49 protein-coding genes, 1 tRNA gene and 1 pseudogene (1 of these 51 only partly in view) are annotated in these 57,321 nt (G+C 71.9%); 18 read left to right on the forward strand and 33 right to left on the reverse strand.

Annotated features, from left to right (window positions below; translation table 11 throughout):
- Nucleotides 1-454: 454 nt before the first annotated feature.
- The 15 genes and pseudogenes from tyrS to infC all read right to left on the reverse strand — a co-directional run bounded on the left by tyrS (nt 455) and on the right by infC (nt 16,654).
- The gene (gene tyrS / locus ACH0A8_RS06315) at nt 455-1,768 is read right to left on the reverse strand and encodes a tyrosine--tRNA ligase (RefSeq protein WP_209685498.1); all 1,314 of its coding nucleotides are present in this window, start codon (nt 1,766-1,768) and stop codon (nt 455-457) included.
- 50 nt (nt 1,769-1,818) lie between these two features.
- A complete protein-coding gene (locus ACH0A8_RS06320; RefSeq protein WP_271826070.1) occupies nt 1,819-2,514 on the reverse strand; it encodes a DNA-3-methyladenine glycosylase in 696 nt (231 codons plus the stop codon).
- A complete protein-coding gene (gene argH / locus ACH0A8_RS06325) occupies nt 2,511-3,959 on the reverse strand; it encodes an argininosuccinate lyase (protein WP_271826071.1) in 1,449 nt (482 codons plus the stop codon). Before argH ends, ACH0A8_RS06320 begins: the two co-directional genes overlap by 4 nt.
- A 111-nt stretch (nt 3,960-4,070) precedes the next feature.
- Complete coding sequence (locus tag ACH0A8_RS06330) at nt 4,071-5,174, reverse strand: argininosuccinate synthase domain-containing protein (RefSeq protein WP_406906835.1); 1,104 nt, start codon at nt 5,172-5,174, stop codon at nt 4,071-4,073.
- A gap of 20 nt (nt 5,175-5,194) precedes the next feature.
- Entirely contained in the window at nt 5,195-6,139 is a 945-nt protein-coding gene (gene argF, locus ACH0A8_RS06335) for an ornithine carbamoyltransferase (protein WP_400430234.1), read from the reverse strand.
- Nucleotides 6,136-7,359: an acetylornithine transaminase gene (locus ACH0A8_RS06340; RefSeq protein ID WP_066656412.1), complete on the reverse strand. Its 1,224-nt coding sequence runs from the start codon at nt 7,357-7,359 to the stop codon at nt 6,136-6,138. The genes argF and ACH0A8_RS06340 overlap by 4 nt, the downstream gene beginning before the upstream one ends.
- Before the next feature lie 158 nt (nt 7,360-7,517).
- Nucleotides 7,518-8,420 (reverse strand): annotated as a pseudogene (gene argB, locus ACH0A8_RS06345) (acetylglutamate kinase); the annotation flags it as partial.
- The gene (gene argJ / locus ACH0A8_RS06350) at nt 8,420-9,619 is read right to left on the reverse strand and encodes a bifunctional glutamate N-acetyltransferase/amino-acid acetyltransferase ArgJ (RefSeq protein ID WP_251155764.1); all 1,200 of its coding nucleotides are present in this window, start codon (nt 9,617-9,619) and stop codon (nt 8,420-8,422) included. The pseudogene argB and the gene argJ, both read right to left, overlap by 1 nt.
- Nucleotides 9,616-10,713: an N-acetyl-gamma-glutamyl-phosphate reductase gene (locus ACH0A8_RS06355; RefSeq protein WP_406906836.1), complete on the reverse strand. Its 1,098-nt coding sequence runs from the start codon at nt 10,711-10,713 to the stop codon at nt 9,616-9,618. The genes argJ and ACH0A8_RS06355 overlap by 4 nt, the downstream gene beginning before the upstream one ends.
- 74 nt (nt 10,714-10,787) lie before the next feature.
- Complete coding sequence (gene pheT, locus ACH0A8_RS06360) at nt 10,788-13,280, reverse strand: phenylalanine--tRNA ligase subunit beta (protein WP_311206329.1); 2,493 nt, start codon at nt 13,278-13,280, stop codon at nt 10,788-10,790.
- The gene (gene pheS / locus ACH0A8_RS06365; RefSeq protein ID WP_066658706.1) at nt 13,280-14,320 is read right to left on the reverse strand and encodes a phenylalanine--tRNA ligase subunit alpha; all 1,041 of its coding nucleotides are present in this window, start codon (nt 14,318-14,320) and stop codon (nt 13,280-13,282) included. Before pheS ends, pheT begins: the two co-directional genes overlap by 1 nt.
- A 71-nt stretch (nt 14,321-14,391) precedes the next feature.
- Nucleotides 14,392-15,255 carry an RNA methyltransferase gene (locus ACH0A8_RS06370; RefSeq protein WP_066656424.1) on the reverse strand — a complete coding sequence of 288 codons (864 nt, stop codon included), beginning with the start codon at nt 15,253-15,255 and terminating at the stop codon, nt 14,392-14,394.
- Between the two features lie 71 nt (nt 15,256-15,326).
- Entirely contained in the window at nt 15,327-15,710 is a 384-nt protein-coding gene (rplT, locus tag ACH0A8_RS06375; protein WP_066656427.1) for a 50S ribosomal protein L20, read from the reverse strand.
- 27 nt (nt 15,711-15,737) lie between these two features.
- On the reverse strand, nt 15,738-15,932 hold the full coding sequence (gene rpmI, locus ACH0A8_RS06380) for a 50S ribosomal protein L35 (protein ID WP_022903519.1): 195 nt from the start codon (nt 15,930-15,932) through the stop codon (nt 15,738-15,740).
- Nucleotides 15,933-15,994: 62 nt separating this feature from the next.
- Nucleotides 15,995-16,654, reverse strand: a complete 660-nt coding sequence (infC, locus tag ACH0A8_RS06385) for a translation initiation factor IF-3 (protein WP_081985092.1) — start codon at nt 16,652-16,654, stop codon at nt 15,995-15,997.
- Nucleotides 16,655-17,041: 387 nt separating this feature from the next.
- Here infC and ACH0A8_RS06390 point away from each other — a divergent pair, with 387 nt between their 5' ends.
- Nucleotides 17,042-17,344 carry a DUF1844 domain-containing protein gene (locus ACH0A8_RS06390; protein ID WP_066658711.1) on the forward strand — a complete coding sequence of 101 codons (303 nt, stop codon included), beginning with the start codon at nt 17,042-17,044 and terminating at the stop codon, nt 17,342-17,344.
- Between the two features lie 98 nt (nt 17,345-17,442).
- Here the strand turns inward: ACH0A8_RS06390 and ACH0A8_RS06395 are convergent, their stop codons facing one another.
- A complete protein-coding gene (locus ACH0A8_RS06395; protein WP_406906837.1) occupies nt 17,443-18,711 on the reverse strand; it encodes a phosphotransferase in 1,269 nt (422 codons plus the stop codon).
- Between the two features lie 117 nt (nt 18,712-18,828).
- On the opposite strand from ACH0A8_RS06395, the gene ACH0A8_RS06400 reads away from it, so the two are divergent.
- Nucleotides 18,829-20,679, forward strand: a complete 1,851-nt coding sequence (locus ACH0A8_RS06400) for a glycoside hydrolase family 2 protein (protein WP_406906838.1) — start codon at nt 18,829-18,831, stop codon at nt 20,677-20,679.
- Nucleotides 20,680-20,786: 107 nt separating this feature from the next.
- Here ACH0A8_RS06400 and ACH0A8_RS06405 read toward each other — a convergent pair whose 3' ends face one another.
- Nucleotides 20,787-21,638 carry an alpha/beta fold hydrolase gene (locus ACH0A8_RS06405; protein ID WP_251155757.1) on the reverse strand — a complete coding sequence of 284 codons (852 nt, stop codon included), beginning with the start codon at nt 21,636-21,638 and terminating at the stop codon, nt 20,787-20,789.
- 121 nt (nt 21,639-21,759) lie between these two features.
- Between ACH0A8_RS06405 and ACH0A8_RS06410 the strand changes: the two genes are divergently transcribed.
- Nucleotides 21,760-22,995, forward strand: a complete 1,236-nt coding sequence (locus ACH0A8_RS06410; protein ID WP_406906839.1) for a hypothetical protein — start codon at nt 21,760-21,762, stop codon at nt 22,993-22,995.
- Nucleotides 22,996-23,284: 289 nt separating this feature from the next.
- Here ACH0A8_RS06410 and ACH0A8_RS06415 read toward each other — a convergent pair whose 3' ends face one another.
- Nucleotides 23,285-24,346 (reverse strand): amidase domain-containing protein, encoded by a 1,062-nt coding sequence (locus tag ACH0A8_RS06415; protein ID WP_406906840.1) that lies wholly within the window; start codon nt 24,344-24,346, stop codon nt 23,285-23,287.
- A gap of 74 nt (nt 24,347-24,420) precedes the next feature.
- On the opposite strand from ACH0A8_RS06415, the gene ACH0A8_RS06420 reads away from it, so the two are divergent.
- Entirely contained in the window at nt 24,421-24,804 is a 384-nt protein-coding gene (locus ACH0A8_RS06420; RefSeq protein WP_209685475.1) for a hypothetical protein, read from the forward strand.
- 57 nt (nt 24,805-24,861) lie between these two features.
- Here ACH0A8_RS06420 and ACH0A8_RS06425 read toward each other — a convergent pair.
- From ACH0A8_RS06425 to galU, 4 genes are all read right to left on the reverse strand, one after another.
- Nucleotides 24,862-24,937 (reverse strand) — tRNA-Ala (locus ACH0A8_RS06425).
- Nucleotides 24,938-25,019: 82 nt separating this feature from the next.
- Nucleotides 25,020-26,162 (reverse strand): hypothetical protein, encoded by a 1,143-nt coding sequence (locus ACH0A8_RS06430; protein ID WP_406906841.1) that lies wholly within the window; start codon nt 26,160-26,162, stop codon nt 25,020-25,022.
- Nucleotides 26,163-26,290: 128 nt separating this feature from the next.
- Nucleotides 26,291-26,950, reverse strand: coding sequence for a GNAT family N-acetyltransferase (locus ACH0A8_RS06435; protein ID WP_066656446.1), 660 nt, complete (start codon nt 26,948-26,950; stop codon nt 26,291-26,293).
- 89 nt (nt 26,951-27,039) lie between these two features.
- Nucleotides 27,040-27,930, reverse strand: a complete 891-nt coding sequence (gene galU / locus ACH0A8_RS06440; RefSeq protein ID WP_066656448.1) for a UTP--glucose-1-phosphate uridylyltransferase GalU — start codon at nt 27,928-27,930, stop codon at nt 27,040-27,042.
- 113 nt (nt 27,931-28,043) lie between these two features.
- Between galU and ACH0A8_RS06445 the strand changes: the two genes are divergently transcribed.
- The 3 genes from ACH0A8_RS06445 to mscL are packed head-to-tail and all read left to right on the forward strand — an operon-like array spanning nt 28,044 to nt 29,486.
- Nucleotides 28,044-28,628 (forward strand): 5-formyltetrahydrofolate cyclo-ligase, encoded by a 585-nt coding sequence (locus ACH0A8_RS06445; protein WP_066656450.1) that lies wholly within the window; start codon nt 28,044-28,046, stop codon nt 28,626-28,628.
- 1 nt (nt 28,629) lies between these two features.
- Nucleotides 28,630-28,929, forward strand: a complete 300-nt coding sequence (locus tag ACH0A8_RS06450; RefSeq protein ID WP_406906842.1) for an FmdB family zinc ribbon protein — start codon at nt 28,630-28,632, stop codon at nt 28,927-28,929.
- A gap of 56 nt (nt 28,930-28,985) precedes the next feature.
- Nucleotides 28,986-29,486, forward strand: coding sequence for a large conductance mechanosensitive channel protein MscL (gene mscL / locus ACH0A8_RS06455; protein WP_251160891.1), 501 nt, complete (start codon nt 28,986-28,988; stop codon nt 29,484-29,486).
- Nucleotides 29,487-29,609: 123 nt separating this feature from the next.
- Here mscL and ACH0A8_RS06460 read toward each other — a convergent pair whose 3' ends face one another.
- Together ACH0A8_RS06460 and ACH0A8_RS06465 are read right to left on the reverse strand one after the other, a co-directional pair.
- The gene (locus tag ACH0A8_RS06460; protein WP_406906843.1) at nt 29,610-30,194 is read right to left on the reverse strand and encodes a CDP-alcohol phosphatidyltransferase family protein; all 585 of its coding nucleotides are present in this window, start codon (nt 30,192-30,194) and stop codon (nt 29,610-29,612) included.
- Between the two features lie 372 nt (nt 30,195-30,566).
- Entirely contained in the window at nt 30,567-34,394 is a 3,828-nt protein-coding gene (locus ACH0A8_RS06465; RefSeq protein ID WP_406906844.1) for an AAA family ATPase, read from the reverse strand.
- A 112-nt stretch (nt 34,395-34,506) separates the two neighbouring features.
- Between ACH0A8_RS06465 and ACH0A8_RS06470 the strand changes: the two genes are divergently transcribed.
- The 3 genes from ACH0A8_RS06470 to ACH0A8_RS06480 all read left to right on the forward strand — a co-directional run bounded on the left by ACH0A8_RS06470 (nt 34,507) and on the right by ACH0A8_RS06480 (nt 36,897).
- Complete coding sequence (locus ACH0A8_RS06470; RefSeq protein WP_200884115.1) at nt 34,507-35,394, forward strand: CoA ester lyase; 888 nt, start codon at nt 34,507-34,509, stop codon at nt 35,392-35,394.
- Between the two features lie 9 nt (nt 35,395-35,403).
- Nucleotides 35,404-35,895, forward strand: coding sequence for a DUF6264 family protein (locus ACH0A8_RS06475; protein WP_251155751.1), 492 nt, complete (start codon nt 35,404-35,406; stop codon nt 35,893-35,895).
- Nucleotides 35,896-36,021: 126 nt separating this feature from the next.
- The gene (locus ACH0A8_RS06480; protein ID WP_066656468.1) at nt 36,022-36,897 is read left to right on the forward strand and encodes an aldo/keto reductase; all 876 of its coding nucleotides are present in this window, start codon (nt 36,022-36,024) and stop codon (nt 36,895-36,897) included.
- A 71-nt stretch (nt 36,898-36,968) separates the two neighbouring features.
- Here the strand turns inward: ACH0A8_RS06480 and ACH0A8_RS06485 are convergent, their stop codons facing one another.
- The gene (locus ACH0A8_RS06485) at nt 36,969-37,466 is read right to left on the reverse strand and encodes a hypothetical protein (protein ID WP_251155750.1); all 498 of its coding nucleotides are present in this window, start codon (nt 37,464-37,466) and stop codon (nt 36,969-36,971) included.
- 131 nt (nt 37,467-37,597) lie between these two features.
- Between ACH0A8_RS06485 and ACH0A8_RS06490 the strand changes: the two genes are divergently transcribed.
- On the forward strand, nt 37,598-38,563 hold the full coding sequence (locus tag ACH0A8_RS06490) for an NAD(P)H-quinone oxidoreductase (RefSeq protein WP_406906845.1): 966 nt from the start codon (nt 37,598-37,600) through the stop codon (nt 38,561-38,563).
- A gap of 24 nt (nt 38,564-38,587) precedes the next feature.
- Here the strand turns inward: ACH0A8_RS06490 and ACH0A8_RS06495 are convergent, their stop codons facing one another.
- The 6 genes from ACH0A8_RS06495 to ACH0A8_RS06520 all read right to left on the reverse strand — a co-directional run bounded on the left by ACH0A8_RS06495 (nt 38,588) and on the right by ACH0A8_RS06520 (nt 44,782).
- Entirely contained in the window at nt 38,588-39,328 is a 741-nt protein-coding gene (locus tag ACH0A8_RS06495; RefSeq protein ID WP_066656477.1) for an amino acid ABC transporter ATP-binding protein, read from the reverse strand.
- Nucleotides 39,325-40,203, reverse strand: coding sequence for an amino acid ABC transporter permease (locus ACH0A8_RS06500; protein WP_066656480.1), 879 nt, complete (start codon nt 40,201-40,203; stop codon nt 39,325-39,327). The genes ACH0A8_RS06495 and ACH0A8_RS06500 overlap by 4 nt, the downstream gene beginning before the upstream one ends.
- A gap of 4 nt (nt 40,204-40,207) precedes the next feature.
- The gene (locus ACH0A8_RS06505; protein WP_406906846.1) at nt 40,208-41,032 is read right to left on the reverse strand and encodes an ABC transporter substrate-binding protein; all 825 of its coding nucleotides are present in this window, start codon (nt 41,030-41,032) and stop codon (nt 40,208-40,210) included.
- A gap of 95 nt (nt 41,033-41,127) precedes the next feature.
- Complete coding sequence (locus tag ACH0A8_RS06510) at nt 41,128-41,652, reverse strand: cupin domain-containing protein (protein ID WP_406906847.1); 525 nt, start codon at nt 41,650-41,652, stop codon at nt 41,128-41,130.
- Nucleotides 41,649-43,070, reverse strand: a complete 1,422-nt coding sequence (locus ACH0A8_RS06515) for an amidohydrolase family protein (RefSeq protein WP_406906848.1) — start codon at nt 43,068-43,070, stop codon at nt 41,649-41,651. Before ACH0A8_RS06515 ends, ACH0A8_RS06510 begins: the two co-directional genes overlap by 4 nt.
- Nucleotides 43,067-44,782 (reverse strand): adenosylhomocysteinase, encoded by a 1,716-nt coding sequence (locus tag ACH0A8_RS06520; RefSeq protein WP_406906849.1) that lies wholly within the window; start codon nt 44,780-44,782, stop codon nt 43,067-43,069. The genes ACH0A8_RS06515 and ACH0A8_RS06520 overlap by 4 nt, the downstream gene beginning before the upstream one ends.
- 126 nt (nt 44,783-44,908) lie before the next feature.
- Between ACH0A8_RS06520 and ACH0A8_RS06525 the strand changes: the two genes are divergently transcribed.
- From ACH0A8_RS06525 to ACH0A8_RS06535, 3 genes are all read left to right on the forward strand, one after another.
- A complete protein-coding gene (locus ACH0A8_RS06525) occupies nt 44,909-45,172 on the forward strand; it encodes a glutaredoxin family protein (protein ID WP_066656489.1) in 264 nt (87 codons plus the stop codon).
- 125 nt (nt 45,173-45,297) lie between these two features.
- Nucleotides 45,298-45,573 (forward strand): GlsB/YeaQ/YmgE family stress response membrane protein, encoded by a 276-nt coding sequence (locus tag ACH0A8_RS06530; RefSeq protein ID WP_066656492.1) that lies wholly within the window; start codon nt 45,298-45,300, stop codon nt 45,571-45,573.
- A 168-nt stretch (nt 45,574-45,741) separates the two neighbouring features.
- On the forward strand, nt 45,742-46,224 hold the full coding sequence (locus ACH0A8_RS06535) for a hypothetical protein (RefSeq protein ID WP_406906850.1): 483 nt from the start codon (nt 45,742-45,744) through the stop codon (nt 46,222-46,224).
- Between the two features lie 32 nt (nt 46,225-46,256).
- On the opposite strand, the gene ACH0A8_RS06540 is transcribed toward ACH0A8_RS06535, so the two are convergent.
- Nucleotides 46,257-47,705 carry a flotillin family protein gene (locus ACH0A8_RS06540; protein WP_066656505.1) on the reverse strand — a complete coding sequence of 483 codons (1,449 nt, stop codon included), beginning with the start codon at nt 47,703-47,705 and terminating at the stop codon, nt 46,257-46,259.
- 218 nt (nt 47,706-47,923) lie between these two features.
- Between ACH0A8_RS06540 and ACH0A8_RS06545 the strand changes: the two genes are divergently transcribed.
- From ACH0A8_RS06545 to ACH0A8_RS06555, 3 genes are all read left to right on the forward strand, one after another.
- The gene (locus ACH0A8_RS06545) at nt 47,924-48,370 is read left to right on the forward strand and encodes a hypothetical protein (RefSeq protein WP_406906851.1); all 447 of its coding nucleotides are present in this window, start codon (nt 47,924-47,926) and stop codon (nt 48,368-48,370) included.
- Between the two features lie 447 nt (nt 48,371-48,817).
- Nucleotides 48,818-52,306, forward strand: a complete 3,489-nt coding sequence (gene rpoB / locus ACH0A8_RS06550) for a DNA-directed RNA polymerase subunit beta (RefSeq protein ID WP_066657077.1) — start codon at nt 48,818-48,820, stop codon at nt 52,304-52,306.
- 47 nt (nt 52,307-52,353) lie between these two features.
- Entirely contained in the window at nt 52,354-56,235 is a 3,882-nt protein-coding gene (locus ACH0A8_RS06555) for a DNA-directed RNA polymerase subunit beta' (protein ID WP_406906852.1), read from the forward strand.
- 146 nt (nt 56,236-56,381) lie between these two features.
- Here the strand turns inward: ACH0A8_RS06555 and ACH0A8_RS06560 are convergent, their stop codons facing one another.
- Nucleotides 56,382-56,747, reverse strand: coding sequence for a VOC family protein (locus ACH0A8_RS06560; protein WP_058728464.1), 366 nt, complete (start codon nt 56,745-56,747; stop codon nt 56,382-56,384).
- 369 nt (nt 56,748-57,116) lie between these two features.
- Here ACH0A8_RS06560 and ACH0A8_RS06565 point away from each other — a divergent pair, with 369 nt between their 5' ends.
- On the forward strand, nt 57,117-57,321 hold the 5' end (the start) of the coding sequence (locus tag ACH0A8_RS06565; protein ID WP_326495852.1) for an ATPase, T2SS/T4P/T4SS family. 1,466 nt of this gene lie beyond the right edge of the window; the window shows 205 of its 1,671 coding nt (coding positions 1-205); the start codon lies at nt 57,117-57,119; the stop codon falls past the right edge of the window.

Here is a 57,321-nt window from a genome sequence, read left to right on the forward strand (position 1 = left end):
TCGCACGGGGTCAAAATAATTGGCATTGACAATGTGCACGCTGTTGAGTTCTCAAGGACCAGACGCACCCCCCACTCGACTCCACGAAGGAGCTCCGCCAGAGGGGCATTGTGTTCTTGGTACCACCGGCATCGCGTCGGACCGAGGTCCTGTGGCTCATCCCGAGGGAGAGGGCCGGTGGAGTAGTCATCCTAAGCGTCGAAGCGATCGAGCACAAGGCTTGATCTGAACTTCGGTGGAGGATGGTCCCGCTTGAGGCCGGCAGGCTCTGGGCTCTCGCTCCAGCCGCTCCGCCGCACCTTTGGGGTGACGAGTAAGAACTCTACGCAGCGCTGGGCGGGAGCGCCAACCGCGCCCCACTCCCGGGCGTGTCGCACTGTGCAACTCCTCCGGACGCAGCGGTGCCCGGTCTCCGTCGGGAGACCGGGCACCGGGTGCACCGAGGGTGGATCGATCAGCCGAGCGTGACGCCCGCCAGGGTCTTCTTGCCGCGTCGGAGCACCACGACTCCGCCGGGCAGCGCGAGGCTCGCGAGCTGCGCGGTCGCGTCGTCGGCGCGGACGTTGTTCACGTACACGCCTCCCTGGTCGACCGCCCGGCGCGCTTCGCCGAGCGACTTCACGAGTCCGGTGTCGACGAGGGCGCGAGCGACGTCGGCCTCGCCCGGCAGCGACACCGTGCCGGGGAGCTCGGCGACCGCGGCACGCAGCGTCGCCTCGTCGAGCGCGGCCAGGTCGCCGTTGCCGAACAGCGCCGCCGAGGCGTCGATCGTCGCCCGGGTCGCCGCCGCTCCGTGCACCAGCGACGTGACCTCGAACGCCAGGGTCCGCTGGGCCTCGCGCCGGAACGGCTCGTCGGCGACCGCCTGCTCGAGTCGACCGATCTCCGCACGATCGAGGAACGTGAACTCGCGCAGCCGGGCGACCACGTCGGCGTCCGCCGTGTTGAGCCAGAACTGGTAGAAGGCGTACGGCGAGGTCATCTCGGCGTCGAGCCAGATCGCGTTGCCCTCGCTCTTGCCGAACTTCGTGCCGTCCGAGTTCGTGATGAGCGGGGTGCCGAGCGCGTGCACGGACACCCCCTCGGTGCGACGGATCAGGTCGGTGCCGGAGGTCAGGTTGCCCCATTGGTCCGAACCGCCGGTCTGCAGCGTGCAGCCGTACTGCCGGTAGAGCTCGCGGTAGTCCAGTCCCTGCAGGATCTGGTAGCTGAACTCGGTGTAGCTGATGCCCGCGTCGGAGTTCAGGCGTGCGGCGACGGCGTCCTTCTTCAGCATGGCGTTCACGCGGAAGTACTTGCCGATGTCGCGCAGGAAGTCGATCGCGGACAGCGGTGCCGTCCAGTCGAGGTTGTTGACGAGCCGCACGCCGTTCTCGCCGTCGGGGCTGAGGAACCGGGACACCTGCGCCTGCAGTCGGCTCACCCACTCGGCGACCGTCTCCGGGGTGTTCAGCGTGCGTTCCGCGGTGGGACGCGGGTCGCCGATCAGGCCGGTCGACCCACCGACGAGCGCCAGCGGCCGGTGCCCGGCGAGCTGCAGCCGGCGCATGGTGAGCAGCTGCAGCAGGTTGCCGCAGTGCAGCGAGGGTGCGGTCGGGTCGAAACCGCAGTAGTACGTGACGGTCCCGCCGTCGAGGGCCTCCTGGAGTGCCGTCTCGTCGGTGGAGACGTGCACCAGACCGCGCCAGCGCAGTTCGTCCCACACCGAGGCGAAGGTGGGGTCGTTCTGCTGGCGTGTCAGGACATCGGGATCGGTTGCGCTGGACACCCGACCATCGTAGCCACCGGGCGACGGCCGGGAGGATCGGCGCGGCCCCGTCAGTCGACCGCGCGCCGGTGCCGTCGGTACGGCGACACCGTCGGCTCACCGGTGCGCCAGGAGCGCCACGGGAAGGACGCGCCGCCGGCGACACCGGCGACGCCGGTGCGCGGTCCGCGCGAGATCCGCCGGACCGGAGCCGTCCCCGCGGGGCCGGCCACCGTCTCGGCGAGCAGCTCCGCGACCACGTCCGCCGGGTCGGCGGAGGCGAGCCGCGCCTCCAGACCGGGTGCGAGCACGAGCCGGAACGGTCCCGAGCCGTCGAGGAGCGACGTGCCGTCGTCCTCGCCGAGCACGGCACCGAGAGCCTGCCCGAGGTTGCCCGGACCGCGGGCCAGGGCGACGTCGGCGACCGACGGACCGCGGCGAGCCCGGGCGACCTCGATGCCGTCGACGACCTCGGCGGCGCGCAGGAGCGAGCCGGACGACGTGCCCTCCGGGCCGCTCACCACGTTCACGCAGGTGTGGATGCCGTACGAGCGGTACGCGTAGAGCGTGCCCGGCGGCCCGAAGAGGTGCCGGTTGCGCGGTGTCGGGCCGCGATGGCCGTGCGACCCTGGGTCGGTCGGGCCCCAGTAGGCCTCGACCTCGGTGATGCGCAGTGTCACACCACGCCCGGTGATCGTCGCGCCGAGCAGCGCCGGCGCGCACACCGGAGCCGGCTCGGCCAGGAGCGCGAGGAGCGCGTCGCTCATCGGGTGAAGGGCGCGCCCTCGGTCAGGTCGTGGACGCGACGGGTCAGGGCGGCGAGCTGCTCGGCGACGCGCTCCGGCGCCGTCCCGCCGACACCGGCGCGCGACGCGACGCTGCCCTCGATGGTCAGGACGCCGCGCACCTCGGGCGTGAGGTGCTCGGACACGGCGCGGTACTCGTCGTCGCCGGGCTCGTCGAGCTCGATCCCGCGCTCCTCGCAGTACCGGACCAGCGCCCCCGAGATCTCGTGCGCGTCGCGGAAGGGCACGCCCTGCCGGACCAGCCACTCCGCGACGTCGGTCGCGAGCGAGAAGCCCTGCGGCGCGAGCTCGGCCATCCGCTCCGTGTCGAAGGCGAGCGTCGCGACCATGCCGGTGAAGGCCGGCAGCAGCACCTCGAGCTGGGCGACCGAGTCGAAGACCGGCTCCTTGTCCTCCTGCAGGTCGCGGTTGTACGCGAGCGGCAGGCCCTTCAGGGTCGTGAGGAGGCCGGTGAGGTTGCCGACGAGCCGACCCGACTTGCCGCGCGCGAGCTCGGCGATGTCGGGGTTCTTCTTCTGCGGCATGATGCTCGACCCGGTCGAGAAGGCGTCGTGCAGCCGGACGAAACCGAACTCCTTGGTGTTCCAGAGGATGATCTCCTCGGCCAGACGGGACACGTCGATGCCCACCTGTGCGAGGACGAACGCGAACTCGGCGACGACGTCGCGGGCTGCCGTGGCGTCGATCGAGTTGTCGGCGGGGCGGGCGAAGCCGAGTTCGTGCGCGATCGCCGTCGGGTCGAGACCGAGCGAGCTGCCCGCGAGGGCGCCGGCCCCGTACGGGCTGACACTCGCACGGTCGGCCCAGTCGCGGAGCCGCTCGAGATCCCGGACGAGCGGCCACGCGTGCGCGAGCAGGTGGTGGGCGAGGAGCACCGGCTGGGCGTGCTGCAGGTGCGTGCGGCCGGGCATGATCGCCGCCGGGTGCTCGCTCGCCTGCTGCGAGATCGCGTCGACGAGGTCGATGACGAGGCGCCCGATCCGCCGGCCGTGGTCGAGCATGTGCATGCGGCCCAGGGTCGCGATCTGGTCGTTGCGGCTCCGGCCGGCGCGGAGCTTGCCGCCGAGTTCCGGGCCGAGGTCGGCGATGAGCAGGCGCTCGAGGGCACCGTGGACGTCCTCGTCGCCGTCGTCCGGCTGCAGGGAACCGTCGGCGTGGGCGGTCTCGAGGCGGTCGAGGCCGGCGGTCATGCGCTCGAGCTCGTCCTCGGTCAGGTAGCCGGCGGTGTGCAGGGCACGGGCGTGGGCGCGGGACCCGGCGATGTCGTAGGGGGCCAGCTGCCAGTCGAAGTGCGTCGACCGGGACAGCGCGGCGAGTTCGGCGCTGGGGCCGTCGGCGAAGCGGCCACCCCAGAGGGCGCCCGTGTTCGTGGCGTCGGTCTTGCTCGGCTGCGTCGCGTCGGTCATGTCGTCCTGCCTGGCGGTACGGGTCGGTCGTGCTCGGTTCGTGGGCGGTGCTTCGGGGGGTGGTACTGCGTGGTGCTGGTGGGGGCGGTGCTGCGTGGTGCCGGTGGGGCGTCAGTTCGCGCGGTCGCGCCGCGTGGCCGTCCGCGTCGGTCGGGCCCGGGCGCTCGCGAACGACACGCTCCCGGTGGCCGGTGCCCCGGCCAGCTCGAAGTCGAAGAGGCTCTGCTCCGACCGGCGCCCGGTGACGCTCGCGACCCCGCCGTGCAACCGGAGCCGGACGTCACCGGAGACGTGCCGCTGCGTCTCCTCGATGAAGGCGTCGAGCGCGCGGCGGAGTCCGCTCGCCCAGCGACCCTCGTCGACCAGCTCCGCCCACTCGCGGTCCACGCCCTGCTTGCAGCGCAGGACCTCGCGTTCGAGGGTGATCCGTTCGAGGTCCTGGTGCGCGGCCACGAGCGCCGTCGCACCCGGTGTCTCCGCCACACGTCGGGCCTTGCGGCCGTCGAGCAGGTCGACGACCAGATCGTGCCGACCGACCCCGTGGCGGCCGGCGAGGGCGTCGAGCTCGCGCAGCAGCCGGAGGACCGGGAAGCGCTGCCCGTCGAGGGCGACCGGGACGCCGTGCTCGAAGGTCACGGTGACCTCGTCGGGCTCGGTGTCCGGCTGCGCGGAGACGTCCGCCGTGCGCGCCCAGTCCGCAGGGCCGACCGCGGCCCACGGGTCCTCGAGGTCCGGCTCGGTGACGAGACGGCCCCACACGTCGTGCTCGGTACCGCCGGCCGGCACGACGGCCGTCGGCACCGGGAGGACCCGGAGGTCGGGGTCGTGCCCGGCGATCGTGGTCGTGAGGGCGACCTCGTCCGGGGCGCTGGTGAGGTGCGCGACGGCGACCGCGCCGAGCTGCCGGGCCGTGCGGACCAGGTGGTCGGCGACGATCGGCAGCCGCAGCGCCGGGACGAGCGGACGACCCGGGCCGCCGGCGTTCGCCCGGACCGCCGCGACGACGTACCGGTCGGCGTACTCGGTCTTCGCGTCGACCACCACGGCGTCCACCGCATCGGCGGCCCGCATCCGGTCCCGCACGGCGTCGACCTCCCGGGACCGACCGCCGAGGTCGACCACCAGGGCCAGGACCTCGTGGTCGACGGCGAAGTGCTCGACGGCTGCCGCCGGGTCCACCCCGGCGGAGCAGGCGACGACGATGCGATCGGTCACGGGACTCCAGTCGAGCGGGGTCAGGCGGCCGGGCTGCCGGTCGCGTTCGCGGCCAGGAGCCAGGCGAGCAGGGCCTTCTGCGCGTGCAGCCGGTTCTCCGCCTCGTCCCAGATGATGCTGCGCGGCCCGTCGATGACCTCGGCGGTCACCTCGAACCCGCGGTCCGCCGGCAGGCAGTGCAGGAACACGGCGTCGTCGGCGGCGTGCCCCATCAGCTCGTCGTCCACCCGGTAGCCCGCGAAGGTGTCGAGTCGGGACTGCTTCTCGTCCTCCTTGCCCATCGACACCCACGTGTCGGTGACCACGACGTCGGCGCCGGCGACGGCCGCCACCGGGTCGGTGACGACCAGGACGGAGCCACCGGTCTCGCCCGCACGACGCTCGGCGTCGGCGACGACCGCGGCGTCCGGGCTGAACGCCGCCGGAGCGGCGACGCGGACGTGCATGCCCGCGGTCGCTCCCGCGAGCAGGTACGACTGCGCCATGTTGCTCGCGCCGTCGCCGATGAACGCGACGGTCTGCCCGGCGAGCGAGCCGCGGTGCTCGCGGATCGTGAGCAGGTCGGCGAGGAGCTGGCACGGGTGGAAGTCGTCCGACAGGGCGTTGACGACCGGGACGCGGGTGCCCGCCGCCATCTCCTCGAGTCCGGACTGGGCGTAGGTGCGCCAGACGATCGCCGACACCATGCGCTCGAGCACGCGGGCGGTGTCCGACGGGGTCTCCTTGCCGCCGAGCTGGCTGTTCGCCGTCGTGATCACGAGCGGGCTGCCGCCGAGGTCGGAGATCCCGACGTGGAAGGACACCCGGGTGCGGGTGGACGACTTGTCGAAGATCACCGCGACGGTCTGCGGCCCGGCGAGGGGCTTCTCGCCCCAGCGGTCACCCTTCATCTGGGCGGCGAGGTCGAGGATCGCGGACTGCTCGGCCTGGGTCAGGTCGTCGTCACGGAGGAAGTGGCGGGTCATGCGGAGGTCTCCTGCTCGGCGGCGACGGCCGCGAGGCTCTGGCCGAGGATCGACACGAACTCGTCGATCTCGGCGTCGGACACGATGAGCGGCGGCGCGATGCGCAGGCTCGACTCGTTCGGGGCGTTGATGATGAGGCCGCGCTCGAGGGCGGCGGCGTTGACGGCGGGGCCGACGGGCGCTGTCAGGCCGACGCCGACGAGCAGGCCCGTGCCCCGGACCTCCTGCACCAGCGGCGAACCGAGGGCCGCGATGCCGGCACGGATGCGCTCGCCCTTGGTGACCGCGCCGGCCACCAGGTCGGCGCGCTCGATCTCCTCGAGCACCGCGTTCGCGACGCGGGTGCCGAGCGGGTTGCCGCCGAAGGTCGAGCCGTGCTGGCCGGCCGAGAACAGCTCGGACGCCCAGCCGAAGGTCACGAGGGCGCCGATCGGGAACCCACCGGCGATGCCCTTCGCGATCGTGACGGCGTCCGGCGTGAACCCGTGGCCCTGGAAGGTGAACCAGTTGCCGGTGCGGCCGACCCCGGTCTGGATCTCGTCGAGGATGAACAGCGCGCCGTGCTCCTCGGTCAGGCGACGCGCGGCCTGCAGGAAGCCCTCGGGCAGGTCGACCACGCCGGCCTCGCCCTTGATCGGCTCGAGGATGAGCGCGGCGACGGTGTCGTCGACGGCCGCCTCGAGCGCCTCGACCGTCGAGTCGATGTGCTCGACGCCGGCGATCATCGGCAGGAAGTCCTCCTGCAGCGCGGGCTTGCCGGTGAGCGCGAGCGCACCCATCGTCCGGCCGTGGAAGCCCTGCTTCAGCGCGAGGATCCGGGTCTTGCGACCGTCCGCACCCTTGTTCAGCCGCGCGAGCTTGAACGCGGCCTCGTTCGCCTCGGCGCCGGAGTTGCCGAAGTACACGCGGCCGGCGTCCCCCGCACCGGTGATGCGCTTGAGGCGCTCGGCGAGCTCGAGCTGCGGCGGCGTCGCGAAGTAGTTCGAGACGTGCACGAGCTTCGCCGCCTGGTCGGCGACGGCCTCGACGAGGGCCGGGTGGGCGTGGCCGAGGGAGTTCACCGCGATGCCGGCCAGGAAGTCGAGGTACTCGTTGCCGTCGACGTCCCACACGCGGCAGCCCTGACCGTGGTCGAGCATGATCTTCGGCGGGGTCAGGGATCGCATGAGCGACGCCCCGAACCGGTCGTTCCAGGTCTGGGTGTGCGTCTCGGTGCTCACTGCTCGTTCCCCTTCTGCGTCGTGGCGGTGTCGGTGACGGTGGTGTCGGTGACGGCGGCGTCGGTCGCCGCGTGTCGGCCCGGGTCCGCCGCGGATTCGGGCACCCGTCGGCCGACCTCGGCGTGGGTGTTCTGGTTCTCGGTGCGACGGCTCGGGTCCGGGATCACCTCGGTGCCCGCACCGCGCAGGGTGAAGACCTCGAGCAGGATCGAGTGCGGGATCCGCCCGTCGATGATCGTCGCGCCGCCGACCCCGCCGACCACGGCGTCGAGGCACGCGGTCATCTTCGGGATCATCCCCGACTCGAGGCTCGGCAGCAGCGCCCGGAGCTCGTCGACCGCGATCAGGTCGATGATCGAGTCGCGGTCCGGCCAGTTGCGGTAGAGGCCGGGGACGTCCGTCAGCATCATGAGCTTGGCGGCACCGAGCGCGATGGCCAGCGCACCGGCCGCGGCATCGGCGTTGACGTTCAGCGCCTGGTCCGGGTGGGCGTCGTCGATCGCGATGCTCGACACGATCGGGATGCGTCCGGCCTCGATCGCCGCGAGGACGCCGGACGGGTCGACGTGCGTGATGTCGCCGACGTGGCCGAGGTCGAAGTACTCGCCGTCGACGACGACGCCCTTCTTCTCACCGGTGAACAGCGAGCCGCCGTCGCCGGAGACGCCGACGGCCAGACCGTCACCGTGCTCGTTGACGAGGTCGACGATCTCGCGGTTGACCTCGCCGGCGAGCACGTCGCGGACGACCGTGATCGCCTCGGTCGTCGTCACGCGGTAGCCACCGCGGAACTCGGACGCGATGCCCTGTTCCTTCAGCGCCGCCGAGATCTGCGGCCCACCGCCGTGCACCACGACCGGGTGGAGTCCCGCGTAGCGCAGGTAGACCATGTCCTCGGCGAACGCCCGCTTGAGGTCGTCGTTCACCATGGCGTTGCCGCCGAACTTCACGACGACGGTCTTGCCCGAGAACCGCTTCAGCCACGGCAGGGACTCGATGAGCGTCGCGGCCTTGACGGCGGCGAGCTCGTGCTCTTCTTCCTTGGTCAGGTCGTCGCTCATCAGCTGGAGTACGCGCTGTTCTCGTGGACGTAGTCGTGCGTCAGGTCGTTCGTCAGGATCGTCGCCGCGTGCACGCCGACCCCGAGCTCGATCAGGACGTGGGTGTCGCGCGGCGTCAGGTCGACCTCGTCGATCGGCCGGTCCGGGGCGCCGGCGTGGCAGACGCGGACGCCGTTCATGCTGACGTCGACCGCGTACGGGTCGAACTCGGCGTCGGTGGTCCCGATCGCCGCCAGCACGCGGCCCCAGTTCGGGTCGTTGCCGAAGACCGCGGCCTTGAACAGGTTGTTCCGGGCGACACTGCGCCCCACCGTGACGGCCTCGTCCTCGGACACCGCGCCGGTGACCTCGATCGTGATGTCGTGGCTCGCGCCCTCGGCGTCCTGCTGGAGCTGCCGGGCGAGGTCCGCGCACACCGCGGTCAGTGCCTCCTGGAAGTCGCCGACCTCGGGGGTCACCCCGCTCGCACCGGAGGACAGCAGCACGACGGTGTCGTTGGTCGACATGCAGCCGTCCGAGTCGACGCGGTCGAAGGTCACGCGGGTCGCCGCGCGGAGCGCCTGGTCGAGCTGCTCCGCGGTCTGCACGGCGTCGGTCGTGATGACGACGAGCATCGTCGCGAGCCCGGGGGCCAGCATGCCGGCGCCCTTGGCCATGCCGCCGACCGTCCAGCCGTCCTCGGTCACGACGGACTGCTTCGGCGTCGTGTCCGTGGTCATGATCGCGACCGCAGCGTCGGGGCCGCCGTCGGCCGCCAGCGCGGCGCTGGCCAGGTCGACACCGCGCAGCACGCCGTCACGGAACGTCTGGTCACCGCGGCCGATCAGGCCCGTCGAGCAGACGACGACGTCGCCTGCACCGATGCCGAGCGCGGCACCCACCGCCTCCGCCGTCATGTGCGTGGTCTGGAAGCCGAAGGGTCCGGTGAAGCAGTTCGCGCCGCCGGAGTTGAGCACCACGGCCCGGGCGACACCGTCGCCGACGACCTGGCGCGACCAGATCACCGGGTGCGCCTGGGCGCGGTTGCTGGTGAACACGGCGGCCGCGGTCGCGTCGGGGCCGTCGTTCACCACGAGGGCGACGTCGGGCTTCCCGCTCGTCTTGAGTCCGGCGGTGACGCCGGCCGCGCGGAAGCCCGCAGCGGCGGTCACGCCCTGGAGGCCCGTGTCGGGCTGGTCCGTCGAGGTCTCGTCGGTCACGGTGCGACTCCGTCCACGCTGAGGCCGAGGGTCTCGGGGAAGCCCAGGGCGATGTTGGCCGACTGCACGGCCGCGCCGGCGGTGCCCTTGGCCAGGTTGTCGAGGGCGCTCACGGCGACCACCCGGCCCGCGGCCTCGTCCACGGCGATGCCGACGAGCGCGGTGTTCGCGCCGACGGTGTCCGCGGTGCGGGGGAACTCGCCCTCCGGGAGCAGGTGCACGAAGGGCTCGTCGGCGTAGGCCTGTTCCCAGGCGATCCGGACGTCGCGCGCGCTGACCCCGGGCGAGAGCCTGGCGGTCGTCGTCGCGAGGATGCCGCGCGACATCGGCACGAGCACGGGCGTGAACGAGATCCGGACGTCACCGGCCCCCGCTGCCACGAGGTTCTGCTGGATCTCCGGGATGTGCCGGTGGGTGCCGCCGACCGCGTAGGCGCTCGCGGAGCCCATGATCTCCGAGGCGAGGTAGGTCGTCGCGAGCTTCTTGCCGGCACCGCTCGGCCCGACGCTCAGCACCGCGACGAGGTCGTCCGTCTCGACGAGCCCGGCCTGGACACCGGGCTGGATGCCGAGCGTCACCGCCGTCACGTTGCAGCCCGGCACGGCGATCCGCTTCGTCGTCGCGAGCTCGGTGCGCTGCCGCCCGAGGCCCTCGATGTCGTCGACGTCCCGCCACTCCTCCGCCGTCCCGGGCGCCGGCGCGGCGTGCAGCAGCTCCGGCAGGCCGTAGGTCCACGCGCCGTGGTGCTCGCCGCCGTAGAACGCCTCCCACGCAGCCGGGTCCGTGAGCCGGTGGTCCGCGCCGCAGTCGACGACGAGGGTGTCGTCGTCGAGCTCGGCGGTGATCGCCCCGGACTGCCCGTGCGGCAGCGCGAGGAACACCACGTCGTGTCCGCGCAGGGTCGCCGCCGTCGTCTCGACCAGCGTCAGGTGTGCCAGCGACCGCAGGTGCGGCTGCGTCGCGATGAGCGGCTGCCCCGCGTTCGAGAAGGCCGTCACCGTCCTGACGTCGAACTCTGGGTGGGCGGCGAGCACGCGCAGGAGCTCTCCGCCCGCGTAGCCGGAGGCTCCCGCCACGGCGACGGATACGGACATGGGTTCCACCTTTGGTCGGACTGGTCGTCGAGAGAGTCGGAGGCGGCGGCCCCGGGCGGTGCTGATCCGGTGGATCAGTCGCGCAGGGTCGCCCCGAATCGCTCGCCGGCACGTCGGACGGCGCCGTCACGGGCCTCGGAGGCCTCGGCAGCGGTCAGCGTGCGGTCCGTGGCGCGGAAGCGCAGCGCGAACGTCAGGGACTTCTGTCCCTCGTCCACGCCCGTGCCCCGGTAGTCGTCCACGAGCCGAGCATACTCCAGCAGCTCTCCGGCGCCAGAGCGGACGACGTCCAGCACGTCACCCGCCGGGACGTCGACCGCGACCACGAGGGAGAGGTCCTGCGTCGCCGCCGGGTAGGACACGATCGGCGCCACCGACACGAGCTCCGGTGCCGCGGCGACCAGGGCGTCGAGGTCGAGCTCGACGACGGCGACGACGCGCGGCAGCACCGCGGCCTCGGTGAGGACGGGCAGCAGCTCACCGGCGACACCGACGACGGTGTCACCGACGAGCAGCGCGGCCGCACGCCCCGGGTGCAGGGACGGGTGGCTCGTCTGTGCGACCCGGAGCTCCACACCGACCGCCCAGGCGACGGCCCGGGCGACGTCGAGCGCGTCCGCGATGCCGTAGGGCTCCGGCTGCACGCCGGGCTGCTTCACGACGCGGTTGCCGGTCAGCAACGCCGAGACGTGGAACGGCTGCGGCGGGAGCGACGCGTCGAGCACACCGAGGGTGTCGGGGTCGGGCCGCTCGGCGCCGGCGGGCACGGCGTCGGTGCCGAGCTGCACGTCCGTCGTCGGCAGGAACACGCGCGAGGTCTCGTACAGGGCGACGTCGACGAGGCCGCGGGACACGTTGCGGCGGGCGGCGTCGACGAGCGCGGGGAGCCCGCTGCGACGGAGCAGCGACTGCTCGCTGTCCAGCGCGTTCGCGAGCACGACGCTCGGACCACCGTCGCCGTCGATGCCCGGGTAGGCGTCCTGCGTGGTCTGCGAGACGAACGGAGCGGTGACGACCTCGACGAGGCCGTCCGCTGCGAGGGCGGCGGACACGCGCCGACGGGCCTGCTGGTGCCGGGTCAGACCGCGTCCGGGCGGGGCGATCGGCAGCACGCTCGGGATGCGGTCGTAGCCGACGATGCGGGCCACTTCCTCGACCAGGGTGGTGTCGTCGGTCAGGTCCGGTCGCCAGGACGGCGGCGTGACGACGAGCACCTCGCCGTCGACGTCCACCGTCGCACCGATGGCGCGCAGCGTGTCGATGACCTCGGCGTCGGTGTACTCGACACCGACGAGGTCGGCCGGCCGCGACGCCCGCATCGTGATCGTCGGGCGGGGCTCGGCGTCGACGAGCGTGGAGCCGAGGGTGTCCGCCGTGCCGCCCGCGAGCTCGACGAGGAGCTCGACGGCACGGTTCGCAGCGGCCTCGGCCACGAGCGGGTCGACCCCGCGTTCGAAGCGCTTCGAGGCCTCGCTCGGCAGCTTGTGCCGGCGGGCCGTCCGGGCGATCGAGACCTGGTCGAAGCCGGCGGCCTCGATCAGCACGTCGGTCGTCGTGTCCGAGATCTCGGTGCGTGCACCGCCCATCACGCCGGCGAGACCGACGGGGCCGTCGTCGTCGGTGATGACGAGGTCCTCGGGGTCGAGCGTGCGGGTCGTGTCGTCGAGGGTGACGAGGGTCTCCCCCACCGCCGCGCGACGCACGCCGAGGCCACCGCGGACCTTCGCCAGGTCGTAGCCGTGCAGGGGCTGGCCGAGCTCGAACATGACGTAGTTCGTGATGTCGACGGGCAGCGAGATCGAGCGGACGCCGGCCAGCGCCAGGCGGGAGACCATCCACGCCGGGGTCGCCCGGGTCGGGTCGATGCCACGGACGACGCGGGTGACGAAGGTGTGCGCGCCGACACGGCCGCGGACCGGGGCCTGGTCGTCGATCGTGACGCGGAACCCCTCGCCCGAGCGGGGCGTCACACGCGCCGCCGGGTCGCGGAAGCCGGCACCGGTGGCGTGCGCGTACTCGCGGGCGACGCCGCGCATGCTCATCACGTACCCGCGGTCCGGCGTCACGTTGATCTCGACCGCGGCGTCGTCGAGGCCGAGCAGCGCGATCGCGTCGGCCCCGACCTCGGGGTCCATGCCGAGGTCGGCGAAGCGCAGGATGCCGTCGTGCTCGTCGCCGAGGCCGAGCTCACGGGCCGAGGCGATCATGCCGTCGGACACGTGGCCGTACGTCTTGCGCGCGGCGATCGGGAACGGCCCGGGCAGCACGGCGCCGGGCAGCGTCACGACGACGAGGTCGCCCACGTCGAAGTTGTGCGCACCGCAGACGATGCCGCGGGGCTCGGACTCGCCCACGTCGACCTGGCACCAGTTGATCGTCTTGCCGTTCTTCTGCGGCTCGGGCTCGCGCTCGAGCACGCGGCCGACGACGATCGGGCCGGTGAGGTCGTAGGTGTGGACGTCCTCTTCCTCGAAGCCCACCGACACGAGGGCCGCGTGGACGTGCTCGAGGGAGACGTCGTCGGGCAGGTCGACGGACTCGCCGAGCCAACGGAGTGGGACGCGCATCAGACCACCGTTCCGAACTGCTGCGAGAAGCGGATGTCGCCCTCGAGGAAGTCACGCATGTCGTTCAGGCCGTTGCGGAACTGCAGGGTCCGCTCGATGCCCATCCCGAACGCGAAGCCCTGGTACTCGTCCGGGTCGATGCCGGCCGCACGCAGGACGTTGGGGTTCACCATGCCGCAGCCGCCCCACTCGACCCACCGCGCGCCGCCCTTGGCGTTCGGCTGCCAGACGTCCATCTCGGCGCTGGGCTCGGTGAACGGGAAGTAGTTCGGACGCAGGCGGATCTGCGCCCCGGCGCCGAAGACCTGGCGCGCGAAGTGCTCGAGCGTGCCGCGGAGGTGCGCCATCGTCAGGCCCTTGTCGATCGCGATGCCCTCGACCTGGGTGAAGACCGGCAGGTGCGTGGCGTCGAGCTCGTCCGCGCGGTACACGCGTCCCGGGGCGATCACGTAGAGCGGCAGCTCCCGGGACAGCAGGGAGCGCACCTGCACCGGGGAGGTGTGCGTGCGCATGACCAGGTGCCGGTCGACCGGCTCGACGAAGATCGTGTCGGCCATCGCCCGTGCGGGGTGGTCCGGGTCGAAGTTCAGCGCGTCGAAGTTGAACCACTCGTGCTCGAGCTCGGGGCCCTCCGCCACCTCCCACCCCATGCCGACGAAGATGTCGGCGACGGTCTCGTTGAGGACCGAGAGCGGGTGGCGGGAGCCCGGCGCCCGACGGACCGGCAGTGCGGTGACGTCGACGCGCTCGGCCTCGAGCCGGGCGCGTTCCTCGGCCTCGGCGAGGACGGACTCCTGCTCGGCGACGGCGGCGTTGACCCGACCGCGCGCCTGGCCGACGAGCTTGCCGGCCTCGGCCTTCTGCTCCTTCGGCACACTGCGCATCGACGCGTTCATCCGCGCGAGCGTCGACTGCTCGCCCGTGTGCTCCGCCCTGGCCTGCTTCAGCTCGGCCACGGTCGTCGTCGCGCGGACCGCGGCGAGGGCCCGGTCGACCGCGTCGGCGACGGCCGCTTCGCTGATCTCGAGGTGTTCTGACACGAGGCCCAAGCCTACCGGCCCCCGGGATACCGCCGTCCTGCACTGGACGGACGGTGGAAGAGCAGGACGGGTCAGCGCGCTGTGGAGGAGGACGCCACCCGCTGCGCGAACGCCGACTCGTACAGGCAGACGGACGCGGCCGTCGCCAGGTTCATCGACTCGGCCCGACCGTAGATCGGGACCTTCACGGCCCGGTCGACGAGCGCCAGGTCCTCGGATGTGAGGCCCCGGGCCTCGTTGCCGAAGACCCACGCGGTCGGCCCGTCGAGCATGCCGTCGGCCCGGACGTCCGGCAGGTCGTCGCCGGAGACGTCGGCCGCGAGGACCGTGTACCCGAGGGCCTTCGCGCGTGTGACGGCGTCGGCGAGCGTCACGCCCACCGAGACCGGCACGTGGAACAGCGAGCCCGTGGTGGACCGCACCACCTTCGGGTTGTAGGGGTCGACCGAACGACCGGTCAGCACGACCGCGTCAGCGCCCGCCGCGTCGGCGGCGCGGATGATCGTGCCGGCGTTCCCCGGGTCCCGGACCTGCTCGAGGATCGCGACCAGCCCGGGCAGCGTGCCGTCCGTGGCGGACGCGCCCTGCGCCTCCAGGCCGGGTCCGGCGTCCGGGAAGACGTCCTTCACCGACGTCGGGAACTGCTGGCACACCGCGACGACCCCCTGCGGCGTGACGGTGTCCGCCATCGTGTCGAGCACCTGCTCGGTGACGAACCACGTGTCGACCGGTGCGTCGTCGAGCCCGTACCGTGCGGCGGCGGTCGGCGTCACGTAGAGCTCGCGGAGCAGCTCCGGGCGGTACTCGATCGCCTCGCGCACGGCCTGCGGGCCCTCGAGCAGGAAGAGTCCGGTGTCGGCACGGACGTCCTTCTTGGCGAGTGCCGCGACGGCCTTGACGCGTCCGGACTTCGGGTTCTCGAGGAGATCGCTCACGCGTCAAGTGTCGCAGCATGCACGAAGCCCCCGCTCCGTGGACGGAACGGGGGCTTCGGGAGCTGGCGTGACTACGCGGCCTTGGGGGCCGAGGTGTCGGCCGGCAGGGCCTTCTTGGCGGTCTCGACGAGCGCCGCGAACGTCTCGGGGTTGTTCACCGCGAGGTCCGCGAGGATGCGACGGTCGACCTCGACGCCGGCCAGGGAGAGGCCCTGGATGAGGCGGTTGTAGGTCAGGCCGTTCGCACGCGACGCGGCGTTGATGCGCTGGATCCACAGGCGACGGAACTCGCCCTTCTTCGCGTGACGGTCACGGTACGCGTAGACGAGGGAGTGGGTGACCTGCTCCTTCGCCTTGCGGTACAGGCGCGAACGCTGGCCGCGGTAGCCCTCGGCGCGCTCGAGGATGACGCGACGCTTCTTGGCGGCGTTGACCGCTCTCTTGACACGTGCCATTGATCTGTTCCTTTACGTTCCGCCGGCTCAGTGGCCGAGAAGCTTCTTGACGTTCTTGGCGTCGGCCTTCGCGAGGACCTGGTCCTCGTTGAGGCGGGCCTTGCGCTTGGCGCTCTTGACCTCGAGGTTGTGACGCATACCGGCCTGCTGCTTCATGATCTTGCCGCTGCCGGTGACCTTGAAGCGCTTCTTCGACCCGGAGTGGGTCTTCTGCTTGGGCATCGTGGTGCCTTTCCGTGGGGTGGGTGGGGAGCCGCGTCGTCGCGGGGTGGTCCGGGGAGGACCTATTCGGCGGGAGCCTCGGCCGGCGCGGACTCGGTGGCCTCGTCGGCCTCCTTGCCCTTCGCCGCGTGCTCCGACGCACGACGCTCGGCCTTCTGCGCAGCACGCTTCGCGTTCTGCTCGCCCTTGACGTCGGACTTGTTCTTGAGGGGGGCGATGATCATCGTCATGTTGCGGCCGTCCTGGGTCGGACGCGACTCGACGACGCCGAACTCGGCGATCTCCTCGGCGAACTTCTGGAGGAGACGGACACCCTGCTCCGGACGCGACTGCTCGCGCCCACGGAAGAGGATCATCGCCTTCACCTTGTCGCCGCCGAGGAGGAAGCCCTCGGCGCGCTTGCGCTTGGTCTCGTAGTCGTGCACGTCGATCTTCAGGCGGAACCGGACCTCCTTGAGGTCGGTGTTCACCTGGTTGCGGCGCGCTTCCTTGGCCTTTTGCGCTGCCTCGTACTTGAACTTGCCGTAGTCCATGATCTTGGCCACGGGCGGCTTCGAGTTCGGGGCGACCTCGACCAGATCCAGTTCGGCTTCCTGCGCGAGACGCAGAGCCATGGCGATCGGGACAACGCCGACCTGCTCACCCTGGGGGCCGACGAGTCGGACCTCGGGAACGCGGATTCGGTCGTTGGTGCGGGGATCGGTGATGCGGAGCTCCTTCAATCAAGTGGTGGCCGTCCGGCGCTGCTGCGCTGGACGACGGCACGAGAGAGGAGATCTGACGCACGGATCGGAACCCGTTCGGCAGCCGCCCGACACCGGCCCCGCGGGGCTGGCCTGCCGGGACGCGGTGCGGTCTGACGATCGCACTGCTGACCCGACGGAGCGGTTGGGACCCGGTAGCCTGTGGTGCACGGCCGCGGGTGGGAGAGACTCCTCTTCTACGACGCCGTCCGGGGCTCGGTCCGACTCCTGTGGAGACGATCTGGGCACACGGGCAGCATCTGCCGCCGATGAGTCTAGCAGAGGAGCACCGTGCCCGACACCCCCGAGAACGACACCCCGCAGGTCACGCAGGACGAGACCGCAGCCGGCGGCGAGGCCCGCGACATCGCCGAGGTGCCCGCGGTCGAGCTCATCAACACCGTCGCCGTGCACCTGCTCAGCGCAGCCGCCGTGAAGGTGGGGCTCGCCGACGACCCGCAGGAGCAGACCGACCTCGACGAGGCGCGGAAGCTCATCACGGCCCTCGCCGGGCTCGTGACGGCGGCGGCCACCGAGATCGGCGACCACCACGCCCGTCCGCTCCGCGACGGACTGCGCTCGGTCCAGCTCGCGTTCCGCGAGGCCTCGAGCATCCCGGACGCGCCGGGCAAGGGGCCGGGCGAGAAGTACACGGGCCCCGTCAACTGACGACGACGGTCGTCCTCACCACGTGACGGACGGGAGGCGCGGTGTCGGCCGGCACCGCGCCTCCCGTCCGTCAGCGGGTCACGCCGGGGGTCGGAGGATCAGGCCGCGCCGTCCGCCGCCAGCCGCGCGACCGCAGCCAGCGGGATGCCGGCCCAGTCGGGCCGGTTCCGCGTCTCGTAGACCACCTCGTACACGGCCTTGTCGAGCTCGAACGCGTCGAGCAGTGCGCGGTGGTCGGTCAGGTCGTCACCGGTCCCCCGGCGGTACCCGTCGAGGAACGCCTGCCGTGCCGCCTGCGCCCAGGCACCCGCGTCGACGAACTCGGCGTCGTGCGCGAGCGCGCCGGCAACGTAGTCGAAGGACCGGAGCATCCCGGCGACGTCGCGGAGCGTCGAGTCGGGCAGCGACCGCTCGGCGAGCGGGCGGAGCGGCTCGCCCTCGAAGTCGAGGAACACCCACCCGCGGGGCTCGGGCGCGGCGAGCACCTGCCCGAGGTGCAGATCACCGTGGATGCGCTGCAGGTCCGGCCAGTGCGACGCGGCGGCACGGTCGTACACGGCACGGATCGCGTCGACGTGCGGCTCGACGGTCGGGGCCTCGCGCACGGCGGCGTCGAGCCGGCCGCGCATCGTCGCGATCGCAGCGTCCCGTCGTGCATCGTCGGCGGGCTCGGTCGGCAGGGCGGTGGCGAGCGTGCGGTGCACCTCGGCGAGCGCCTCGCCGAGCGCGGCGGCCTGCTCGTCCCACGGGGTGCCGGTCCTGGCGTCGCGGAGGGCCACACGCCAGGCGTCCTCGAGGCCGGGCAGGAACTCCTGGGCGAAAGCGAGGTGCCCGGTGGCCGTGCCGTCGGGGCGGCCGGGGTCGGGCCAGCTCGCCTGCTGGGCGCCGTACACGGTCGGCACGCGGGAGCTGCCCGCGGCGGAGAGTGCGAGCTGCGTGGTGACGTCGGGGTTGTCACCATGGTGGAGCACCCGGAAGACCTTGGTGATGACCCGGTCGCCGGACGCGGTGTCGCAGATGACCGAGGTGTTCGACTGCTCGCCGGACAGCACCCGGGACGCGGTGACCTCGCCGATCGGACGGAGGCTCGAGGGGTCGGCGTCGATGCGCGCCGCGAGCTGCTGCACCCAGACGGTGTCGGTGGTGGCGTCGACCGGGTCGACGGCTCCCCCGCCGGGGCCCGCGACGACCGGTACCTGGTAGAGGACGGGCCCGGTCGCGGCGTCGTCGAGGACCAACCGCGTGCCGTCGGTCTCGGCGATGGTGTGCAGCGCCGGGGTCCCACCCTTCGCGGCGTACCAGCGCTGGCGTGCGATCCAGCCCTCCAGCGCGCGGTCGTCGACGTGCTCGGGTGCCTCGGCGCTCATGCAGCGAACGGTACGCGCCGGTCCCGGGGCGCGCCCCGAGTCGTGGCGCACCGGTCGGCGCGCACCGGTTGGCGCGCGCCGCTTTACAACGATGTACGGAGCGGCCAGCATGGATGCATGACCTCGCTCGACGGCACCGTCGCCGCCCCATCGCACACGCTCCCTCGCGCCTCCGACCAGGACGGCTCGTACCCCCGACCGCAGATGCTTCGCGGCGCGTGGGCCGACCTCGACGGGACGTGGTCGTTCCGGAACACGGGCGACGACCCGACCTGGCGCTCCGGGTTCCCGGACGCCCGGGACATCACGGTGCCGTTCCCACCCGAGTCGCCGGCGTCGGGCATCGACGAGCCGGGGTTCCACCCCGTCGTCTGGTACGCCCGGACGATCACGCGCGCCGAGCTCGACGCCGCCGGGTACGGCGACGCGGCACCCCGGCTCCTGCTGCACTTCGGCGCCGTCGACCACCGCGCGCGGGTCTGGGTCGACGGGCAGTTCATCGGCGAGCACGAGGGCGGACACACCCCCTTCACGCTCGACGTGACCGAGGCGCTCGGCACCGAGCCGGACGCGACGCACACCCTGGTCGTCCGCGCCGAGGACGACCCCCACGACGTCACCCAGCCGCGCGGCAAGCAGGACTGGCACGAGCACCCGCACGCCATCTGGTACCGCCGCACGACCGGGATCTGGCAGACCGTCTGGCTCGAGGCCGTGCCGACCGCGTCGATCGGGGCCCTGCGCTGGACGAACGTCGACCACGCGACGGTGCGGCTGACCGTCCGGCTCGTCGGGGAGCGCCCCGCCGGCGCGCGGATCCGCGTCGCGGCGCACTGGTCCGGGGGCGACGAGGACCTGGCGACCGTCGAGACGGTCGTGCCCGTGACCGCGCACGAGGTCGAGGTCGTCGTGCCCGTTGCCCGGCAGCAGAACGGTCAGGCCGAGGACGAGCTGGTGTGGTCCCCCGAGGCCCCGCGCCTGGTCGATGCGGTCGTCACGCTGCTGCCGGCCGAGGGCAGCGTGCCCCTGGACGCCGTGTCGTCGTACTTCGGCGTCCGCACCGTGGGCATCGACGGCGGCGCCTTCCTGCTGAACGGCCGCGCCTACGACGTCCGCAGTGTCCTCAACCAGGGCTACTGGCCGGAGTCGCACCTCGCAGCACCGTCACGGCAGGCCCTGCGCCGCGAGGTCGAGCTCATCAAGGAGCTCGGCTTCACCGCCGCGCGGAACCACCAGAAGATCGAGGACCCGCGGTTCCTGTACTGGGCGGACCGGCTGGGGCTGCTCGTCTGGGGTGAGGCACCCGGCGCGTACGCGTTCTCCCCGCTCGCCGTGCAGCGGCTCGTGCGGGAGTGGATGGACGCCGTCGAACGCGACGCCTCGCACCCGTCGATCGTCACCTGGGTGCCGGCGAACGAGAGCTGGGGCGTGCAGCACATCGCGACGGACCCGGCGCAGCAGGCCTACGCCCGATCACTCGCCGACGTCACCCGGGCGCTCGACCCCACCCGGCCGGTGGTCTCGAACGACGGCTGGGAGCACACGAACTCCGACATCGTCACCGTGCACGACTACGAGGGCGACGGCCCCCGGCTCGCCGCGACCTACACCGACGACGCCGCACGGACGGCACTGCTCGGTGGGCGCGGGCCCGCTGATCGTCGGATCCTGGTGGGCGGCGCGACGGACCAGGGGCAGCCGGTCATGCTGACGGAGTTCGGCGGCGTGGACTTCCAGCCCGGGGCGAAGCGCGAGGACGGGTGGGGCTACACCTCGGCCGTCGACGGCGACGACTGGGTGGCGCGGATCACGGCGCTCTACGACGGCGTCCGGGCGAGTTCGTTCCTGGCCGGGTCGTGCTGGACGCAGCTGACGGACACGATGCAGGAGACGAACGGCCTGCTGAACGCCGACCGCACCCCGAAGGTCCCGATCGAGCGCATCCGCGCCGCGGTCACCGGGCGCTGAGGCCGCGCCCGGCACCCGGCGACCCGCGGAACGCAACGTGGGCGGTCCTGCGCAGCGGTACACCGCTGCGAGGAACCGCCCACGTTGCGTCTTGCGGAGCGGGGAGGTCAGGACGCCAGGAAGCGCAGGACCGCCTCGTTCCACTCGTCCTTGTGCGAGGCGAGCACGCCGTGCGGGCCACCCTCGATGACGTGGGTCTGCGCGTTCGGGATGGCCGCCGCGGTGCGCTGACCGGACGCCTCGAACGGCACGATCCCGTCCGAGTCGCCGTGGATGACGAGCGTCGGGACGTCGACCTTCGTCAGGTCGTCGCGGAAGTCCGTCGTCGCGAACGCCGTGGTGCAGTCGAGCGTGCCCTTCGGCGAGGCGAGCTCGGCGATCGCCAGGTCGTAGGCGCGCTGGTCCTCGCTGACGAGCGGCTTCTTGAGCAGACCCGGCTCGCCGCCCGGCGTGTAGAACATGTCGACGAACTGGTGCAGGAACGCCGGACGGTCGCCCGTGATGCCGTTCGCGAACCAGTCGGCGAGGTCCTGGTCGACCGCGCCGTCCGCGTTGTCGTCCGACTTCCACAGGTACGGCGGCACCGCGCTGGCGAAGACGAGCTTCTTGATCTTCGCGGTGCCGTAGGTCGAGACGTAGCGCGCGAGCTCGCCGCCGCCCATCGAGAACCCGATGAGGGTGACGTTCGTCAGGTCGAGCTCGGTGATGAGCTTGTCGAGGTCCGCGGCGAACGTGTCGTAGTCGTAGCCGCCCCACGGCTGCGACGACTGCCCGAACCCGCGGCGGTCGTAGGCGATGACCCGGTGACCGGCCTCGACGAGTGCCGGGACCTGGCCCTCCCACGAGCGGCCGGACAGCGGCCAGCCGTGGATCAGGACGACCGGGTCGCCCGCGCCGAGGTCGTCGTAGTGGAGCTCGATGTCGTGGCCGTTCTCGGCGCCGACGGTGACGAAGGGCATGCTTCCTCCTGTTGGTGGTTTCCAGGGAACGTGCCCGATACAACGCCCGTCGCCCGGACGGATCCTGGAGGTGCGGTGACCGGACAGCGGGCGGCGGCTGCGGAGATGGGAGACTCGGGCGGTGACCGACGTGGCGGAGACGACCCGTGCCTCCCGGCCGGGGCTGCCGTCCCGCGTCCGTCGCCTGCGCACGGTCGGCCTGGAGGGACGGCACGGCGGGTGGACCGCTCCGCTCGTCGTGTGGCTGGCTTCCCGCGTGGTCAGCACCGTCCTGCTGCTCACCGTCTGGCTGCTCGCCACCGCGAACGGGTGGCGGTTCGCGTCGGTCCGACGCGAGGGGACCTTCACGGCGTTCCTCGGGTCGTGGGACGCGTCGTTCTACCGGACCGTCGCCGAGCACGGCTACCCGACGACGCTGCCCACCGACGCGGCGGGTCACGTGCTGCCGAACCCGTGGGCCTTCCTGCCGGTGTTCCCGGCGGTGGCACGGCTGGTCCAGCCACTGGTCGGCGGGTCCTTCTGGGCCGCCGGCGTGCTCGTCGCCACGCTCGCCGGGGCCGGCACGTGCATCGTGCTCTGGCGCCTGGTGCGCGCGGTGACCGACGAGCGGCGGGCGACCCGGGCGACGGCGCTCTTCGCGTTCGCGCCGACGGGGTTCCTGCTGCAGGTGGCGTACGCCGAGAGCACCTTCCTGCTGCTGCTCTTCGGCGCACTGCTCGCCCTGGTGCGCCGGCGGTACTGGCTCGTGCTGCCGCTCGGGTTCGTCGCGGCGTTCACGAAGCCGGGGGTGCTCGCGCTCGCGGTGGCCCTCGCGGTGCACCTGGTCGTGCGGGTCGTCCGGGAGCGCCGGGCGCTGCCGGTGCGGGACGCCGTGGCGATCGTCCTCGCGGGGCTCGGGGTCGCGGCGGCGGGGCTGGCGTGGCCCGTCGTGGCGACGGCGGCGACCGGACGGCCGGACGCGTACCTCGCGACCGAGCTGTCGTGGTGGGTCGGGTTCGTCGGCCGGCAGCACTTCGCGCCGCTCACGCCGTGGTTCACGATGGCCTCCACGTGGCTCGGCCCGATCGGCGTCGTGCTCGTGGTCGTGGTCCTCGCCGGGGCGGTGTGGTCCTGGACCCGACCGGGCGTACGGGCGCTCGGCGTCGACGTCGTGTCGTTCACCGCGGCGTACGCGCTGTACCTGGTGGCCGTGTTCCTGCCGCAGCAGAGCCTGCCGCGCCTGCTGATGCCGACGGCACCGCTGCTCGGGGCGGACGTGTTCACGGGAACGCGGCGACGGACGACCGTGTGGCTGGTCGTCGGCGTGTGCCTGCAGCCCGTCGCGATCGTGCTGCTCTGGTTCCTCGGGTACCCCTGAGCGTCGGCGGCCGGGGCGCGGCGTCGCGGCGGCCGGGCAGCCGGGGCGCGGCGTCGCGTCGCGTCGCGGCGGCCTGTCGGAACGCGGTGTCGGATGCCGCCGCACAACGGCGAGCACCTCGCGCCACGTGATCACGTGGCGCGAGGTGCTCCCGGTTGTGCGCACGACCGGCGCCGGCGCGACGCGATCGGCCGGCATGACCGGCGCCGGCGCAACGCGATCGGCCCGCGGGACCGGCGCCGACCGGCGCCGACGGGGCGGCAGGGCGGGTGACCGCGCCGCGACGCCGCTACGCGTCGAACGTGTGGAACCAGGCCGTGCCGCCGGGGTGCTGCACGGTGATCATCTCGTCCAGGTCGCGGTAGGGCCCGTCCTGGTTGTGGCTCGCCGACTTGATGCGGACCGTGCCGTCGGGCTCCGTGAACACCTCGGACACGATCGTCACGTGGTCGGGCGATCGGTTGTCGTTCCAGTCGTAGAACACGATGTCGCCGACCTTGACCTTGCTGCGCTCGTCGAGGGAGCGTCGAGTCAACCCGAAGGTCGCCGCGTTCGCCGTCATCCACGGGTCCATCGCCGGGCAGTACGTCCACGTGGCGCTGTGCTGCGCGCCGCCGGACCGGCTGTACCAGTCGTCGCGCTGTTCCCACCCACGGGCGATCAGCGTCTGGCTGACGTAGTTCGCGCAGTCCCCGCCGATCGGGTTCATCGTGCCGTACTCGGCGAGGTTGTAGTCCGCCCAGTACCGCATCGCGTACTCGAGCTGCCGGTCGACGTCCGTCAGTGCCGCGTAGGCCACCGAGGTCGTCGCGACCGCGGTCGAGGCGTCCGGGACCGGCGCGGCCGTCGGGGTCGGCGTCGCGGTGGCCTGGTCCTGCGTGGCGCCGGCCTGCCCGTCGTTGGCGGCACTGCCGTTGCCGTCCGACGACCGGTTCGCCGACGGGCTCGGCTCGATCGCCGACGTGAAGAGCGCGACGTCAGCCGACCCCGCCGTGTACATCGCCTGGTGCGGCGCCGTGAAGGTCACGGTCGTCGCCGAGGCCTGCACGTCCCGCGCCGCGACCCCGCCGACCGTGACCCCCTGCACCGCGGCGAGCCCGGTCCCCGTGACCGTCACCGTGACACCACCGGCGAGCGGCACCTGCGCCGGCTCGACCGCGGTCGCCGCGGGGCGGGCGCTCGACGAGCCGGAGGACGACGGCCCGGGCGACGCGCCGCTCGGCCCGTCGGCGGCGCGGGTGGTCGCGCCCGACGACGCGTCGTCGGCGCGGGAGCAGGCCGCGACGGCGACCCCGATGCCGGCGACGCCGGCGAGCGACAGCAGGGAACGGCGCGTGAACGAGGCAGTCATGACCCGACCAGGGTAGGCGACGGTACGGCAGGATCGCTGGCAGCACACCATCCACCGGAAGGATCGACCCGCACATGCCCGAGAGCCACGACTTCTTCGTCGCCGCCGACCCCGAGTCCACCCGCACGATCGTCCGTGACGCCCTCGTCCGCGAGGGCTACACGATCACCGACGGCGACCAGGGCACGCTGCTGGGCACCCGCGGCAGCCTGGGCCTCACCCTGCTCGTCGGCGGTCTCCTGAACGACCGGACGTTCCACACCCGGCTCGACGTGCAGCTGATGGTCGCGCCCGACGGCCGGACCGTCGCACGACTGCTCCGCGGCTCGGGCCGGTCCGCGGTCAAGGGCGGCGCGCTCGGCGTGGCCCGCGGCAACCGGGCGTTCGAGCAGGCCGCGAACGCGATCCACGCCTCGCTCGCGCAGGCCGGCGTCCTGACGGACAGCGTGCCGAGCTGACGCGCTCGCGGAGGAACGACGAAGGGCCACCCGATCGGGTGGCCCTTCGCTGCTGCTTGGTGGAGCTAAGGGGATTCGAACCCCTGACCTTCTCATTGCGAACGAGACGCGCTACCAACTGCGCCATAGCCCCAAGTGCTCGACCACACTAGCACCACCGGGAGCGCGAACCGAAATCGGCCCGCCACGCCCGGGCGTGCCGCGCGTGGACGGTGTCAGACCGCGCGGCGCCGACGCATGACGGCGTCGAGGTCGGTCTGCCGGTACGCCTCGTCGTCGATGACCCCCATGCCGGCCCAGCGGCTCGGCGTCGCCGGCTGCTCGGGCTCGGCGGCGACCTCGGGCTCGGCGGGTCCGGCGGCAGGCGATCCGGCGCCAGGCGATCCGGCGGGGCGGGACGGCGCCGACTCCCCGGCCGGGGCACGGAGCCCGAGTCGCTCCGCCAGACGGCCCTGGTCGTGGGCGGAGAGCGACGCGGCGGCTTCCTCGACGTCGGACCGCATCCGGGACACCCGCGCGAGCGTCGGGTCGGTCTCCCCCGCCCGGATGGCCTTCGCCTCGGCCTCGGCCTCGGCCTTCGCCTCGGCCACGCGCTCGCGCAGCCGGGCAGCGAGCTCGGCGGACGACTCCGGCGACGGCGCGGGCGCCGCGGGGCGCTCGACGTACAGGGGCTTCGGCACGCTGGCCGGCGTCCAGCTCCGGTCGCGCGTCGGCTCGGCGGGCTGCTCGGTGGACAGCGGCGGTGCCGGGTCCGTCCACGCGGTCGACGGCCGGGAGGCACGGGTCACCGCAGCAGCGCCCGCCGCGGCACGCGCCTTCCGCGCCTGGGCGACCTGGTGCAGCTGCGCCAGGACCGCCGCGGACCCACCGGCGGCGACGAGCCCGGCGACACCGACGAGCCAGGCGCCCGGGGCCGCGACGAAGACGACCGCCGCGACGAGGACGCCGAGCGTGCCGAAGAGGGTCGCACCGAGCCGGGAGCGACGCATCCGCATGGCCGTGAGTGCGGGGACGGACGACACCCGCTCGAGCTGGGGCTGCTGCTCCGCGAGGCGCCGGGTGATCTCACGCTGCCGCGCGGCCTCGTGCGCTCGGACGATCGCGGCCCGCTTCGCCTCCTCCGATCGGGCGACGCGCTGCGCCTCGGCCAGGGACTTCGCGTTCATCTCGACCCGGACCTCGTCGGGGAGCTCGGCGGTCTGCGCGAGGATGCGCAGCGTCTGCTGCAGCCGGATCGCGTTCCGCTCGGTGGCGAGGTACTGCCGACGAGCCGCCCACGACGGCATGAGGTAGACGACCCAGAGCACGGCCGCGATGAGCAGGACGATGCCGCCGCCCCAGGAGCCGATACCTGCCATGGGGACACGGTAGGGGTGCGCGTTCCCCGGACCGCCCATTGCCGGACGCGTGTTGCGCGAGTCGCGACCGAATCCGTGGGACGCGTGTCGCGCCTCCAGGCCGACGTGACAGGACGACGGGACGACCGTCAGATGCGCGGTCGGGTGTCGAGCGGGGTCGCCGCCTCCTCACGGGCGGAGGCCGGGACGCTGCCCGCCCCGTGCGGGACGCGACCGGCGACCCAGCGGTCGAGGACGCCCTCGCGCACCTCCTCCGCGACGAGGGCGAAGCAGAAGTGGTCGCGCCAGTCGCCGTTGATGTGGATGTACCGGCGGCGCAGGCCCTCGAACCGGAAGCCGAGCTTCTCGACGACCCGCAGGCTCGGCGCGTTCTCCGGACGGATGCAGATCTCGATGCGGTGGATGCCGACGACCCGGAAGCAGTGGTCGACCGCCATCGCGACCGCGATCGGCGTGACGTTGTGCCCGGCCGCGCCCTCGACGACCCAGTAGCCGATGGACGCACTGGCGAGCGAGCCGTAGGTGATGCCGGACACGTTGAGCTGGCCGACGAAGCGACCGTCGAGCTCCATCGCGAACGGCAGACCGAGCCCGGCGCGGGCGTTGGCCTGCAGTGCCCGGATGCTGCCGCGGACGTCGGTGGAGACGTGTCCGGAGGGGTTGGTGGCCTCCCACGTCCGCAGCCACGAGCGGTTCGTGGCGAGGGCGACGTCGAGGTCACGGGTGTCGCGGAGCCGGAGGGGCCGGATCGTGACCCGCCCGTGGGACAGGGTCGGGATCGTCGTCATCGCTGTGGTTCCTCCGGTGCCCGGTGCTCGACCGGGTGGACGCACGAACGGGCCCGGGGCGGACCCCGGACCCGTTCGTGACGGGGTGGCTACTCTCCCGCGTTGAAGTCCTTCAGCCAGGCCTTGAGGTCGGGGCCGAGGTCGTCGCGGTCCGAGGCGAGCTGCACGATCGCCTTGATGTAGTCCAGCTTGTCACCGGTGTCGTACCGGCGTCCACGGAACACGACGCCGTACACGCCGCCGGTCCACTCCTCGGCGCCCGCCATCTTCATGAGCGCGTCGGTGAGCTGGATCTCGCCGCCCTTGCCCGGCTCCTGCTTCTCGAGGACGTCGAAGACCTCGGGGCGGATGACGTAGCGACCGATGATGGCCAGGTTCGAGGGGGCTTCGCCCTGCGGGGGCTTCTCGACCAGGCCGGTGATCTTCACGACGTCGTCGGTGTCGGTCTCCTCGACCGTGGCGATGCCGTACATGTGGGTCTGCGACTCGGGGACCTCGAGCAGGGCGACGACCGTGGCGTTCTTCTCGCCCTGGACCTCGATCATGCGCTTGAGCAGCGGGTCGCGGGCGTCGATGATGTCGTCGCCGAGCAGCACGGCGAACGGCTCGCGGCCGACGTGCATCTTCGCGCGGAGCACGGCGTGGCCGAGGCCGAGCGGGTCGCCCTGGCGGACGTAGTGCATGTCGGCGAGGTCGGTCGACTGGTTGACCTTCTGCAGCTTCTCGTGGTCGCCCTTCTTCTTGAGGGTCTCCTCGAGCTCGGCCACGTGGTCGAAGTGGTTCTCGAGCGCGTTCTTGTTGCGCCCGGTGATCATGAGCACGTCGGTCAGCCCGGCGCCCACGGCCTCCTCGACCACGTACTGGATCGCCGGCTTGTCGACGACCGGGAGCATCTCCTTCGGCATCGCCTTGGTCGCGGGGAGGAAGCGCGTGCCCAGGCCTGCGGCCGGGATCACCGCCTTCGAAATCTGGAAGCCCATGTCAGCGAACGTACCGGACGCCCACTGGGTCCCGGCATGGGCACTTCGGAGGACACGGCATCCCGCGCCCCACGGCGGGAAGCCGCAAACCCGCGCTCGGTAGACTCCCCGCCATGACCGCCGACCTCGGGAACGAGAAGCGCGCCCTGCGAGCCGAGCTCCGGCAGCGGCGGCGCACCCGGACCACGACGGAGCGCGACACCGACACGACCGCCCTGACGTCGACGCTGCAGCGTTTCGTAGAGGAACGGCAGCTGCGCTCGCTCGCGCTCTACCTGTCGGCGCCCGACGAGCCGGACGTCCGACCCTTCCTGCGCTGGGCGCAGGAGCACGGCGTCCGGGTGCTGCTCCCGATCACCCGCGAGGACGGCCTGCTCGACTGGGCGGTCGACGACGGGGTCTCCGAACACGAGGGCCTGCACGGCATGCCCGAGGTCGTCGGCGAGGTGCTCTCCCCGCTCGCGCTCGGGGACGTCGACGCGATCCTCACCCCGGCGGCGGCGGTCGGGCACGACGGCTGCCGGATGGGCTGGGGCCGCGGCTACTACGACAAGACGCTCGGGTCGATGGCGAACCGGCCGCCCGTCTATGCTGTGATCTTCGACGCGGAGTACCTCGACGAGGTCCCGCGCGAGGCCCACGACGAACCCGTCGACGGCATCATCACGCCGTCGCGCATCATCACCTTCCGGAGCTAGGGTGCCCACCTACTCGTACCGCTGCACCGAGTGCGACAACGCCTTCGACGTCAAGCAGTCGTTCTCCGACGCCACCCTGACCGAGTGCCCCGTCTGCGGCGGTGCGCTGCGCAAGGTGTTCTCGCCGGTCGGCGTCACCTTCAACGGCGGCGGCTTCTACCGCACCGACTCGCGGTCGACGCCGAAGGCCGAGGGGTCGTCGGGGTCGTCCTCGTCGTCCTCCTCGTCGTCGTCGAGCACGCCGGCGAAGGCGGAGCCGAAGCAGACCGAGTCGAAGCCGGCCGCGCCCAGCGCCTCCTGACGAGGGCTCGTCTCCGTCGGTACGGTGGGGTCTCCTCGACACGGAAGGAGGCTCACGTGAAGGGCTTCAAGGAGTTCCTGCTCCGCGGGAACGTCATCGACCTGGCCGTCGCGGTCGTCATCGGTGCGGCGTTCACCGCGATCGTCACCGCGATCGTGAACTCGCTCATCAACCCCCTGATCGGCGCGGTCTTCAACGCGTCGAGCCTGGACAAGGCACTCGTCGTGTCGATCCCCACCGTCTCCGGGGACTCGGCGGACATCCTGTTCGGCGCGATCATCGGCGCGGTCCTGAACTTCGTCATCGTCGCGGCGGTCGTGTACTTCGCGCTCGTCGTCCCGGTCAACCGGCTCAAGAAGCTCGCCTTCGAGCGGGTGAAGAACGACGAGCAGCAGACGCCGCAGGACGTCCCGCCGACCGACGTCGAGGTGCTGCTCGAGATCCGCGACCTGCTCCGCACGCAGAACGGCGACCCGGTGGCGTCGGGCGGCGGCGCGCACGTCGCCCCGTCGACCGCTCCCGAGGGACCGGGGATCAGCGGCTCGACGAAGCTCTAGCCGCGGGCGTCCCGAACCACGGAACCGACGTCGAACCAGCCTCCGGGGTCGGTTCGACGTCGGTTTCCTGGTTCGACGGGGCAGGACGGCGCGAGCCGGACGCCCGCGCCGCGCGCGTCCGCGTCAGGCGGTGCGGGCCGTCGCGCGGTGCTTCGCAGCGAGGGCCCGGGCGTACTGGACACCGGCGACGACGTGGCCGATCGTGCCCGCCCAGACGAAGACGAGCGCGAGCACCCGGATCCAGTCGTGCTGCGATGCCCACGACGTCGACGAGAACAGCAGCAGCGGCAGACCGACGAAGAGCAGCGCGGATCGGACCTTGCCGGTCCACGTGACGTCGAGGTCCGGGTCGCCGCGGAACCACAGGCCGGACAGCAGCGCGAGCACCGCGTCCACGAGGATGATGATCGCGACGCTCGGCCACGGCAGCAGGCCGACGAGCACGAGCGACAGCACGATGGCGATGATCGCCAGGCGGTCGGCGATCGGGTCGAGCGCCTTGCCGAGCTTCGAGCCCTGGTCGAACCGACGCGCGATGAAGCCGTCCGCCCAGTCGCTGACACCGAGGACGACGAGCGTGACGAGCGCCCAGCCGGGGTGGCCGGCCACGACGAAGCCGATGAACACCGGGATGAGCAGGAAGCGCACCAGCGTGATCAGGTTCGGCCACGTCTGCCAGTCGGGTCGCCGTCGCGCGGTGTCAGTCATCGACCCCAGGCTACCCGTCACCAGTGTGGGGGCACGTCGCGCAGCAGCTGGGCGTCGTTCTCCCCGTCGCGGTGGCGGGCCGGTTCCGGCGGCGCGGCCGGGTCGTAGCCCGGCACCGGCGCGGTGGTGACGCGCCTGGTGCGGCGGGGAGAGCCTCCCGGCCGGTCGGTCGTGTCGGTGCCGGTTCCGCCACCGTCATCTGCGGAACGGACGGGAGGCTCGACCTCCGTCACGTCGTCGGCCCGCGTCCACGAGCCCACCAGCTGGTCCGTCCCCGCCGTCACCGGACCGGCCGCGCGGGACGCGCGCCGGGACCCGCTCACCGGCGAGCGGGGCCCGGAGCGGGCACGCGGGGATGCGTCTCCGACCGGGTCATCGGCGTGCGGGGATCGGAGGGATCGAGATCTCCTGCGTCGCTCCACGGTCGACGCCGAGCACCGACGCCACGGTGTCCGCGACGCGGTCCGGGTCGGAGAACAGCTGGAACGCGTGCACGCGCACGTAGTGCCACCCGAGTCGGCGGAGCACCTCGGGACGGAGCCGCAGCGACTCGCGGAGCGAACCTCGGACGAGCGACGCGTCGGTCTCGATCGTGACGCAGACGCCGCCGTGCGCCGCGACCAGGCCGAGCTTGCCCCGGTGACCGAGTGCGACGGGGATGCCGCGCATCTCGAGTCGTCGGGCGAGGTCGACGAGCAGCGGGTCGGAGTCGTCGGGCACGTACTCGGCGGCGGTGCGCGCGCGGACCTCGGCGAGGATCTCGGCCAGCGCGACGGTGCCGTGGCCCATCCGCTCGGCCTCGATGTCCGACGGCTGGAAGCACGTGACGATGACCATCGACCGGCGCGCTCGGGTCATCGCGACGGCGAGCAGACGCTCCCCGCCGGGCTTGCCGAGCGGACCGAAGTCGCGCAGCACGCGGCCGTGCGGGGTCCGGCCGTACCCGATCGAGAACACGACGCGGTCGCGGCTCTGCGCCACGGACTGCTCGAGCGTCGCGACGATGAACGGCTCGGCGCGGTCGCCGATGACGAACTCGGTGAGGTCCTTGTGGCCCTGCGCCGCGGTCAGGACGGCCTGCTCGACGCGCACCGCGTGCTTCGCCGACGCCGTGATCACCATGAGCGACTCGGTCGGGCGGGTGCGGGCGTGCTCGGTGACGAGCCGGACCACGCGGTCCACCTCGGCGTCGACGCTCTCGACCGCCCCGGACTCGGGGTCCGGCACGGCCTTGCCGTCGCTGACGTAGTCGATCGCGATGGAGCCGTGGCCGAGGAACGAACCGGCCCACGGCAGCGACTCGATGCGGCCGCCGTAGAAGCGGCGGTTGACGAGCTCGGCGAGGTCCTCGCCGCCGGCGCGGTACGACCGCGTGAGCGACAGGGTCGGCAGGAGCGTCGACAGCTTCGCGAGCGCGGAGTCGGCGTGCAGGGCGTCGAGCGTGCCCTCGTCCACCTGCAGTGCCCGGTGGTCGGGGTCGACCGCGATCCGGAACGGCGACGGGGTCTGCGTCACCGGGTCGCCGAACACGACGGTCTGGCGAGCGCGACGGACGGCGCCGACGGTCTCGGCGATGGTGACGGCACCGGCGTCGACGAGGATCACCGTGTCGAACGGCATCGTGTCGGCGATCTCGGGGACCTCGTACGGCGAGGCGAGCCAGACCGGCGCGATCGACCGGGACAGGTGCGGCGCGGAGTCCTGCAGCAGGCGCGAGGTGATCGCGCCCTCCTTGAGCTGCGTCTTCAGCGACGTCGCCTCGTCCGGCCAGTCGACCAGTCCGACCTTCCAGTTCTCGGCGAGCTGCCACGCCAGGCCCTGGGAGACCCCGGCCGCGTGGGCGTCGTCGACGAGCCGGAAGTCGGCCTCGACCCGGTCGAGCATGTCGGTGTTGCCGCCGAGCAGCGCCCGGTCGGACTCGAGCATCGTCTCGAGCGCGGACTGCCACCAGGCGAGCTCGAGTTCGGCCGGCACCTGGGTGTCCGGCACGTGGCGGTGTGCCAGGTCGGTGATGAGTGGCTCGAGCTGCAGGTCGCGCAGGGTCTGCATGAGCTCGGTGCGCTCCTGCAGGTTGTGCAGGACGTCGGACTCCTCGGCCAGGCGGGCGACCGTCGGGACGAGCTCGTCGATCGGCAGGTTCGCGAGCTGGCGGTCCCGCTCGGTCCGGCCGAGGGGCTCGTCGAGTCGGGCGAGGTCCTGCACGACGTTCGAGAAGAGCACCTGCACGTCCCCGATGCCCGTGGGCACCTCGGGGTTCACACCGGCCGCGACGTAGCGCTGCCAGAGCACGCGCTGCTGCTGCACGCGGGTCAGCGCCTCGTGCAGGTCGGACACGTGCACGCCCGGTCGGACGTACTCACGCGCGAGCTTCTTCAGCCGGCGACGGTTCGTCGACGACATCGGGGCGCCCTCGCCACGAGGGGCCGTCGCGGCGACGAGCTCCGACACCGACCGGTCGAACACGACGGGCAGGAAGCGGTCGAGGGTGTCCCGGATCTCGGTGAGCAGGCGGAGGTAGATGCCGAGCTCGTTGATCGTCGTGAACTGCCGCATGTGGGTCGACGCCACGAGGTCGTGCGCACGGCGCAGCAGCGTCGGCAGGCCGTCGGCGTCGAGGTCCTTCGCGGTCTTGTGCGCCCGCTGCGCGCCGTCGCTCGAACCGAACTTGGCGCCGTACCAGGGCGAGTCGTCCGGGCCGTAGCGGAACTCGCCGAGGTTGGCCGCGCTGACCATGGTCTCGGCGACGCGCGAACGGCCCTCGACCATGCTCGTCACGGACCGCTTCGACAGTCGGGCGGTCGTCGACGGCGGCACCGGCAGGAGCGACAGCCGGGACAGCTCGACCAGGCAGTCGAGCACCGAGACGCCGAAGTCCGGGTCGACGCGGGTCAGCGAGCCGCGGTAGTCGGTGAGGACCTTGCGGAGCCGGACCAGGGCGTCGTCGACCTCGCGGAGGTTCGGACGCGCGGCCTTCTCGTTGCGCGCGATGCCCCGGACGACGTCACGGCGCAGGGTGCGCGGCGTGACGGCGACGCCCGGCAGCTGGACCTCGGCGAAGCGTGCGGCGATGCCCCGCAGGGTCGCCCGCCGCGGGCTCACGACGAGGACGCGCTTGTTCGCCGCGACGAGGCCGCCGAGCGCGTTGACGATCGTCTGCGTCCCGCCGGTGCCCGGCAGGGTCTTCACGACGATCGAGTTGCCCGCCGTGATCTGCGCGATCACGTTCTCCTGCTCGTCGTCGGCGTCGAGCAGCAGCGTGTCGGTCTCCGGGCTGCGCTCGTCCGACGGGGTCTGCTCGACCGGGTGGTAGGACTGCTCGACCTGCCACTTCGCGCTCGGGTTGCCGGCGAGCGCGTCGAGCACCGGGTGGGACAGGTCGCCGGTGTCCTCGACCATGCCGCTGGCGACCTCGGCGAAGGTCGAGACGACCAGACGCGCGTGCACCGAGAAGCCGGGGATGTGCGCGGTCAGGCCGCGGAGCCGGTCGATGACGGGGTTCGGGGTGAACGAGCCGTCCTGCTGCGCGAGCGCGACGAAGGACTGCGCGTCGAGGATGACGCCGTACTGCTCGTGCAGCGCGTCGGCCAGCCCGGGGTTGAGCACCGGCTCGCCGAGCAGGCGCACCTCGAAGTCACGGCCGTGCCGACGGATCGCGAGCGGGCGGAGGAGCACCGGGCCGCGGAAGTGCTCGTCGCCGTGCTGCCAGTCGGCCATGCCGATGCCGAGCTTCACGGCGTCGATCCCGCGCACGGTCGCGAGCTCGGTGCCCTTCGCCTCGACCTGGGCGGCCGCGACACGCGCGGCGCGCAGCGCGACCTCGTCGCGGATCAGGCTCGAGAGCAGCGTCGTCTTGCCGGTGATGAACTGCGCGAGTCCGCCGGGGTGCGTGGTGGACAGCTCGATCCGGGCACGCGGGTGGTCGCTGAAGTGCGTGAGGGGGCTCGTCCCGCCGACACCGGTCAGCTGCGTCCGCCAGGCGTCCCACGTGGGCTCGGCGGCGTTACCGGCCTGGAGGCGCGGGTCGCCCAGGCTGATCGCCTGCGGGCTCGTGAGCTGCAGTTCCGGCCGCAGGGTGCGGTCCGGCTCGTCGCTCCGGTCGCCCTCCCGCTGCTCGCGCCCGTCCTCGGGCGCGTCGGCGCCCTGGACGGGGACGTCGTCATCCGCGTCGTCCGCGCCGTCGGTCACCCTGTCTCGCCACACATCCGACACTGTAGGCGGAAGCGGGCGGCCTCCCTGGCAATGACCCGACGTTTCCGGCTTTCCGTGCGGGCCCGGTACGGGGTCCGACCGGCCGGTGTGGTAGCAACGTGGCATGGCCATCGACGACCGCACCGCCCCGTCCGCCCCCGCACCCTCGTCGGCCCGGCCGGACCGGCGTCGGTCGGTCCCCGCCGAGATCTCCCGGTCGTGGCTCCTCGTGCCCGGCACCGCCGCCGACCGGTTCGAGCGGGCACAGCGGTCGCGCGCCGACCAGATCATCCTCGACGTCGAGGACGCCGTCGACCCCGCCGCGAAGCCGGGTGCCCGCACGACCGTGGCCTCGTGGCTCGCGGGCGGCGGTGAGGCCTGGGTCCGGATCAACGACGTCACGACGGACTTCTGGGCGGACGACGTCGAGGAGCTCCGTGGCCTCCCGGGCCTGCAGGGCGTGATGCTCGCGAAGACCGAGTCGCCCGCGCAGGTCACCGACACGTGGCACCGGCTCGGCGGCCACACCCCGGTGATCGCCCTGGTCGAGTCGGCGCTCGGCATCGAGGAGGCGACGTCGATCGCGAAGGCACAGGGCGCCTTCCGTCTGGCCTTCGGCTCGGGTGACTACCGCCGCGACACCGGCACCTCGGCCGACACGCTCGCCATGGCCTACCCGCGCTCCCGGCTCGTCGTCGCCTCGCGCGTGGGCGACCTGCCGGGTCCGATCGACGGCCCGACGGTCGGCTCGGCGCACGCGATCCTCCGCGAGCAGTCCCAGGTGGCGGTGTCGCTCGGCCTGACCGGCAAGCTCTGCCTGGACACCGAGCAGCTGCCGGTCATCAACGAGGTCATCTCCCCCACGCCGACCGACGTCGCCTGGGCGCAGGACTTCCTCGACGACTTCGACGCCCGCGGGCAGGTCATCCGCGACGGCTCCGACCTGCCGCGACTCGGCCGCGCGCAGAAGATCCAGCGGCTCGCCCGGGCGTTCGGCGTCGAGGCACGGTAGACCGGTCGCATGACCTGGTCGCACCCGTCCGGCGGTCCGCCGCAGTCCTCACCCTCGGGTCCGTCCCAGTCCGGCCCGGGCAGCACCGAACGCGCCGCGTGGGCGCGTGGCGGCACGACGCTGTTCCCCGCGGGCCGGGTCGCCGACCGGGTGTCGACCGTCCTCCTGCTCGCAGCCGGTGCCCTCCTGACGCTCCTCACCCTGGTGGTCGGGATCATCGCGGTCGTCTCGGCCACCGCGAGCTGCGACGCGGCCACGGGGTGCTCGCCGGGCCGCTTCCTCGGCGGCGCCGCGATCGCGGTCGGCGGGTCCTTCGTCATCGGGGTCGCGACGGTCGTGCTCGCGGTCGGCGCCTGGGTGCGTCGTCGTTCGTCGTGGTGGATCGCCGCGCTCGGGTTCGTCCTGGCGATCGTGGTCGTCACCTGGGGCGGGGTCGTGTTCGCGCAGGCGACCGACCCGGCGACGGGGGCCGGCCAGGTGACCGCACTGCAGCTCCCCTAGCGCGGCGTCCGCCGGACGGGAGGCGCGTGGCGGGGCCGCCACGGGCCTCCCGTCCGGCGGCCCCGTCGGCCTGTCCCGTCCGCGCACGCTGGGCGTCGCCCCGGTCGACCGGCGCAAGCTGGGCGCATGAAGCAACGAGTCATCGGAGACGTGTCGGTCAGCGCGATCGGACTGGGCGGGATGCCCATGTCGATCGAGGGGCGGCCCGACGAGCGACAGGCGATCGCGACCATCCACGCCGCCCTCGAGGCGGGCGTCACCCTCATCGACACCGCGGACGCCTACCACCAGGCGGCCAAGGACGAGGTCGGGCACAACGAGGAGCTCATCGCGAAGGCGATCCGCGAGTTCCACGGCGACACCGACGCGGTGCTCGTCGCCACGAAGGGCGGCCACCTGCGGCCGGAACCGGGCGCGTGGGCGCAGGACGGCCGACCGGAGTACCTCAAGGAGGCCGCGAAGGCCTCGGCGAAGCGCCTCGGTGTCGACGCCGTCGGCCTGTACCAGTTCCACCGGCCGGACCCGTCGGTGCCCTACGCGGACTCGATCGGGGCACTCGCGGAGCTCCTCGACGAGGGCGTCATCCGCATGGCGGGCATCTCGAACGCCGACCCCGACCAGATCCGTGAGGCGAACGAGGTCCTGGGCGGCCGCCTCGTCTCGGTGCAGAACCAGTTCTCACCGGCGTTCCGGTCGAGCGAGCCGGAGCTCGAGCTGTGCGACGAGCTCGGCATCGCGTTCCTGCCGTGGAGCCCCCTCGGCGGCATCGCGAAGGCCGCCGACCTGGGGACCGCGTACGAGGACTTCGCCGTCATCGCCCGCGAGCGCGACGTGTCGCCGCAGGTCGTGGCGCTGGCGTGGGAGCTGCAGAAGAGCGACGTGGTGATCCCGATCCCGGGTGCGTCGCGGCCGCAGTCGATCCTGGACTCGGTCGTCGCGGCGACGGTGAAGCTCCGCGACGAGGACGTCGCTCGCTTGGACGCTGCTCGACCGGCGGCCTGACGGGCCGGAGCACCCGCACGACGACGCCCCGTCCACCGATCGGTGGACGGGGCGTCGTCGTGCTGCGGCGGTCAGGACGTGCAGGCCTGCTGGAACTCGGTCCCCGCGTCCTGGACCTTCTGCGTGGTGTCCGAGAACGCCGACAGGTCCGCCGACTGCGGGTCCGCCGTGATCGCCTTGATCTGCGTCAGCATGTCGGTGTACGCCGACCGGAACGCCTCGGCCTTCGGCTTGACGTCGGCGTTCTGCACCGCGTCGACGCCGTCGGACAGCGACTGGTCGAACTCCTCGAGCTTCGCGACGGCTGCCTGCGGGTCCGACTGCAGCTCGGTGACCTGCGACTGCAGGCCCTTCGCGGCGTCCTCGACCTTCGACTGGAACGCGTTGCACGCCTCGGCCTTGCTCTGGGAAGCGGCCTGCGGCGCCGCGGAGCTCGGGGCCGAGGAGGCTGCCGAGGTCGACGAACCGGAGCCCTCGGCGCCGCCGTTCCCGGAGCCCCCGTTCGAGCAGCCGGCGAGCAGTGCGACGGCGAGTGCCGCGGTCGCGACGGCGATGGTCTTCCTGGACATGGACGTCCCCCCTGGTCGTGCCCGCGCGACGGAGCGGCGCGGATCGGCACCGACGGTACACGGCGTCCGTCGGGCCTGCCGTCCCACGAGCCGTGCCGGTCTGCCCTGCCGCGGGGCGTACGGTCGAGGGCATGCAGGCGATCACGGCACACGACGGCGGACTCCGACTCGACGAGCACCCGGACCCGGTCGCCGGGCCGGGCGAGGTCCTCGTCGAGGTGGCAGCGGCCGGGGTCAACAACGCCGACCTGCAGCAGGTCGCGGGCAACTACCCGCCGCCGCCCGGCGCGTCCGAGGTCCTGGGCCTCGAGGTCTCCGGGACGGTCCGCGCGCTCGGCGACGGCGTCGACGGGTTCGCGGTCGGTGACCGGGTGTGCGCGCTGCTGTCGGGCGGCGGCTACGCGACCCTCGTGGCCGTGCCCGCGGCCCAGGTGCTGCCGGTGCCCGACGGCGTGGACCTGGTCGAGGCCGCGGGACTGCCCGAGGCCGCGTGCACGGTGTACTCGAACGTGGGGATGATCGCGGGGCTCCGGCCCGGGCAGACCCTGCTGGTGCACGGCGGCACGGGCGGCATGGGATCGCACGCGGTCGTCTGGGCGAAGGCGCTCGGTGCCCGGGTGATCGCGACGAGCGGCGGGGAGCGGAAGGTGCGTGCTTCGAGGGAGCTCGGCGCCGATCTCGTGGTGGACCACCGCACCGAGGACTTCGTCGAGCGCGCCCTCGACTTCACCGACGGCCGCGGGGTCGACGTCGTGCTGGACGTCGTCGGGGCGGACTACCTCGCGAAGCACCTCGAGGTGCTCGCCCCGAACGGGCACATCGCCGTGATCGCCGCCGGCAGCGGGCAGAAGGGCGAACTCGACTTCGGCGCGATGATGCGGAAGCGCGCGACCATCAGCGCGACGACGCTCCGAGCCCGGCCGCTCGACGAGAAGGCCGCGATCGTGGCCGCCGTCCGCGAGCACGTCTGGCCGCTCGTCGCCGACGGCAGCCTCCGACCGATCGTCGACTCGGTGGTCCCGCTCGCCGAGGCAGCGGAGGCACACCGCCGGGTCCGCGACGGCGAGGTCATCGGCAAGGTGCTGCTCGCCGTGTGACCCGGGTCAGGCGTGGACGCGGGGTCAGGCGTGGACGCGGGACAGGAACTCGACGAGCGCCGGGTGCTGCGGTCGGTCGAGCACGTCCGCCGGTGCGCCCTGCTCGACCACCTCGCCCTGGTGCAGGAACACGATGCGGTCGGCGACGTTCCGGGCGAACGACATCTCGTGCGTGGTCATCAGGATCGTGGCGCCCTGCTCCTTGAGCTCGCGGACGAGGTCGAGCACCTCGCCGACGAGCTGCGGGTCGAGGGCGCTCGTCACCTCGTCGAGCAGGAGCAGCTCCGGCGACGTCGCGATCGCCCGCACCACGGCGACACGCTGCTGCTGCCCGCCGGAGAGCCGGTCCGGGTACGCCCCGGCGAAGTCGCCCAGGCCGATCCGGTCGAGCAGTCGGCGGGCGGTCGCCTCGGCCTCGGCCCGGGCGATGCCGTGCACCCGACGGGACGCGAGCGTGACGTTGTCGAGCACCCGCATGTGCGGGAACAGGTTGAACTGCTGGAAGACCACGCCGATCCGGGCGCGGGTGGCGTCGACGTCGGTGCGGGGGTCGGCGATGTCCGTCCCCTGGAGCAGGATCTCGCCGTCGTCGATGCCCTCGAGCAGGTTCACCGTCTTCAGCAGTGTCGACTTGCCGGAGCCGGACGCCCCGATGACGCAGATGACCTCGTGGCGGTGCACGGTCAGGTCGATCCCCCGCAGGACCTCGTGCTCGCCGAACGTCTTGCGCAGTCCGCGCAGTTCCAGGACCACCGACTCGCTCACACCGTCCCCCCGATCTGCTCGCGACGCTGCTGCCGTCGAGCGATGGCATCCGTCACCCGGATGAGCGGGAGGCTGATCACGACGAACAGCAGCCCCGCGACGAGGTACGGCGTGAAGTTGTAGGTCTCGGCCTGTGCGATCTGAGCGCTCCGCACCGCGTCGACGGCGCCGAGGATCGACACCAGGCCGACGTCCTTCTGCATCGAGACGAAGTCGTTCATGAGCGCCGGGGTGACCTTGCGGATCGCCTGGGGCAGCACGACCAGCCGCAGCGTCCCGGCGTGGGACAGGCCGAGCGACCGGGCGGCGAGGCGCTGGGACGGGTGCACGGCCTCCATGCCGGCGCGGAGCACCTCGGCGACGTAGGACGAGTACGTGAGCACGATCGCGATGGTGCCCCAGACCTCCGGGGGTTGCCGCGGGAAGATGCCGAGCCCCGGGATGCCGAAGCCGACCAGGTAGAGCACGATGATGAGCGGCAGACCCCGGAACAGGTCGGTGTAGGCGGTGGCGAGCATCCGCAGCGGGAAGAACACCGGGTTCCGCAGCCCCCGCACGACGGCGAGCAGGGTGCCGAGCACGGCGACGCCGATCGCGCTGAAGAACAGGATCCGGATGTTCAGCCACAGCCCGAGCAGGACGGCCGGGAAGGTGTCGATCGCCGTCTGCGGGTCGAAGAACGACTGCTGCACCGCGGCCCAGCCGGGCGTGTTCACGACGCCGAGCCAGACGACCGCGATCACGACGAGCGTCGAGACGACCGAGACGACGACCGAGCGGCGGCCTCGCTGCCGACGGTAGAGCCGTCGTTCGAGCTCGACCTGGCTCGGCGCTGGAGCGGTCACCGGGGTGCCGGCACCTGCTGGGGCGGTCACCGGACTACTTCAGGACGGGGGTGTTCGTCTCCGAGGAGAGCCACTTCGTCTGCAGGTCGGCGAGCGTGCCGTCGCTCTCCAGGGCCTCGAGAGCCTTGTCGACCTTGCTCGTCAGCGCGGAGCCCTTCGGCAGCACGAAGCCGAACTGGTCGCCGGAGCCGTCCTCGGGGAACTGCGCCGAGACCGTGCCGTCGTCGAGCTGTGCGGCGGCCATGTAGAACGCCGTCGGCAGGTCGGTCACGATCGCGTCGATCTGCCCCGACTTCAGCGCCAGCACGGCGTCGTCGTTCGAGTTGAACACCTGCGGGGTGACGCCGAGCACGTCCTTCACGGAGCTGATGCTCGTGGAGCCCGAGGCGACACCGATCGTGTCGCCCTTCAGTGCGGCGACGGTGGTGTCCTTCGCAGCCTTCGACCCCGACGTCGTCACGACGGCCTGCGTGGTCGTGTAGTACGGCGTGGACATGTCGACGGCCTTCTTGCGCTTCGCGTCGATCGAGAACTGCTGAACGTTGAGGTCCCAGTCCTTCGGGCCGGGGGCGATGGCGCTGTCGAAGGTGCTGCGCTTCCAGACGACGTCGCCCGTCGCGTAGCCCATCTCCTTCGCGACCGCGTAGGCCACGGCGGACTCGAAGCCCTTGCCGGACTGCGGGTCGTCGTCCTCCACCCAGGGCGAGTAGGCCGGCTGGCCGGTCGCGATCGTGAGCTTGCCGTCCGTGACGGTGCCGTCGCTCCCGGCGCTGCTCCCACCGGCGGAGCAGGCGGCGAGCGCGAGGGCGGCGACCGTGGCGGTGGCGACGGCGAGGGACAGACGGCGGGTGCGGGTCACGGGAGGGCCTTCGTCAGCGGGACAGAGCGGGGTGGAGCGGGCAGGAGGCAGTGTACCGGCGCGTGGGATACCACCGCGACGCGGATGACCGTCGACTACGCGGTCGCGGCGTCGCCGTCGGTGTCGCCCGCCATCGTGAAGTCGTCGAACGAGAACCCGGGCGACACCATGCAGCTGAGGAGCACCTCGCCGTCGCCGGGCAGGGTGCGCTGCCAGACCCCACCGCGCACGAAGGCCTGGGCGTCGTACAGCCGGTGCCGGCCGGCGTCCGGGCCGAGGGTGATCCGGTCCCCGGGCTCGGGCCGGTCGCCGGAGCCGCCGAGCTCGAGCACGACGGTGTCCGGCCCGTGCCACATCCAGATCTCGTCGCTCGTGACACGGTGCCAGGCGGAGGCCTCGCCCGGGGGCAGCAGGAAGTGGATGAGGGTCGCGGCGGGACGCTCGCCGGCCGGGGTCTCGACGGTCGAGGGCGAGGTCCACGTGCGCACGTACCAACCGCCCTCCGGGTGCGGCTCCATGCCGAGGGCGGCCGCGCGCTGCGGGACGTCGAGCCACTCGATCAGCTCGCCGCCGACGGTGCGGCGGGCAACCATGCCGGGGCGGGGTGCGGTGTCGGTCATCGTTCCTCCTGGGGACGGACGTGGTGGGGGACGGGGTCCCGGGTGTCCCCGGAACCGGGGCCCCGGGTGGGGGCTGTCTCGGGGTCGAGCGGGTGCACGGTGCCGTCGGTGGCCCGCACGACGCCGCGGACGATCGTCGCGACGGCGCGGCCGGCACCGTCCTCGACGAGTTCGGCGAGCGCGTCGGGCACGGTCCGGGCGTCGACGTCGAACACGGCGAGGTCGGCTCGTGCCCCGACGGCGAGGTGTCCGACGCGGTCCGGCCCGACCGCCGTCCCCATCGCGTGCGCGCCACCGAGCGTCGCCGCCGCCAGCAGCCGCTCGTGCAGGTCGCGGTGCGCGTACCCCTGGGCGCGGGCGATGCGGTGCAGTGCGGTGACGTCGGCCATCGGGTCGAGGGACGGCGACGACGACAGGGAGTCGGTGCCGATCGCGATCGGGCTGCCCTCGCGCAGGTAGTCCGCGACGGGCGGCGGGTCGAGGCCGATGACGGCGTTCGACCGGGGGCAGAGCGCGACCGTGGTCCCGCGTGCCCGCAGGAGGGCTCGGTCGGACGCGGTCACGTACACGCCGTGCGCGATGTGGCAGTCGGGGCCCAGCACGCCCAGCCGGTCGACGAACGCGGTGGCACTGGCGCCGAAGCCGAGCGCCCGCATGGCCCGGAAGGACGGCACGTTCGCCAGGTGCCAGTCCGCGGTGTGCCCGACGCCGTCGACGCCCTCGAGCCCCGGGACCGGCCCGAGCGAGACCCGCTCCCCCTCGAACGCCGCCTCGCCCAGGTGCAGGTGCAGCCGGAGCCCCCGCTGGCGCACGATGTCCGGCAGTTCGAGCAGCGGTGCCACGTCGAGGGAGTACGGCGCGTGCGGCGACAGCCCCGCCCCGGGCGTGGTCGGGATCCGTGCGAGCTCGTCGAGCACCTGGTCGCGCCCGTGGGACTCCCACGCCGCGTTCTCCCAGTCCATGACCTCCCAGTAGGCGATCCCGCCGAGGCCGTGCTGCTCCAGGACGTCGGCCGCCTCGATGTCGGTCACCACGTCCGCGATGCTCGTGACGCCCGCCGCGATCGATGCGACGGCGCCCGCGGACGCCTCCGCCCGCCAGTCGTGCGGGAGCGCGTAGTCAAGGTTGAACGCAGCCGCCCAGTCCTCGAAACCCGCGTACTGCCGTTGACCGACACCGGACATGCCGGTGTACTGCAGGTGCGTGTGCGCGTTGACGAGACCCGGCAGGAGCGCGCCCCGCCAGCGCCGCTCCGTGCACGTGCGCCCGGCGGCGTCGAGCTGGTCGACCACCCACGACCGGTCGCCGACGTGCAGGATCCGTCCGTCCTGCACCGCGACCGCCCCGTCGGCGATCGGCGGTGCCGTCATCGGCACGACGACGCGCGCCGAGTGCACCACGACCGGCGACGCGGTCACCGGGGTCTCCCGAACCGGTGCGTCCGCACGTCCGGCTCGCGGTCGGCGGGCTGCTCGGCGATCCGGACGGGAGGAGCGACCCGGCTCCCCCACGCGGCGAGCGCGACGCGGGCGGTCGCCTCGTCCACCGCGGGGTCGACCGGCACGACGGCGCGCGGGAGTTCGTCGCCGCGCTCGAGCAGCATCCGCAGGGCGCCGAGCTGCACCGCGAAGGACAGGTCCATGATCTCGACGGGGTTGCCCTCGGCGGCGCTCGTGTTCACCCCGTTGCCCCCGGCGAGGACGAGCACCTGGTGGCCGTCCGGCCAGGTCAGGCGCTCCACGTGCTGCGCCACGGCCGTCCGGACCGCACCGGCGGCGGCCGCCGCGGACAGGGCGACCTCGTCGTCGACGCCCCCCGCGACGGACACGACCGCACCGACCGCGCACGCGCGCAGGACCGTGTGGTCCACGGTGTCCGCCACCCCGGAGGCACTCACCACGAGGTCGGCGTCGCGCACCGCGTCGACGAACGGTGCGACCGCGTGCCCGGCGAAGCGCGCCTGCAGGGCGCGGACCGGGTCGACCTCGGCGACCGTGACCCGGAAGCCGAGCGCGACGAGGACCTGGGCGACCCCCTCGCCGACGGGACCGAAGCCGGCGACGACCGCCGTGCCTCCCGGCCGGACCCGGTGCACGGCGGACGGGAGCGGGTCGACCAGGTCGAGCGTCGCGAACACCGTGGACTGGCCGGTGCCGAAGCGGTTGTCGAAGCAGGTCTTGGCGCGGGCGTCGTTGACGGCGATCACGGGGATGCCGAGCTCGCCGCGCTCGGCCATGACGCGGAGGGGTCGGAGGCCGCTCGTCGTCTCCTCCGCGGCGCCGAGCATGGTCGGCAGCAGCTCGGGCCGCTCCTGGTGCGCGAGGCGGATCAGGTGCGAACCGTCGTCGAGGAGCACGTGCGGACGCGTGTCGAGCATCGCCAGGGCGAGACGGTGCTGCTCGGCGAGCGACGCGGTGCTGTCCGCGTGGACCGGCATCTCGGCACGGCGGAGCACGTCCGCGACCGCGTCGTCCGTCTCGTCGGCGTGCGCGTACACGACGACCTCGGCGCCCGCGTCGCGCAGGAGCAGGCTGAGCACGGCGGTCTTCGGCTCGAGCACCATCGCGACGCCGATCCGGGTACCGCGGAGCAGCCCGCCGTCACGGAGCTCCGCGGCGACCGCACGGGCGACCGGCATCGACCTGCGCGCCCAGCGGATGCGGTCCTCGGCGGCGGGGTCGTCCTCGGGCTCCCGACCGGTGGAGACGAGGAACACGTCGTCGGAGAGCGTCGGGACGGCGAGCACCCCGGGGCGGGCCGGGGCGACCGGGCCGAAGGCGTCCTCGTCCACAGCGGGGGCGTACCGGCCGGCGTCCACCACCACGAGGGTCGCACCGCGGGGCCGGTCGGTCTCGCGCTCGACGGCAGCGGTCGACTCGTCCGGGTCACCGAGGCACCAGAGCTGGTCGATCGGCTCGTCGTCGACCGGCTCGTGGTCCGCAGGGGCGGTGTCCACCGCGGTGCGTGCACCGAGCCCGGTGAGCAGTGCGACGAGCGCCGCGGCGTCACGCGGGTCGCCGCCGAGCACACGGACGGTGCGGCCGGCGACGAGGAGGTTGGTCGCCGCGGCGAAGCGTCGGACGGCTGCCGCGGCCCATGCGGCCCGCTCGGGGTCGGGTCGCTGCGGCATGGGGCCATCGTAGGGCGTGCGGGTCGGCGCGGAGTCGCGCGGGCTGACGGTCATGCGGTCACGCGTCGTCGGGGCGTGGGCGGCGACGCGGGAATGTCCCGCGGCCGTCGGACGTACTGTGAGGACATGACTGATGCGACGTTCGACAAGGTGACGATGTTCGGCGCGGACTGGTGCCGCGACTGCCGACGCTCGAAGGCGCTCCTCGACCGCCTCGGGGTCGACTACGACTACGTGGACGTCGAGGCGGACCTGTCCGCCGCCGACCGGGCCGAGGCCATCAGCGGCCGCAAGAACATCCCCGTCGTGGTGCTGCCGAACGGCAAGCACTTCGTGGAGCCCTCGGACACCGAGCTGCAGGCGGAGCTGGAGTCGTCCGGAGCGGTGTGACCCTCGCCTGTACCTGCGCCTCCATGCAGGCTGTGAACATGCTGGGGAAGAGCGGTGTTCAATCGGGGCCGACCCAGATCGCGGACACCCCCGGACCGCGACAGGTCTGACCCAAGGAGGACACCGTGCTCGGTCTCATCATCAGCCTCATCATCATCGGCCTCATCGCCGGCGCCCTCGCCCGGCTGATCATCCCCGGCAAGCAGCACATGTCGATCCTCATGACGATCGTGCTCGGCATCATCGGCTCGTTCGTCGGCGGCTTCCTCGGGTTCCTCATCTTCCAGCACGACCCGATGGACGGCTTCTTCCAGCCGGCCGGCATCATCGGCTCGATCATCGGTGCCGTCATCGTGCTGTTCCTCTACACGCGCTTCGCGGGTCGCGGCGCGCGCCGCTGACCACCGGCAGGCGCCACTGACCGACGTGGGGGTGTCGGAGCGGCACCACGAAGGACCCCGGACCGTGACGGTCCGGGGTCCTTCGTCGTCCCGTGCGACCGGTCGACCCCGAGCAGGGGGGACAGGGTGCTGACGGCCGTACATCGGCCGGGGCGTAGCGTCCCCGCCATGACCGACGAGAACGAACGCCCCCGTCCCGAGGACGACGCCGCACGGCTCGGACTCGTCGTCGTCGGCGAGGCCGCCGCACTGCACGCCGGGGACGACGCCTCGCTCGACGCCAGCGAGGCGAACATCCGCGAGACCGTGGACAGCATGGTCGACGAACCCCTCACGCCCCGGCAGGAGGAGGTCATGGAACGCCTCGCTGCCGCTGGCGGCACCCTCACCGCGGGCCTGAGCGGCGCACTCGCAGCGAAGACCGGCGGGCAAGTCGAGGACGTGCTCGAGGGCGCCGCCCGCAGCGTCGTCTGGCAGCAGCGTCTGGCCGCCGAGCGGGACGCGCTGCAGGGACAGCCGCAGGAGTCGACCGACGGCGACCCGGCCACCGACGGCGACCCGGCCACCGACAGCGACCCGGTTGAGGACCAGCGCGAGGACGCCGGCGGCCAGCAGCGACACCGGGACGACGACGGGCGCGACCGGGGCTGACCCGACCGCGCCCGTGCGCACGACCGTGCCCGTCAGTCGACCGGCGCGGCGTCCTGTTCACGCGCGACCGCCCGGGCAGCGGCCTGGCCGGTCGTCGTGCTCTTCACGATGTCGCTCAGCGTGAAGCCGGCCGTGGTGCCGAGCAGCGCGTCGACCTCGCTGAACTGGCTCACGACGCTCTTCGACAGGGCGCCTGCGCCGTCCGAGGACACGACCGTCAGCTTGTCGATGTTGCCCATCGGCGCCGCGAGCTCGCGGGCGATGCTCGGCAGCGTCTCGAGCGCCTTCACCCGGAGCACGGCCTCGGAGTGCTGTGCGAGCGCGTCGGCCTGGGCCTTCGTCGCGTCGGCCTCGGCCTGACCCTTGGCACGGATGGCGTCGGCCGCGGCCTCACCCTCCGCACGTGAGGCGTCGGCGGCGAGCTTGCGGGCGGCAGCCTCGGCCTGGGCCTCGGCGGCGACCGCCTCGGCCGAGATGCGTCGGGCCTCGGCCTGCGCACGGGCCGTCTCGACCTGGGCAGCCGCAGCAGCCTCGGCCTCCACCCGGGTCTTGCGCGCGTTCGCCTCGGCGACCGCGCTCACCTCGGACTCGAGCTCGGCACGACGGAGCTCGGCGCGCTTCTGCGCCGTGATCTGCTCCTGTTCGACGACGCCCTGCGACGCGCGAGCCTGCGCGAGCGGACCGGCCGCTGCGGCCTCGGCCGAAGCCCGGTCGGCGTCGAGCTGCAGCGCCGCACGACGGATGGCGAGGGTGTTCTCGGCCTCGGCGATCGCCTGGTCGGCGGTGGCCCGGGCCTCGCGTGCCTCGCGGTCGGCCTGGGCCTCGGCGTTCTCCGCCTCGAGCCGGACGCGGGCGCGCTCGGCACGACCGAGGTCGCTGATGTAGTCGTTGCGGTCCGAGATGCCCTTGATCTCGAACGAGTCGACGTCGAGACCCTGGCTGTGCAGGGCGTCCTTGGCGACGTCGAGGACCGCCACCGTGAGCTGGTCGCGGTTGCGGATGATCGTCGACACGTCGGTCGCGCCGATCGACGCGCGGAGCGAACCGGACAGGACCTCGCGCGCGAAGTCGTCGATCTTCTTCTCCTGGCCGAGGAAGCGCTGCGCAGCAGCACGGATCGACGCATCGGCCTCGCCCACCTTGACGAGCGCCACGGCCTCGACGTCGATCGTGACGCCGCGGGAGTCCTGCGCGTTCACGTTGATGTCGATCGCACGCGAGGACAGCGAGATCTTCGCCACCCGCTCGAAGAACGGTCGGACGAGCACACCCGCACCGAGGACGACCTTGATGCCGGACTCGACGGTCTCGGTGCCGTCGGGGTTCTTGACCTTCCGCGACCGCTTCCCGGTGATGATGATCGCCTCGTCCGCACCGGCGTTGCGGTAGACGAGCTTGGCGTACACGAGCGCGATCACGGCGAGGACGATGATCCCCACGATGACGAGCGGGACGGCGCCGAGTGCGAGCAGGACTTCCATGATTCCCCCCAGCGGCTCCGGCACGGTCGGTCGTGACCGGGATTCCGCATCTGTTGTTCCGTTGCGCCCATCCTAGGAGCGCGGGGACCGCAGCGGCAGGACGGCGACCGGAGCTGTGGAGAACCGGACGGGCACCAGGACCGACCGGCCACGCGACACGGTCGCACGCAAGACGGGAGGCGCGGTGCAGGTCGGACCTGCACCGCGCCTCCCGGCCGGTGGCCGTCGACGGTGAGCGCGCTCCCCGGTGGATGCGCGTGGTCGGCGCCGTGCTGCTGCTCGGCGGGGGCGCGCTGACCGCGGCCGTCCTCGGTTGGCCGGGGGGCGCACCGGAGGTCGCGCTGCTGCTGCCGGGCGTGGTCGCACTCGTGGCCGGTGCCCTGCTGCTGCTCGCCCGGACCGGCATCGCGGTGACCGACGCCGCCGTCGTCCTGCACTTCCGGCCGCTGCCGACGCGGCGGATCGCGCGGGGACGCATCGCCGACGTGACGGTCGCCGACGCGGACGCGCGCACCTTCGGCGGGGTGGGCCTGCGGCTCGGTCGCGGGGTGCGGGCGCTCATCCTCACGCCGGGCCGCGGCGTGCGGATCACGGACGACCGGGGGCGGTTGACCTTCGTCCGGACCGAGCACCCGGAGGAGCTGCTGCACGCGCTCGAGGACTGATCCGGGCCGCGCTGCGGGAATCCCGGGGCGGCCGGTGTGCTCGTACACGCCGTCGCGGGGGCGGTCCGCGTGCTTGTACACGCCGTCGCGGGGGCGGTCCGCGTGCTTGTACACGCCGTCGCGGGGGGCGGTCCGCGTGCTTATACACGCCATCGCCGAATCCGGTCAAGCCAGGACTGGACAGCGCGCGCCAGGGCGACCTATGATGACAGTTCGCGCTCCCTGGCATTCGTGTGTCGTCATATTGCGGTCGAACACGCGCCCTGGTGCAGCCGGTCCCGTATATGGCGGCGGGACCCGCTCACCGATCATCCCACAGGTCCTCGACGGTCGTTGCCGTCGTGCGTTCCGTGTCGGTGGTCCCGGGGTCGCGCCGAGCGATCAATCCACTCACCTACGTGCTGCTCGTCAGTACCGGCCCGACGGGGCCTACCGGAGGTCACACCCTTGGCTGCTGCGCCCAACGCATCCACCAACCCCAAGAACGGTCGCAACCACTCGCGACTCTCGTTCGCCAAGATCACGGACACCCTCACGGTGCCGGATCTGCTCGCCCTCCAGACGGAGAGCTTCGACTGGCTCGTCGGCAACGACGTCTGGAAGGCCCGCCTCGCCGAAGGACAGGAGCAGGGTCGCACCGACCTCGCGCTGCACTCCGGCCTCGAGGAGATCTTCGAGGAGATCTCCCCGATCGAGGACCTCGGCGAGACCATGCAGCTCTCGTTCACGTCCCCGGAGCTCGAGGACCCGAAGTACTCCATCGACGAGTGCAAGGAGCGTGGCAAGACCTACGCCGCGCCGCTGTACGTCAACGCCGAGTTCATGAACCACATGACCGGTGAGATCAAGACGCAGACCGTCTTCATGGGCGACTTCCCGCTCATGACCGAGCGCGGCACGTTCATCATCAACGGCACCGAGCGCGTCGTCGTCTCGCAGCTCGTCCGCTCGCCGGGCGTCTACTTCGAGCGCCAGCAGGAGAAGACCTCCGACAAGGACATCTACTCCGCCCGCGTGATCCCGTCGCGTGGTGCGTGGCTCGAGTTCGAGATCGACAAGCGCGACCAGGTGGGCGTGCGCATCGACCGCAAGCGCAAGCAGTCCGTGACCGTCTTCCTCAAGGCCCTCGGCCTGACGAGCGAGGAGATCATGGAGGAGTTCCAGGGCTTCGCCTCGATCGAGTCGACCCTCGAGAAGGACGCCGTCCTCACCAAGGAAGAGGCGCTCAAGGACATCTACCGCAAGCTGCGTCCGGGCGAGCAGGTCGCCGCCGAGGCCGCGCGTGCGCTCCTCGACAACTTCTACTTCAACTCGAAGCGCTACGACCTCGCCAAGGTGGGTCGCTACAAGCTGAACCGCAAGCTCGGCATCGACGCGCAGCTCTCGGACTCGGTGCTGACCGTGCAGGACATCGTCCGCACCATCAAGTACCTCGTCTCGCTGCACGCCGAGAAGACGACGCTCGACGGTGTCCGTGACGGCGAGCCCGTCCAGCTCCGGCTCGACGTGGACGACATCGACCACTTCGGCAACCGTCGCATCCGCGCCGTCGGCGAGCTCATCCAGAACCAGGTCCGCACCGGTCTGTCCCGCATGGAGCGCGTCGTCCGCGAGCGCATGACCACGCAGGACATCGAGGCGATCACCCCGCAGACCCTGATCAACGTGCGACCCGTCGTCGCCGCGATCAAGGAGTTCTTCGGCACCTCGCAGCTGTCGCAGTTCATGGACCAGAACAACCCGCTCGCGGGTCTGACGCACAAGCGTCGCCTGTCGGCCCTCGGCCCGGGCGGTCTGTCCCGTGAGCGTGCCGGCGTCGAGGTCCGCGACGTCCACCCGTCGCACTACGGCCGCATGTGCCCGATCGAGACCCCGGAAGGCCCGAACATCGGTCTGATCGGCTCGCTCGCGTCGTTCGGTCGGATCAACTCCTTCGGCTTCATCGAGACGCCGTACCGCCGCGTCGTGAACGGTCAGGTCACCACGACCATCGACTACCTCACGGCATCGGAGGAGGACGACTTCGTCGTCGCCCAGGCCAACGCGCCGCTGACCGACGACTTCCACTTCCAGGACGACAAGGTGCTCGTCCGGAAGAAGGGCGGCGAGGTCGAGCTCGTCGGCAAGGACGAGGTCGACTACATGGACGTCTCGCCGCGCCAGATGGTGTCGGTCGCGACCTCGCTCATCCCGTTCCTCGAGCACGACGACGCGAACCGCGCCCTCATGGGTGCGAACATGCAGCGTCAGGCCGTGCCGCTGCTCCGTTCCGAGTCGCCGCTCGTCGGCACCGGCATGGAGGGCTACACCGCCATCGACGCCGGTGACGTCGTCACCGCCGACAAGGCGGGTGTCGTCTCCGAGGTCTCGGCCGACGCCGTGACCCTGCAGCTCGACGAGGGCGGCACGCAGACCTACTACCTGCGCAAGTTCGACCGCTCGAACCAGGGCACGAGCTACAACCACCGCGTCATCGTCTCCGCAGGCGAGCGCGTGGAGCAGGGCGAGGTCATCGCCGACGGCCCCGCGACGGAGAACGGCGAGCTCGCGCTCGGCAAGAACCTCCTCGTCGCGTTCATGCCGTGGGAGGGCTACAACTACGAGGACGCGATGATCCTGTCGCAGAACCTCGTGAAGGACGACACGCTCTCCTCGATCCACATCGAGGAGTACGAGGTCGACGCCCGCGACACGAAGCTCGGCAAGGAGGAGATCACCCGCGACCTCCCGAACGTCAGCCCGGACCTCCTGGCCGACCTCGACGAGCGCGGCATCATCCGCATCGGTGCCGAGGTCCGCCCCGGCGACATCCTGGTCGGCAAGGTCACGCCGAAGGGCGAGACCGAGCTCTCCGCCGAGGAGCGCCTGCTCCGCGCGATCTTCAACGAGAAGTCGCGCGAGGTGCGCGACACCTCGCTGAAGGTGCCCCACGGTGAAGAGGGCACGATCATCGGCGTCAAGGTCTTCGACGCGCAGGACGGCGACGACGAGCTCGGCTCGGGTGTCAACCAGCGCGTGGTCGTCTACATCGCCCAGAAGCGCAAGATCACCGCGGGTGACAAGCTCGCCGGTCGTCACGGCAACAAGGGCGTCATCTCGACGATCCTGCCGGTCGAGGACATGCCGTTCCTCGCGGACGGCACCCCGGTCGACATCGTGCTCAACCCGCTCGGCGTCCCCGGCCGCATGAACTTCGGCCAGGTCCTCGAGATCCACCTCGGGTGGCTCGCGAAGCAGGGCTGGAACGTCGAGGGCATCCAGGAGTGGGCATCGGCCCTGCCGGAGGCAGCGCACAGCGCGGCGCCCGGCACGAAGGTGGCCACCCCGGTGTTCGACGGTGCGTACGAGCGCGAGATCGAGGGTCTCCTCGACAGCACGCTCCCGAACCGCGACGGCGAGCGCCTGATCGGTTCGTCCGGCAAGGCGCAGCTCTTCGACGGCCGCTCCGGCGAGCCGTTCCCGGAGCCCGTCTCGGTCGGCTACATGTACATCCTCAAGCTGCACCACCTGGTCGACGACAAGATCCACGCCCGTTCGACCGGTCCGTACTCGATGATCACGCAGCAGCCGCTGGGTGGTAAGGCGCAGTTCGGTGGACAGCGGTTCGGTGAGATGGAGGTGTGGGCGCTCGAAGCGTACGGCGCCGCCTACGCCCTCCAGGAGCTCCTGACGATCAAGTCCGACGACATCCTCGGCCGCGTGAAGGTCTACGAGGCGATCGTCAAGGGCGAGAACATCCAGGAACCCGGCATCCCCGAGTCGTTCAAGGTCCTCATGAAGGAGATGCAGTCGCTCTGCCTGAACGTCGAGGTCCTCTCGGCGGACGGCCAGGCGGTCAGCCTCCGCGACACGGACGACGAGGTCTTCCGTGCCGCTGAAGAGCTCGGCATCAACATCTCCTCGCGGTTCGAGTCGTCGTCCGTCGACGACATCTGAGCCGGCCCGTACCGAACACGTTTCGAACTCAGCAAGAGAGAAGAACATTGCTCGAAGCAACGTCATTTGACGCCATCCGGATCGGCCTCGCGACCGCCGAGGACATCCGTCAGTGGTCGTACGGCGAGGTCAAGAAGCCGGAGACCATCAACTACCGCACCCTGAAGCCCGAGAAGGACGGTCTGTTCGGCGAGCAGATCTTCGGTCCGTCCCGCGACTGGGAGTGCGCCTGCGGCAAGTACAAGCGTGTCCGCTTCAAGGGCATCGTCTGCGAGCGCTGCGGCGTCGAGGTCACCAAGTCCTCGGTCCGCCGTGAGCGCATGGGCCACATCGAGCTCGCCGCGCCCGTCACGCACATCTGGTACTTCAAGGGCGTCCCGTCGCGCCTCGGGTACCTCCTCGACATGGCGCCGAAGGACCTCGAGAAGGTCATCTACTTCGCGGCGTACATGATCATCGACATCGATGAAGAGGGCCGTCACGCCGACATGCCCGGTCTCGAGAACGAGATGCGCCTCGAGATCAAGAACCTCGAGGGTCAGCGCGACTCGATCATCGCCGACCGCCTCAAGAAGCTCGAGGACGACCTCGCAGCGCTCGAGGAAGAGGGCGCCAAGGCCGACGTGAAGCGCCGGACCAAGGACACCGCCGAGAAGGAGATGTCCCAGGTCCGCAAGTCCTTCGACGAGGACATCACCCGCCTCGAGCGCGTGTGGGAGGACTTCCGCAACCTCAAGGTCGGCGACCTCAAGCCCGAGGACGCCGTGTTCCACGAACTGCAGGACCGCTTCGGGATCTACTTCGACGCCTACATGGGCGCCGAGGCGATCAAGCTGCGGCTCGAGGCCTTCGACCTGGCCGCCGAGGCCGAGTCGCTGCGTCTGCAGATCGCCGAGGGCAAGGGTCAGAAGAAGATCCGCGCGATCAAGCGCCTGCGCGTCGTCAGCTCCTTCCTCGCCACCGGCAACTCGCCGGCCGCGATGGTGCTCGACGTCGTGCCGGTCATCCCGCCGGAGCTGCGCCCGATGGTGCAGCTCGACGGTGGCCGCTTCGCCACGTCGGACCTCAACGACCTCTACCGTCGTGTGATCAACCGCAACAACCGTCTCCGCCGCCTGCTCGACCTCGGTGCCCCCGAGATCATCGTGAACAACGAGAAGCGCATGCTGCAGGAAGCGGTCGACGCGCTGTTCGACAACGGTCGTCGTGGTCGTCCCGTCACGGGTACCGGCAACCGCGCCCTGAAGTCCCTGAGCGACATGCTCAAGGGAAAGCAGGGTCGCTTCCGCCAGAACCTGCTCGGCAAGCGCGTCGACTACTCGGGTCGTTCGGTCATCATCGTCGGCCCGCAGCTCAAGCTGCACCAGTGCGGTCTGCCGAAGCAGATGGCGCTCGAGCTGTTCAAGCCGTTCGTCATCAAGCGCCTCATCGACCTGTCGCACGCGCAGAACATCAAGTCGGCCAAGCGCATGGTCGAGCGTTCGCGTCCGCAGGTGTGGGACGTGCTCGAGGAGATCATCCGCGAGCGCCCCGTCCTGCTGAACCGTGCGCCGACGCTGCACCGTCTGGGCATCCAGGCGTTCGAGCCGCAGCTCGTCGAGGGCAAGGCCATCCAGCTCCACCCGCTCGTGTGTGCTGCGTTCAACGCGGACTTCGACGGTGACCAGATGGCCGTGCACCTGCCGCTGTCGGTCGAGGCCCAGGCCGAGGCCCGCATCCTGATGCTCGCCTCGAACAACATCCTCAAGCCGTCGGACGGCCGTCCGGTGACCCTGCCCGCACAGGACATGATCATCGGTCTGCACCACCTGACGACCGTCCGCGAGGGCGCGCTCGGCGAGGGCCGTGCGTTCTCGTCGGTCGCCGAGGCGATCCTGGCCAAGGACCAGAACACGCTGCACCTCAACGCGATGGTGAAGATCCGCATGTCGGGTGTCCACTTCGCCGAGGGCGAGGCGCCGGAGGGCTACGAGGTCGGTCAGCCGATCCTCCTCGAGACCACCCTGGGCCGTGCGCTCTTCAACGAGACGCTGCCGGCGGACTACCCGTTCGTCCAGCGCGTCACCGACAAGGGCACCCTCTCCGCGATCGTCAACGACCTCGCCGAGCGCTACTCCAAGACCGAGACGGCCGCTGCGCTGGACCGGATCAAGGACGCGGGCTTCTACTGGGGCACGCGCTCCGGTGTGACCGTGGCGCTGTCGGACGTCGTGACGCCTCCTCGCAAGAAGGAGATCATCGCGGGCTACGAGGTCCAGGCCGCCAAGGTCCAGGGCGAGTTCGACAAGGGTCTGATCACCGACGCGGAGCGCCGCGCCGACCTGATCAAGATCTGGACCGAGGCCACGAACGAGATCGCGCAGGAGATGCGCGACAACTTCCCGGTCGACAACACCATCAACCGCATGGTCTCGTCGGGTGCTCGTGGTAACTGGCTGCAGGTGCGCAACATCGCCGGTATGCGTGGTCTGGTGAACAACCCGAAGGGTGAGATCATCGCCCGCCCGATCATCAACTCGTACCGCGAGGGCCTGACCGTGGCGGAGTACTTCATCGCCACGCACGGTGCCCGCAAGGGTCTGGCGGACACGGCTCTCCGTACCGCCGACTCGGGCTACCTGACCCGTCGTCTCGTCGACGTGTCGCAGGACGTCATCATCCGTGAGGACGACTGCGGGACGACCCGTGGCCTCGAGCTGCCGATCGCGACCGTGGGTGCCGACGGCGCCCTCGTCCGCGACCCGCGCGTCGAGAACACCGTCTACTCGCGCACGCTGGCCACCGAGGCAGTGGACGCGAAGGGCACGGTCGTCGCCGAGGCCGGTTCGGACGTCGGTGACGTCCTGCTGGACACGCTGCTCGAGGCGGGTGTCGAGAGCATCAAGGTGCGCTCGGTCCTGACCTGCGAGTCGGCCGTCGGTGTCTGCGCGAAGTGCTACGGCCGTTCGCTCGCCACGGGCAACCTCGTCGACATCGGCGAGGCGGTCGGCATCATCGCCGCCCAGTCCATCGGTGAGCCCGGTACCCAGCTGACGATGCGTACCTTCCACACGGGTGGTTCGGCCTCGGCCGACGACATCACGCAGGGTCTGCCCCGCGTGACCGAGCTCTTCGAGGCGCGCACCCCGAAGGGCGCGTCCCCGATCGCCGAGGCCCCCGGCCGCGTCACGATCGAGGACACGGACAAGGGTCGTCGGATCATCCTCACGCCGGACAACGGCGACGAGCCGTTCATCTACCCGGTGCTCAAGCGTGCGACCCTCCTCATCGAGGACGGCCAGCACGTCGAGCTCGGCGAGCAGTTCATCGCCGGCACGGTGGACCCGAAGGAGGTCCTCCGGGTCAAGGGTGTGCGCGAGGTCCAGAAGCACCTCGTCAACGGTGTGCAGGACGTGTACGGCTCGCAGGGCGTGCCGATCCACGACAAGCACATCGAGGTCATCGTCCGCCAGATGCTCCGCAAGGTCACCGTCGTCGACCACGGCGACACCGACCTGCTGCCGGGCGAGCTCGTCGACCGGTCGCGCTACAACGCGCTGAACCGTGCGGCGCTGCAGGAGGGTCGCAAGACCGCCTCGGCTCGCCAGGAGGTCATGGGCATCACGAAGGCGTCCCTCGCGACCGAGTCGTGGCTGTCCGCCGCGTCCTTCCAGGAGACCACCCGCGTCCTCACGCAGGCGGCCATGGAGGGCAAGCAGGACCACCTCGTCGGCCTCAAGGAGAACGTCATCATCGGTAAGCTCATCCCCGCCGGGACGGGCCTCAGCCGGTACCGTGACGTGGACGTCGCCGCGACCGAGGAAGCCAAGGCGGAGCGGTACCCCAACCGCATCTTCGCCGACGACTCCTCGTTCTCGGACGCCGACCTGAGCTTCGTCGACTTCGACAGCTTCTCGTCGGACGACTTCACGCCCGGGACCTACAACTGAGCCTGAGCTGAACCCGGAAGGCCCCCGCATCCTCGGATGCGGGGGCCTTCCTCGTTGCCGGCGCGTGGCCGGTCAGCGGCGTGCTGCCGGCCTGGAGGCTCGTGACGGGCCCGCCACGCGCCTCCAGGCCGGCGCGCGGTCGCGTCTCAGGCCGTGCGGCCCTTCTCGTCGACCAACGAGTACAGGCTGAGGACGTTGCCGTCGGGGTCGCGGACGTCGAACCAGTCGACGGCACCGTCGACGCACTCGACCGGGCCGACGTCGATGCCGAGCGACCCGATGCGGGCGTGCTGGGACCGGACGTCGTCGACACCGAACCGGACGGTCGCCGGACGCCGTTCGGCGTCCGCGTCGAGGTACAGCTGCAGCCAGATGCCGCCGATCTCGTACTCGACGACGCCGTCCTCGGGCTCCAGGTCGGGGTCCGCACGCTGGAACACGGCGCCGTACCAGAGGCAGGACGCCTCGATGTCGGAGACGGGGAGGCCCACGGTCACGCTCGTGATGTCCATGGCTCATCATGGCCCGGGGCGGCGCCGCACGTCGAGGACTTCGTCGTGGGGCGGTGCGGGCGGCGGCCGCGCGTGGACCCCGTCGCGTCCGTTCCTGCACAGCCCGGGGTCTCGACCGAGTGCTCCACCGATCGCCCGACCGCCCACCCCGCGAGCACGCTCGCGACGGAGCATCGACCCGTGTCGAACATCGTCCGGACCACCCAGTACCGGCGGGTACCCCTGCACTGGGGACACCCGCCACCCCGTCGCCCCCTCGTTGTGGGACTGCGGTCGCCGCGCACCGCGGCAATAGCGTGGACGGGCGCCGCACCGCTGCGGGACGCATCCCCACGACCCGGTCTCGACCCGAAGGAGGCTCCGGGACACATGGCCACGCTCTCCGAGATCCTCATCCTCAACGGCGCACTGCCGATCGAACACCTCGACTCGATGACGGGGGACGAAGCGATCGACGAGCGCTCGATCCGCACCCTGGTCGACCAGGGCGTGGTGAGCGAGGCGCAGTACATCACCGCGCGTGCGGCCTCGAACAACGCGCACACCGTCCCGCTGACCGACTACCCGGTCGACG

Origin of the sequence: Curtobacterium sp. 179-B 9B NHS, from assembly GCF_045370965.1 — a bacterium.
Classification (GTDB): domain Bacteria; phylum Actinomycetota; class Actinomycetes; order Actinomycetales; family Microbacteriaceae; genus Curtobacterium.

What these genes read in the sequence shown, in the direction of transcription:
- ACH0A8_RS06320 (WP_271826070.1), bottom strand. Translation starts at nt 2,514, where the DNA reads ATGAGCGACGCGCTCCTCGCGCTCCTGGCCGAGCCGGCTCCGGTGTGC.
- argH (WP_271826071.1), bottom strand. Translation starts at nt 3,959, where the DNA reads ATGACCGACGCGACGCAGCCGAGCAAGACCGACGCCACGAACACGGGC.
- argF (WP_400430234.1), bottom strand. Translation starts at nt 6,139, where the DNA reads ATGACCCGCCACTTCCTCCGTGACGACGACCTGACCCAGGCCGAGCAG.
- ACH0A8_RS06355 (WP_406906836.1), bottom strand. Translation starts at nt 10,713, where the DNA reads ATGTCCGTATCCGTCGCCGTGGCGGGAGCCTCCGGCTACGCGGGCGGA.
- pheT (WP_311206329.1), bottom strand. Translation starts at nt 13,280, where the DNA reads ATGCGCGTCCCACTCCGTTGGCTCGGCGAGTCCGTCGACCTGCCCGAC.
- rplT (WP_066656427.1), bottom strand. Translation starts at nt 15,710, where the DNA reads ATGGCACGTGTCAAGAGAGCGGTCAACGCCGCCAAGAAGCGTCGCGTC.
- rpmI (WP_022903519.1), bottom strand. Translation starts at nt 15,932, where the DNA reads ATGCCCAAGCAGAAGACCCACTCCGGGTCGAAGAAGCGCTTCAAGGTC.
- ACH0A8_RS06395 (WP_406906837.1), bottom strand. Translation starts at nt 18,711, where the DNA reads ATGAGCGCCGAGGCACCCGAGCACGTCGACGACCGCGCGCTGGAGGGC.
- ACH0A8_RS06400 (WP_406906838.1), top strand. Translation starts at nt 18,829, where the DNA reads ATGACCTCGCTCGACGGCACCGTCGCCGCCCCATCGCACACGCTCCCT.
- ACH0A8_RS06405 (WP_251155757.1), bottom strand. Translation starts at nt 21,638, where the DNA reads ATGCCCTTCGTCACCGTCGGCGCCGAGAACGGCCACGACATCGAGCTC.
- ACH0A8_RS06415 (WP_406906840.1), bottom strand. Translation starts at nt 24,346, where the DNA reads ATGACTGCCTCGTTCACGCGCCGTTCCCTGCTGTCGCTCGCCGGCGTC.
- ACH0A8_RS06420 (WP_209685475.1), top strand. Translation starts at nt 24,421, where the DNA reads ATGCCCGAGAGCCACGACTTCTTCGTCGCCGCCGACCCCGAGTCCACC.
- ACH0A8_RS06430 (WP_406906841.1), bottom strand. Translation starts at nt 26,162, where the DNA reads ATGGCAGGTATCGGCTCCTGGGGCGGCGGCATCGTCCTGCTCATCGCG.
- ACH0A8_RS06435 (WP_066656446.1), bottom strand. Translation starts at nt 26,950, where the DNA reads ATGACGACGATCCCGACCCTGTCCCACGGGCGGGTCACGATCCGGCCC.
- galU (WP_066656448.1), bottom strand. Translation starts at nt 27,930, where the DNA reads ATGGGCTTCCAGATTTCGAAGGCGGTGATCCCGGCCGCAGGCCTGGGC.
- ACH0A8_RS06445 (WP_066656450.1), top strand. Translation starts at nt 28,044, where the DNA reads ATGACCGCCGACCTCGGGAACGAGAAGCGCGCCCTGCGAGCCGAGCTC.
- ACH0A8_RS06460 (WP_406906843.1), bottom strand. Translation starts at nt 30,194, where the DNA reads ATGACTGACACCGCGCGACGGCGACCCGACTGGCAGACGTGGCCGAAC.
- ACH0A8_RS06470 (WP_200884115.1), top strand. Translation starts at nt 34,507, where the DNA reads ATGGCCATCGACGACCGCACCGCCCCGTCCGCCCCCGCACCCTCGTCG.
- ACH0A8_RS06475 (WP_251155751.1), top strand. Translation starts at nt 35,404, where the DNA reads ATGACCTGGTCGCACCCGTCCGGCGGTCCGCCGCAGTCCTCACCCTCG.
- ACH0A8_RS06480 (WP_066656468.1), top strand. Translation starts at nt 36,022, where the DNA reads ATGAAGCAACGAGTCATCGGAGACGTGTCGGTCAGCGCGATCGGACTG.
- ACH0A8_RS06485 (WP_251155750.1), bottom strand. Translation starts at nt 37,466, where the DNA reads ATGTCCAGGAAGACCATCGCCGTCGCGACCGCGGCACTCGCCGTCGCA.
- ACH0A8_RS06490 (WP_406906845.1), top strand. Translation starts at nt 37,598, where the DNA reads ATGCAGGCGATCACGGCACACGACGGCGGACTCCGACTCGACGAGCAC.
- ACH0A8_RS06510 (WP_406906847.1), bottom strand. Translation starts at nt 41,652, where the DNA reads ATGACCGACACCGCACCCCGCCCCGGCATGGTTGCCCGCCGCACCGTC.
- ACH0A8_RS06520 (WP_406906849.1), bottom strand. Translation starts at nt 44,782, where the DNA reads ATGCCGCAGCGACCCGACCCCGAGCGGGCCGCATGGGCCGCGGCAGCC.
- ACH0A8_RS06525 (WP_066656489.1), top strand. Translation starts at nt 44,909, where the DNA reads ATGACTGATGCGACGTTCGACAAGGTGACGATGTTCGGCGCGGACTGG.
- ACH0A8_RS06535 (WP_406906850.1), top strand. Translation starts at nt 45,742, where the DNA reads ATGACCGACGAGAACGAACGCCCCCGTCCCGAGGACGACGCCGCACGG.
- ACH0A8_RS06540 (WP_066656505.1), bottom strand. Translation starts at nt 47,705, where the DNA reads ATGGAAGTCCTGCTCGCACTCGGCGCCGTCCCGCTCGTCATCGTGGGG.
- ACH0A8_RS06560 (WP_058728464.1), bottom strand. Translation starts at nt 56,747, where the DNA reads ATGGACATCACGAGCGTGACCGTGGGCCTCCCCGTCTCCGACATCGAG.